Here is a 57,671-nt window from a genome sequence, read left to right on the forward strand (position 1 = left end):
CGTTATATTTTAAATATCATTTGATTACTGTTTGTCAAGGGCGGCTACGGTGGACTTAGTATAATTCCACTGGTTTATCCCAGTATTATCCATAACATTAGTTTTTCATAGAACTTTTTACATTACCCAAAAGCTTAATAGCTTTTAAATTATAAATTTAAAATTACAAATAAAAAAATAATAAGTTAGGGGATTGCCAATCCCCCAACAACTAATGAAAATAACAAACAAAAAGAATGAGTTCCACCTCTACATCACCATGTTTTATTAATTACACCTAACAACAATAAATTTTACTAAAACTTTTTATAAAACTCTTCCATATTTATAGCTTTGTTGGATAGTCTTGACTCTTCTGCTGCGAAGGCCATAATATGACTCTCAACTGAAACATCGGCAGAGGTTAAAGCCTTTCCTTTTTTAGATAAAAGTAAAGAAACAAAGTCATTCATTATACCATTATCTCCTCCACCGTGGCCACCGGCTACTCTCTCAGGAGTTATTATCTTCTTTTCATTAGAACCGAAAATGTTTACTTCTATTTCATTTTTACTATCATCTCCAATAATTTCTCCCTTAGCTCCCATTATTTTAATAAATCTATGAATTCCATTTGTAAATGCACTCAGGTTAAAAGTAATATTAATTCCATCTTCAAATTCCATAATCGTCACCTGGTGATCAGGCACATTATTATCACAGTTAAATACACATCTTCCATAGGGACCTTCTTCCAAAGCTTTTGTAACTGATTCTTCTGTTTGAGCTTCAGTAATAACTGTAGTAGGCCATCCACCTATATAGTTATAGTAAAGCTTCTTTGCTGAAAAAGGACATTTTTCTTCCCCATCACAATCTAAACATCTATCTCCAGCATTTTCAAAGGCATTTTCAGGTTTAAAGTAAGATAATGTACCATATGAGGATATCTTTTTACAGCGTTTTCCTGTTAACCATAATAGTATGTCCATATCATGACAACTCTTTTGCAATATAAGAGGACTTGACTCATCAGAGTTTCTCCAGTTTCCCCTAACAAAGCTATGGGCAAAGTGATAATATCCGATATTTTCACTGTGTTCAATCGACATAACCCGTCCTATAGTTTTATCTTCTATAAGTTTTTTTATAGTACTATAAAATGGAGTATATCTAAGAACATGACATATCATAAATACTCTATTTAATTTTTTTGCAAGTCTTCCCAACTCAACACATTCTTTTGCATCATTGGACATGGGTTTTTCTAAAAGCATATGATAACCTTTTTCAAGAGCTTTTTTAGCTGGCTTATAATGGGTATTATCTGGAGTAGCAATAACTACTGCATCACAGAATCTTTCTTTGTCCAGTAACGGTTCCCATGATTTAAATGCATATTCTTCTTTTATACCATGCTTTTTCATAAACTCTTTTCTTTTAATTTCATTGGGCTCAGCTACAGCCACATATTCTATATCATTTGAATGTTTTAAAGCATAGTTCCCATATACATCCTTTCCTCTTTGACCGGCCCCTATTAAAGCAACTTTTATTTTAGCCATTTTGAATAAACCTCCCCTTTTTAATTGCAATTAATTTATATTAAATATTTCCTTATTTATAAGGATAAATAGTTACCCCTTTTACTACCCTATTTACTATACCATCGGGACTGGGATCATCAGGACTAATCCCTAATTCAATGGATTTATAAAATGAAAAAATCTGGGCTGTTAAAATATAATTAAATATTAAATATGTATCGTCTATAATCTTGATTTTATCTTCATTGATACATATAGTATAGTCCACTAAATCTTCTACTTTTTTATCTAGATAGTGGGATATAGCTACCACCTTTGTATCATTTTTTTCCTTTGACATCTCTTTAAGTAAATCTATCTCATATCCTCTTGTATATTTATCATTTGATAAATATACAACAACTAAAGTATTATCATTTAATATAGATTTAGGACCATGTCTAAAACCTAACGGAGAGTCATAACTTGTTGTGATCTTCCCTCTGGTTAATTCCACCATTTTTAAAGCTGATTCTCTAGCTAGTCCCTTAAGGGAAGATGAGCCTAAGTATACTGCTCTATTAAAATTATTTAGGGAGATTTCCTTTAATCTTTCTATTTCTTCTTTCAAAATCTTTTCTCCATTTGATACTAGATTATTTATGTGTGATTCTATACTATCTAAATTATCAGTATCAAATAATAATAAAGAAGCTAAAACCATTGTTGTAAAACTCCCTGTCATTGCAAATCCTCTATCATTAGAATCTTTAGGCATTGATATTAATAACTTTTTATCATCACTAGAAGATTTTTGAGCTAATTTCCCATTAGGATTACAGGTTACCACCACTTGATATAAATCCTTTATAAGATTTTCCGCTAAATCAACTGTCCCCACACTCTCAGGACTATTCCCAGACCTGGCATATGAGATAAGTAAAGTAGGTATATCTTTATATAAATAATTCTTAGGATTAGATACTATATCAGTTGTTGGTATAGCCTCAACTGTTTTTTCCAGCTTCTTACTTAAAAATGGTGCTACACATTCCCCAACAAAAGCAGAACTCCCAGCTCCAGTTAATATTATTCGTAGTTGTTTATTAGCCAAAACTTTATTTAAGAAACTTTTAATATTTTCTTTATTTTTATTTATTATGTCATAGGTTTCTTTCCATAACCTAGGTTGTTGAATTATCTCTTTAGCTGTTATATATCCTTTTAACTTTTCTAATTCTTCAGGTTTATATTGAAGCATTTGATTCATAATCATTTTCCCTCTTTTTCATTTAATATTTTTGTTATGTCATCATGTGGTTCGTACCAGTTTTATTAAAAATTATTTTTTTAAGACCGCCCTATACTCAAATCGATCCCCTCTTGCAACACTTATGGTATATTCTATTATTCTATTCTTTTCATAGGCTAATCTTTCAATCATTAAACTAGGGATATCTGTAGAAATATTAAGTAACTTAGCATCTTCTTCCTTTGTTTTAACTGCTTTAAAATTCTCTTCTGCCATTGTTAATACAGTATTAAATCTCTTATTAAAAATATCATACATAGGTTCATTCTCTAAGTGTTCTTTAGTTATCCCAGGGAATCTATCGTAGGGTACATAACTTGTTTCTATCATCATCGGTTCCTCATCTGCAAGCCTGATCCTTGTAAATTTATATACTAAGTCTTTAATTTTTCCATTTATTTTTTTTGCAATTTGTTCATTACACTGAATAATATCAAAATCTACTACCTTTGAAGTAGGCTTTTTCCCCAGTTTTTTCATTTCTTCTGTAAAGCTATATATTTTTAATAAGTCTTGGTTAAATCTCTTTGGAGAAACAAATGTACCTTTACCATGTTCCTTATATATGTATCCTTCCTTTTCTAACTCCTGTATTCCTTGGCGTACTGTTGCCCTTGATATACCATATCTTTCACACAATTCCCTCTCTGATGGCAGTTTATCATCTTCCTTAAATTTACCGATTTCTATTCCTTCAATTATTATATCCATTAATTGATAATATAAAGGTATTCTGCTTTTTTTGTTTATAGTCGTCATACTGTTTCTCCCCATATTAAATATTATTTTACGTAACCGTGGTACGTACCAGTTATATGTTTATCTTATTATACATAGATAGTTATGTCAATAGAATTAATCTTTTACCTTTCATATTTAAACCAAGAATATAATCTATAAAATATGCCTATACCTCCTATTATCAATAGAATAATGCCCAAAAGTAATGGTGGATCACTAAAGAATATTAAAGCAATAATAAAAATATTACCTACTACCACATGCAATGTTGCTATATTTGTGTTCAATGGTTCACTTAAGAAAAATTTATTTTGTGTTTTTAGCTCCTTAGCATAACAATCATCATGATAAGTTACAACCTTTAACAAATCCGTAGTTACAACAAAACTCTCTTTAGGATTTATTTCCCCGTAACACCTGTTACAATGGATTTCTTTTTCCATTTTATTCACCTTCTTTAGTCTAATTATATACCATAATAATACAATAGTCAGCCCCTAGGGCTGACTATAATTCTATGAAAGTATCTGCTGTGTACTTTGTATTAACGATGATGTTAAAAAATATATTCCCAATGCAGCTGGGGTTTTAGCTACCAATAAAATAGACATTACCACAGGTATTATAATAGTCTGTTTTGTTAATTTAGGCACCCCACTACTCTTTATAATATTTAGACTACTTAGTATTCCCGGCATTAATTGTATCACCACATATATAATAGGTAATATAAAATATGGATCTGGCAAAGATAATGAAGTCAACCATGGAAATATAACAGTTGAAACATCGGTTATATTATTTTTAAATAGTTTATACATTACCATAAACATTGGCATTTGAAGTATAATCATAAAACATCCCATCATTGACTTTGGATTATCTTTATATAACTTTTGTAGCTCTTGGTTCATTCTATTTTCATCATTTTTATATTTGTCTTTTATTTTGTTAGTCTTAATACTTAAATCCTGCATTAATTCCATTGATTTTTTCTGCTTAATTCTCATAGGTAATAAAATCAAATTAAATAAAATAGTTATTAATATAATTGTTAATCCATAATCATTTGTTATATTATTTACATTATTAAATAAAGCTTGTAACATGTCCATCACAATAAAACATCTCCTTCTAATATTGGTTTAATATTTAAATATTAAACCAATATTAGAATTCCACCGTAAATATCCATATTCGAGTTTTATTATATGTATCATAATGTATAACATATAGATTATTTAAATCCATATATTTTGCATAGTTTATTTTTTTCTTGAAAATATCTATTTTATCGAAAAAAAAGTCTTTATTATCAAAATTGTTTAAAAGGGTAAAAATAGTAAAGAATAATATTAAGATGGAAGATATAAATAGTAATATATCTAGATCAAAAAACATTTAGTCACACCCTTTTTAGTTTAATTATTAACAGTAATTTTATATTAATATATGATAAAAGTCAACAAAGCATTAATAAGTTATAATATATCAATATTATCTTAAACTGTTTATAAAGATATCTAAATACTTTTCACTTTTCTCGTTAATATCGTAGGCTCCATCTTTCATATACCAATCTTGTATAAGTCCCCGTGAAAATACTATTATATAATTACATAAGTCCTTAGATGATATATCTTGTCTTAATATTTTCTCCCGTTGGCCTTCTTTTATAACATCTATTAGAATCTGGTAAAAGGGTCTATCTTCTAAAGTAATGAATTGATTTAATATATTTGTTTGACCTTTAAATATTTCCTTTACTATATCTACTCCAATACCTTCAGCACAATATACGTGATGTTTTATAAACAGTTTTATTTTATCTAATATACTTTTATTTTCCAGTTCATCTAAAACCCTAACTTGATAGTAATCATCAACATCTTTGTAAAGCTGTATAAGTATTTCCTCCTTTGTATTATAATGATGATAGAAGGCTCCCTTTGTAACTCCTGCCCCTTTACATATTTCATTTATTGAAACTCTATTATATCCTTTTTCTTTTATAAGTCCTATAGCTATGTCAAATAGCTTTTCCTTAGTTTTTTTTGCTTTAAGTTCTCTACTTGTATACTTTGCATTTTTCATAAAAACCTCCTGTAAAACTTTGTATATTATATATAATAACATAATTAAGGGTCTGGATACATCCAGACCCTTAATTATTATAAAAAATCTCTTTTTTAATATTATATCATCATAGCTGCATTAAATCCTTCAAATACTGCTTCTGATACTTTCCTTGCTTTTTTAGCATCTCCAACACTATAGACTTGCTTACCATTATTTTTAAGTTTTTTAATAATATCATTATCTAATATGGCATTTCTACCAACGGCATTTACTATAGTATCTGCCTTAGTTTTTACTTTTTGTCCCATTTCATTGACAGTAATAACATGATCTTTATGAATCTCTATTACAGGAACACCAAGATTTACAGAAACTCCATATTGATCAAACAATCCATAGGGTCTTAATAATGATAAACCTGCTAATCCTAAGTCAGGCTGTTTTGATATATCAAATATTGTAACCTTTTTACCCTGCTTTGCCAAATGGAGAGCAGTTTCAGCTCCTACAAATCCTCCACCTACCATGACAACTTCATCTCCTACATTGCATTTTCCTAAAAGTACATCATCAGACATTTCTGCATTTTCAATACCTTCTATAGGAGGAGTTGACTCTTCTGAACCGGTGGCCATTATTACAGCATCAGGATCCATTTTATCTATCAATTCCATATCAGCAGTTGTATTAAACTTTATATCTATATCCAAATCTTTAACTTGCTTTTCATACCATTTTATCAAATCTCCATACCTACTTTTGAAACTAGGTACCGCTGCTATCTCTAAAATACCACCAAGTCTATCGTTTTTTTCAACTAATGTTACATTGTGTCCCCTAAGGGCAGCTGTTTTTGCACTTTCTAAACCAGCTATTCCCCCACCTACAACTAAAACCTCTTTTTTATTTCTAGCCTCTGGTATATCGTCCTCATTTAAGTACTTCCATTCAATACCACTTACAGGATTTACAGCACACCTTAAGCACCTCATATATAATATTCTTCTACCACATTCAACACATTTAACACATGGTTTTATATCCTCTAATTTATTTTCTGTTATTTTTTTTACAAAATTAGGTTCTGCTATAAGCTGTCTACCTATAAATACCATATCAACTATACCATCTTCTAATGCTTTTTCTGCTGCCTCTGGAGTGTTTATACCCCCTCCACTTATAACAGGTACATTTACTGTATTTTTTATTTCCTTTGCTAGATCGAAGAAAACCCCTTCATTCCCATCTAATATGTATGCTGAAGGCACATAAAGATGGATTACATCATCGGTTCCCCCTGTTACATCAAAGGCATCTACTCCAGCCTTTTCTAATCTTAGAGCAGTTTCTTTAGCTTCTTCTAAAGTTATACCACCCTCTATTAACTTATCACCTAAAGACTCATCGGCACATAGTCTATATATAACTGGATAATCTTTACCACATTTTTTCTTTATCGATTTTATTATTTCCTCTGGAAATAAGTTTCTATCTATACCATAGTTATCTATTCTTTTATTAGAATTTGATGATAAGAATTGCATAATTAAATATCCATGGGTTCCATGAACTTGAACCATATCAAAACCTGCCATCTTTGCCCTTCTAGCAGCTTCTGCAAAATCTTCAACATATTCAGTAACTTCTTCCGTTGTTAAGGCCCTAGGAGTTTTTGCAGTTGATATAGGCTTTCCATCTATTCTACCTATTTCACTGGGTCCAACCGATTGTTCTACCCAAGCCTGTACCCCTGAGTGAATAAGTTGAAGTACTGCAATGGAACCGTTATCCTTTATACCATCTGCAAGTCTAGATAAACCGGGTATAAATTTATCATCACTTATATTTATTGAATCGGGAATCTGTAATCCAGTTTCGTTTACATAAGCTCCTTCAACAACTATCATACCAGTGCCACCCTTAGCTCTAGCTTCATAATACTCTATACACTGATCAGTTATTTCTCCATTATGTCCAGCATAAAGAGTAGTCATTGGAGCCATAGCTACCCTATTACCTACTTCCCTATTACCTATTTTAATTGGTTCTAAAATTTTATTAAACTTACTAGTCATATTACTTCCCCCTTAACAAGTTTTAACATACCGTAGTATGTTAATAATAATTTAACATACTACGGTATGTTTGTCAATATATTAACGATATTACTTTAACAACTTTGCAGTTTTAAATAAAAAAACTGAAGGATCATTTAGATCCTTCAGTCATTATACCTTGCAATTATCTTTAGATAAAGTAAGCCAAAACGGTCAATCCTGTAATATATATCTATACTAGTTTTAAATTTTCGTTTCCCTTTAACTTTGCTATCATATTACTAATTAATTTAACCTCTTCTTCTATATCATTTACACTTACCACTTCCGATGGTGAATGCATATATCTTAATGGCAATGAAACTAAAGCTACAGGAACTCCTTTTCCAGTTAATCTTATTTTATCTGCATCGGTACCTGTTCTCCCTGGAGTTAATTCATACTGAATATTTATATCATTAGCTTCAGCAGTACTTTCTAAAAGCCCATTAATCTTTTTATTTATAGGAGCACCCTTTGATAAAACTGGACCATTACCTAATTTTACATCTCCATGTTTCTTTTTATCTAAATTTGGATAATCAGTTCCAAAGGTAACATCACAGGCTATTGCCATATTTGGAGTTATGCCACTTCCTGCAAAGTATGCTCCCCCCATATTGGTTTCTTCATTAACTGTACTTACTGCATACACTCCAACTTTACAGTCCATATTTTTCAATTCTTTTATAACCTCTGCTACTATAAAAGCTCCCGTTCTATTATCTAAACCTCTAGCTGTCATAAGATTATTTTCTAGATAATTATAATCAAAATCGTATATTATATAATCACCTATATTTATTTTTGCTTCAGCCTTTTCCTTATTTTCAAAGCCACAGTCAATATATATATCTTCTATTTTAACTTCTCCCTTTGAACCACCATGATGTTCTGCATTTACTCCTACAACACCATTTACTATTCCATCTTTTGTTAATACCCTAACCCTACTTCCAAGGGCCAATTTAGGATTTATCCCGCCTGCTTTTACTACACTTAAAAAACCATTATCGTCTATGTAATTAACCATAAAAGCTATCTCATCACAATGACCTGCTATCATAACTTTAAACTCTGCATCTGGATTAATAACTGCTATTGCATTTCCTGAAAAGTCTGTCATAGTCTCATCAGCATATTCCTTTACATAATCTAACCATTTTCTCTGTATACTTTCTTCTCCACCGGATGGTGATGGTGTAGATAATAACTCTTCTAAAAACTTCTTTGATTCTATTTTCATAGTTTACACCCCTTTTAAAGTTTAAATTCCTTATATACTATCTTATCATTATATAGACAGAATTTCATTATAATAAAATACTTTAATATTTTTCAGGAATTGAAACAATAAAGTTATTACCATTTTCATCAACAACTAACTTTAAATCACCTCCATATTTATCCACCAATCTTTTAATAATAAATAGACCCAAACCATTACCATTGTCTCCTTTAGTACTAAATCCTTTATTAAATATTTTTTCCCTTATATCCTCAGGTATAATAGGTACATTATTAGTTATTTTAAAAATATAGTACCCTAACTCATAGCTAATCTCTATCTTTAATATTTTCATATCACTATCAGAATTAGTCAATGCATACATAGCATTTTTTATAAGATTAGTTATTATCTTTATAAGATCATATAAATCAATTGGTAATTCTTCTGTTATTTCTATAGTATCTAATTCAACTTCAATATTTTGTTTTTTAGCCTCATTAATTGCAGTACTAATAGTAGCTTCCAATTCCGGTATACCTATTTCATAATTATTATGGATAGCTCTTCCCTCATTGGCTATATTTTTTAAATACTCCATTGCCCTTTCTGAATGTCCCATTTCTAGTAATGCTTGTATAATCTGAAGATGATTCATAAAATCATGTTTATAAATACGAAGCTTTTGATTTAAATTTTCACTGACATTTAATCTATAATTAACCATTTCTTTTTCAGTAACTAATCGGGATAATACTAACACTTCTAAAGTAATAATAATAGCTACAATTACACTAATAATTCCCACTATTTTGAAACTTCCTTTTATTCCTTCTTTAGTGGGTTCTATAAGGCTATCTATTGGAACTAAACTGACTATATTCCATTCCGGGGACTTCATATCGCTTACTCCCAATAAATAATCAGTGCCTTTAATATTTACTTCTTTTACAAAAAGCTCTAGATTATCTCTATTATGTATTGTTATAAAGTTTGACTTTAGTTTTATATATGGTTTAGATATAATAGGCTTAAAAAATTCATTATATATAGATATATCATTATCATCAGTTAAGGCGATGGTACTATATAAACTGATTAGTTCCTCCTTATCTATATCAACAAATATAAATCCAACCACCCCATTGTCAACATCATTTCCCGTCCCCATTAATTTCCCTTCATCGGAGTCCTTTGGAGTAATATGATGTATTTTTTGTACAAGTAAAACTTTATCATCTTGTTTTCCACCTTTAGATAATCTATCTATATTAATGTCTATCCACAACTGTTCCTTGTTATTAATAAGTATTTCATTATACAACTTATCTATAAAAAATTTATCACCATCTATATTTAGTTTGTTTTTAGCAGAAAGCACTTTTCCATCTATGGTTATACATGTTGCATCGTTTATATACTCATTACTATCCACAATCTTTCTAATCTTACTTTTTATATAGGCATCTATTCTCTTCTTATATATAGAAGTATCGTATTTAGCTATAGAAGCCCCGATGGCTAAGTTAGTTGCAAAGCCGTTAACTTCACCGGCAACTTTATTAAGTTCCGATTCTAAAACTTCTCTAGTTTTTATTAGTACTTTTTTAGAAACTTCTATTTTGTCCTTTTTAACCGCATTTATAGTGCCTTCATATATAAAATAAATATTTATTATTATAGGAAAATATATTAATATAAGAAAAAATAAAATAAGCCTAGTTCTTAATCCTCTATTTTTTAAAATATTATTCAAAAATTTCTTCAATCTATCACCCCTAGATAAAAGTATAGACATTTTATACTACTAACTTTCTTACTTGTTACATATTATAATCTTTCTTAATTTATATATGCAATTTCTGTAAATACAAATTTCCTATACATTATATCATATTTCGACAATTCATAATACAGTATATATTTTATAATAATTCCATGTTAGTTAGAATATATACTGTATATTTTGCAACAAATCATCTCATATTTTCATCTATAAACATATTATACCACGACATCTATTATAGTTATCTGTTTTCACGATTATATATTTTTTGATTGTCATTTAATATTATGAAGCTTAGTATTTAAATTTCAGTTGTTAATATTTTGTCTCATTTATTATCACAATAGTTATTACTATTTAAATAATACTCAAATAAAATTTTAGCTTTATTATTGTATTTTAGTCTATTTCATTGGTAATAAGTATAATAACTTATATTAAACCTCTGTAATTTTTCTGATTTTACAAAAAACCCTGAAAATTACTACTTATCATTAAATCATTGATTTTTTTTCTGTATTATGTGAAAATCTATATCGTACTAATTTTAAAGTGAAATAATTTAAAGGAGGAAAACGATGTCAGGAAAACAAAATAACTCAAATAAGTTAACATTAATATCTTTAGTGTTAATGATCTTTACATCAGTATTTGGCTTTGCAAATATGCCTAGATCTTTTTACTTAATGGGATATGGAGCAATTCCTTGGTTTATTCTATCTGCATTAACATTCTTTGTTCCCTTTGCCTTTATGATGTCAGAGTATGGTGCAGCTTTTAAAAGTGAAAAGGGTGGAATTTATTCATGGATGGCAAAATCCGTTAATCCTAAATATGCCTTTGTTGGAACTTTCATGTGGTATGCTTCATATATAATATGGATGGTTAATGTGGGCTCTGGAATATGGGTTGTTGTTTCAAATGCAATATTTGGAAAAGACACAACGGCCTCTTGGTCACTATTTGGGCTAAATTCAACCCAAACATTAGGTATACTAGCTATCGCTTGGATAATCTTAGTAACTTTTGTGTCAACTAAAGGTTTAGATAAGATTAAAAAGATAACATCTGTGGGAGGAACTGCAGTTGCATTATTAAACGTAGTATTACTAGTGGGAGCTATCGCTGTACTAATAGGTAATGGTGGAGATATTGCCCAACCTATTGATTCAGCTAAAGTATTTGTAAAGTCTCCTAACCCATCCTATTTAACTCCAATATCAGTACTATCATTTATAGTTTTTGCTATATTTGCCTATGGTGGTATTGAGGTTACAGGTGGTTTAGTTGACCAAACTGAAAATGCCGATGTTACATTCCCTAAAGGGGTAACAATATCAGCAATTGTTATAGCTGTTGGATATGCAATAGGAATATTCCTTTGTGGTATATTCGTTAATTGGGGAGACTCTCTATCGGGAGAAGGAGTTCATATGGCCAACGTTGCCTATGTAATGATGAATAACCTAGGATTCGAATTGGGACAAGCTTTTGGATTAAGTGAAGCCATCTCAATTACTATGGGAGATTGGATAGCTAGATATGTTGGTATATCAATGTTTTTAGCACTATCTGGAGCCTTCTTTACACTAACTTATTCTCCTCTAAAACAGGTTATAACAGGTACTCCCAAGGAATTATGGCCTAGGAGTATTGCTAAACTTAAAGATGGAATGCCTATAAATGCTATGTGGATTCAATGTACTATCGTTGTAATTATGATCGGTCTTGTATCCTTTGGTGGAGATGCGGCTTCTAAGTTCTTTAATAAATTAGTCTTAATGACTAATGTTGCCATGACACTTCCATATATGTTTATATCAGGAGCTTTTTATTCTTTTAAGAAAAAACAAGAAATTAAGAAACCATTTGAAATATATAAGTCTAAGAAAGGCGCATTAATTGCTACTATAGTAGTTACTTTTGTTGTAGGCTTTGCTGATTTCTTTACAATAATAGAGCCTATGATGAATGGAAGAATTGGTGACACTATATGGAGTATCGCAGGTCCTGCAATTTTTACAGGAATAGCACTAATTATGTATAATAATTATGAAAAGAAAGAGACAAGAAAAAATATAAAACAGGATAAAGTGGCATAGAAAATGTTATAACTCCATTTTGGTTAAAGATATTTGAAAAATAAACTGGGATGACCTAAAGGTCATCCCAGTTTATTTTTTTTTATTATATATCACTCACATTAATAGACATTATGAATAGTATGTACTAGGAAATAGACATCAGGCAAATAACATCTAAAAAAAACAAAACGAGGTGTTTTTATGGCAAAAGTAGAAAATGCAAAGGTTAGTGATGTAGAAGTTTCCGTAACACAAAATGATAATATTGAAACCAGTTGCTGTGGCACAAATGATGTATCAATAAGACAGGGATGTGTTGATGTTAGGGGTAGAAATGTTGAAACTTGTATAAACACACCCGTTAGCCTAGATCCAATTACAACCGGTGCTGTAATAAAGACTCCTGTAGTATTAGCTGAACTCACTGTGCAGTTTAATGTAACATCTAATATTGAATTACCACAAAATGCATTGGAAATTAAAAATATTAAGAAAAAAGTTAAGGTAACCCAATGTATGCTTATCCAAGATACAAATATTCTCTTTATTAGAGGATTTGTTCGTAAAAATATAGATTATTCAACAAGAACATGTGCAAATGAAGAAGGTATATGCGGAAACCTACGCCACTGTACAGTGGATGTACCATTTGAATGTACAACACCAGTTACCTTTAACGGAACAACACCAGCTCCATTTATCCCTACTACTAACCAAGAGTATGAATATTTCAGAACACAAGAATTACCAAATGGTTTTGCTGAAAAAGATAAATTATTATCTGGCGACTTATCTGAATATAATCAAATATCAACTGAATTCTTCAATGAGCTTCCTTACTGTGAACTAATAAGTAGTAGAATAGTTGAATTTGATGAATATATAGACCGTCAAGAGCCAATAGGAACCGCTCCATTTGAAGAAAGAGTATTTAATAACATTGAGCAAAAAATGGTTGTATTCTTAACACTAAAACTATTGCAAAAAAGACAAGTAGCTGTTGATCCCAATGGTGATTTAGCTTAGATTATACCTTTGAGTATCTAGATTTATCTAGATACTCTTTTTTTATTTATATTCTTAAAAAAATTATTTTTCAATACTATATTATGTAACTATATAATATTTGTTAATAATTTTTATAAAAATATTCCTCCAATGTTATATTGTTATCTTTTATTTCTGTTGAAACTTCTTTTCCAATATATCTTATATGCCAAGGTTCATATTTATAGCCGGTAATATCTTCTTTGCCCTCGGGATAACGTATTATAAATCCATGTTTATGGGCATTTTCCCTAAGCCATTTACCTTCCCTAGTTTCACCAAAATATTGGCTTAATCCATAACCTACGGAATTGCTGGTTACATCCATAGCAAGACCTGTTTGATGTTCACTTTCCCCTGGTTTTGCACTAAATTCATTTGCCTTTTTCATACCTTCTCTCATAACCTTTGATGTAAATATATATTTTTGTCGATTATATGATCTATATCCAGATAATCCGTATAGGTTTATATTCTCTTTTTTTCCAGCCCTAAATAGATTCTCAAGAGCTATAGCTGCATCTTTTCTCATTAATTTTTTTTCATGAAATTCTTTAAATGTAAAGTCTATATTGGGAACTACTAAGTTTTCAGGCTTATAATTAGAAGGTAAGCTATTATCCTTATTAATAAGCACTTTTATATCAGATGGATTATCAACTATTATATGGTCTGTTAATATGGCCCTTTTTAAATACTCCATTGTTCTTGGTCCATATATGCCATCATTAATCAATCCATCATATTGGGTTTGAAAATCTAAAATTACAGTTTTAGTTTTTTCATTGTAATCACCATCTTCATTTAAGGAATACCCTAAAACATTTAATGCATTTTGTATTCTTTTTACATGCTCTCCATTACTATTTATATTATAAATACCATGAGGCAGCTGTTCTATCGTATTTATAGTATTATTCTGGGGAATATATATTTTCTGTCCAATATAAATAATGTCATTATTTAACTTATTATATAATTTAAGTTGTTTTATTGTAATATTATACTTATATGCTATTTTGTATAACGCATCTCCCTTTCTCACAATATAAGAATTATCTCTAGGAATTTGTAATCTTTGTCCCACATATATTAAATCATTACTTAATTTATTTACATCTTTTAATTTATATACTGTAGTATTAAAATGGTTAGCTATCTTATATAATGTATCCCCACTTTCTACAGTATATATCCCCTCTCTACTATTATAGGAACCACTAACCGTCGATTGCGCTTTTACTACACTTGAGCTAAAGGGTAATGAAGCTATAAGAATGGAACCAACCATTATATTGATCCCCTTTATTTTTAAATTAGGAAAATTTTTTGTTATATACTTTTTAATTTGTTCCTTTATATTCTGCTTGTAGTTTCCATCAGTAAATTCATTGGAAAATTCAGTTAACCCCTTATCTAAATACAAAATAAGTCTATATCCATCATCCTCTTTTAATAGCTTATGGTCAATAACCCAGTCCATTTTTATCACCTTTTCTCTATATTCTACTGGAGAACGAATTCCCCTCTATATAATCAATGGTTAGATAGATATCTATCTAACCATAATATACATTAAAATTTTCTTTATTGTTGCTTATATTGTGGCTCTTGACTTTGAATATATTGATTTCTTTTCTCTAAAGTTTTAAGGGCAGTATCAAGATCTTGAGCTATTTGTTGGTATTGTTGTTTAGCCTGCTTATCTTGAGTCTCTAGTGCGAATGTCTTCATAGTTGAAGCAGCACTTTGAATTCCTGCAATAGCCTGTTGCATTTGAGTACCTACTGTCATTATATCTCACCTCCCTTCAAATCTACCCCTTTGATTTAAATAATAGAGCCCCAAAAAAACCAAAGATAATAGCAGAAGAAATACCTGCACTGGTAACTTCAAAAATTCCTGTAAGTACCCCCACTAATCCATTGGTTTCTGCCTCTGCAAGGGCACCTTTTACTAAAGAATTACCAAAGCTTACTATTGGTACACTGGCTCCTGCCCCTGCAAATTTTATAAGGGGATCATATAACCCAAGACCTCCTAATATAGTACCCACTACAACTAAAGTACTTGTGGTATGGGCAGGAGTAAGTTTAAAAACATCCATCATTATTTGTGCCACTACACATATACTTCCCCCTACAATAAATGCCCATATAAACTTTTCCATAACTTATCTACACCTCTTCTTCCATCTCTATTGACACTGCATGGGCTATACATGGAATACTTTCTTTTTGTTGGTAGGATAATGGAGATAACAATGCCCCTGTCGCTACTACTAGTATCCTTTTTAATTCTCCCTTTTTCATACGATTAATAAAATGTCCATAGGTAACGGTTGCGGAACATCCACAACCACTTCCCCCTGCTATTACAGGTTGATCATCTTTGTATATTAATATCCCACAGTCAGTAAAAATTTTTTCTGGAATTTTTAAGCCATGATCAATTAATAAATCACCGGCTATTTTGTGCCCTATTTTACCAAGGTCTCCAGTTGCTATAACATCATAATAAGAAGGTTTAATATTTAAATCTCTAAAGTGGGCTTCTATAGTATCCACAGCAGCTGGAGCCATTGCTGATCCCATATTAAAGGGGTCTGATATTCCCATATCAACAACCCTTCCAATAGTAGCAGAAGTTATTTTAGGTCCTTCACCCCTATTTGACAATAATGCAGCTCCAGCCCCAGTTACTGTCCATTGAGCCGTGGGTGGCTTTTGAGAACCATATTCTGTTGGATATCTAAATTGTTTTTCCACCGACGCATTATGACTTGATGCCCCTGCCAAAACATACTGGGCTGATTTACTATCTATTAATAGGCTTCCTAAAGCTAATCCTTCCATAGAACTAGAACATGCACCGAAAATACCAAGATAAGGTGTACCAAGAGTTCTAGCTGTAAAGCTACTGGATATAATCTGGTTCATTAAATCTCCACTTAAAAAAAATTGTATATCTTCCTTCTTCATATTTGCCTTTTCTATAGCTGTTTCACATGCCTCTTCTAGAAGTTTCTTTTCTGCTTTTTCAAAACTATCCTGACCTAGCCATATATCCCCATGTAATAAATCAAAGTCATTTGATAAAGCTCCCTTGGCTTCAAAGGGACCTCCAACAGCAGCGGAAGATAACACTACAGGTTTAGATTCAAATACCCATGTCTGGTTTCCTTTAAGCATTTATATACCACCTAACCCATCTATAACTATTTTTATTATGGCAACCACAAATGCCGAAAAAACTCCAAAAGCCAATACAGAACCTGCAAGTTTAAACATATTTCCTCCCACACCTAACACAAATCCTTCACTTCTATGTTCAATGGATGCAGAAGCTATTGTATTTGCAAACCCTGTAACTGGTATAATAGTACCAGCTCCAGCCCATTGGGCCATATGGTCATATACTCCAAACCCAGTTAATAATACAGTAACTATAATTAACACAGCAACTGTAGGGTTTCCTGCAGTAACCTCTGTAAAATCAAAATATTTAATAAATAACATCTGAATTCCCTGTCCTAATGTACAAATAAATCCACCTACTAAAAATGCCTTTAAACAGTTCTTAAAATAAGACGGCTTAGGCTCCCTCTCTTTAGCAAAGTTTTGATATTTTAATTGAGTAGGTGTTAACTTTTTATTTTTTTTACTAGACATTTTATCACCTTCTACTTTAATAAATATGGCTTTAATTTATTCATTAGTCTCTGTAATTTATCTGCATCCCTTTCATACATATCTTTAGCTTTATCATTTTTAGTCTCTAGAGCATATGTAACTAAATCAGCTTGACACTTTTCAAGGTTTGCATAAACTTGTTCTTTTAATTTAGCTTGGGGTAATTGTATTGAATCGTCAAAAAGATCTATATATAAATCCCCAGAGGAGTCCACCTGACCTATAAAAACATTATCCAAAGAAACTCCCATTCCATTAAGCTGAGTTATTAACCAATTTCTATTCAAGCCAACATTTGTTAATGACTTATCCATTATGTTACCATCTAAAATCACAGTTTGAGATTCAGATTGAGGAGCTACTTTTTCACCTAAGTCATGGGGAGTTACTGGCTTTTTATCTGGTTTTAGTAATACATTCATTTCCCCTGTAGATTCTAATACTGCAAATTCTACATCCGATACATTAAATGCATTTTTAGATCTCAATTCCCTTAAAAGATCTTCTCCTGTAAATCTTACATCCTTCAAGTTTTCCTCCATCACTTTTCCTTGTTTTATTAAAATAGTTTCCTTTCCATATATAAGATCATGGAACATTTTACTCTTTAAAGATAAGTACTCTAGCAGTAACGAAAATAGGAACCACACACCTAGGGCAATAAATCCTATATATATATTGGTAACAACATTAACAGATATTAAAGCTGATATTATTGCAATAATAGAATAACTGGTAAAATGGAAAGGAGTCCCTTTAGTTATCTGTTTCTTTCCCATTATCCGTACCATTACAAACACCAAAACAAATAATGCTAATGATCTTAATAATATTTCAATCCAAAGTTTCATCTTTTATCACCTTAATAGCCTTTATATTGGGGTTCTTCAAATTCTAATTTTTTAATTCTATTTTCTAAGTCTTCTATAATGAATTTTGTGACCTCTATTGATTCTTTGTATATTTTCCTTTCTTCTTTACTCTGGCTTTGAGTTGAATACATTCTTAAAGTTTCTTGGACTCCCTTTAAGCTAGCTAGTGTGTTTTTCACTTGAGAGGATACAGTCATATTTTCATCTCCTTTAATATGTCTCTACTGTATATTGTTATTATTATTCACAGAAAATATTGATTGATAAAAATTGATTACAACCCATATTTTTACACATAGTTTCACTCTAGACTTTAAGAATATAGGCTCCACTAAATGTAAATACTAAAATAGTATGTCATTAAACAGTATATTCCTGGAGGTTTTTATGTCTAAAAAAGCAAAAATTTTATTATTGATAAGTGGATTATTTACCCTTTCCATCGCTTTGTCCAATGTTTTTGTGAATGTATTTCTTTGGAAGAGAACTCAAGATTTTATTATGATTGGAAAATATAATTTAATGCATTATATTTTTATACCCCTAACTTTTATCTTTGCTGGATGGTTATCCAAGAAAAAAAATGGTATATGGCCTTTAAGAATAGGAATAATCTTTTTCTTATTCTTTTTTATTTTTATTTTATTATTAAAGGATAAAGTTACAAACTATATATATTTTCTCGGAATTCTTTTTGGTATTGCATCGGGATTCTACTGGCTTTCATTTAATGTACTTAGTTTTGACTTTACCTCTATTCATAATAGAGATACATTTAATGGTCTATACGGATTTACAGCAGGGATTTCTAATGCAATAGGCCCCCTTGCAGCGGCATATATAATTGAGCATAATAAAAACACTACCGGTTATACAACAGTGTTCGTTATCTCTTTAATTCTATTTATTGTTTTAATATTAATAAGCCTATTACTTAAATCAAAGCACTATGGTGAAACACTATATTTTAAAAAAATATTTATTCAACATAATAACCAGTGGAAAAAATTAAGAAAGGCAAAGGTAGCATGGGGGCTTAGGGATGTTGTGATATTATTCTTAATTAGTATATTAATATATCAATCTACTAAAAGTGAATTGTCCCTAGGAAAACTAACGTTTTTTTCATATATTATATCCTCTGTGGCATATATTACACAACAGAAAATTATTAAACCCCCAAAAAGAAAATTATCACTATATCTGGGGGCATCTTTTATGTTTATAGCTGTTATCAGCTTAATTATAAAGATAGACTATTGGCCCCTAGTTATATATGTAATATTAGATGCTTTATTTGCTCCTTTTTTTATAGTACCTATGTCTTCAGCCACTTTTAATCTATTAAGTGAGAGTCATGAAGAAAACATGAGAATAGAATATATAATTAGTAATGAATTTAGTTTAAATACAGGAAGAATTATTAGTATCACTATATTATTATTGGCATTATCATTTGTGGAAAATAGCAATATATTAAATTACTTTATACTTTTTATAGGAAGCTCCCAGTTTATTTCTCTGTACTTTTTAAAGAAATTAAATATATGGAAACATTAGAAAAAAGGCGCCTCTGGCGCTTCTTTGTTCTGTACAAGGTGCAAGGTACAGAGAACAAGGATTCAAAATAATTCTATAATTAAATCATTGTTATAAAACTATATCCTAATTTTAATCCATAATAAATTATTATAACTCCACAAACCACATTAATTACCTTTAGTATTTTAGTATTAAAAAAGTTTTTAAACATAGTCACTATTGTGGTAATACCGATAAACCATGAGAATGATGCCAATGCTACACCTATAATAAAAAGTTTAGCATTTGATGAAGAAAGGGATGCTCTAAAACCCCCTAATAATAGGGAACCATCTATTAATGCCTGGGGATTTAACCATGTTATAGCAAAACAAGTAAAGGCTACCCCTTTTAAAGATTTGTTAACATCCACATCTTTTTTTAAATCTACCTTACTGGTTATCAATTGTATTCCAATATAAATTACAACTATACTTCCTACTAATAATATAACCGATTCTAACATTCTAAATTTTTCTAATATTATTCCAACACCAAAAAAGCAAGCTAAAGCTAATGATATATCAAAAAAAATAGTTATTAAAGCCACTTGATAGGCTCTAGCTTTACCTCTACTTACTCCAGTATTTATTACATACATATTTTGCATACCAATTGGAGCCACATAGGCAAGTCCCAACATAAAACCTTGAAATAAATAATTAAACATTTAATATCCCCCTTATAACTTACTAAATAACCTAATTCTATATATTATATTATCATAAAGTTAAAAGAAACATAACTTTATAGAGTTAAACTCTTTATACTTATACCATAATTCTTTTCTTCTTTATCAATGATACTAATAGTACCAAAATAGGTATAACTATCTGAAAGGGTATTGAATAATATGGGTATATCTCCTTAGCGGTTTTAAACATTTCTGGGACACTATCATAAATCCACATAGTTAGAGAAGTAATAAAAGCACATAACACAAAAATAAATGGTTTATAGTCTTCTAAGCTAAAAACTTGCTCTATTCCCTTTAAAGCTCCATAAATACATGGAATCACCATGGCTCCCCCTGATATTAATAGGTTTGTAGATAATATAGGTTCCAGTGCCACGTTTGGAATTAGACTTCCAACTATATGGGTGGGAAAAGTTGTTCTAAATAATAGATCTGGACCTAAAACCAATATTTCCCTTAAAATAGTACTAAGCAAAAAGGCACCTCCAAAAAACACTGAAAAAAAAGTAGCTTTTGCAAGCTTATCTCTTCTATGTACTGCTGGAAATATCATTGAAAATACTATTAACTCTCCAAAGGGAAAAGTCATAATAGAATATCCTACACTGATTACTGGGCTCCATCCATTTTCTAACACTGGCAATAGATTCTTAAAGTTATATTCCTTTATTAAAAAAAATCCTGTTATTACAGTGAAAATCAATAAAAAAGATATAACAAATGCAAGTAAACGGGCTGTTACCTCTAGTCCACTCCTAATTATATATATTACCGTTATTACGGAAAGAATCAATGGAAATAAAAGTGGAGTCTCTGGATAATTAACCACAACCATATATTCCATAAATGAACGAAACACCAATGCTGAAATATGAATAAAATACCATATATATAATATTCCTAAAAAACTTCCTCCATATTTCCCAAAGGAATCTTTTAATATTTCTATTAATGTTTTAGAAGGATTAAGATAATATATTAATAAATAAATTCCTATTAATATAAAGCCACCTATCCATCCAAAAATAAAAGCAATCCATCCATCTTGGAGTGCAGCCCTTGCTGGATTCATAATACTAAAGTCTCCAAATATAAAACCAATTATCATTAAGCCCAGTTGCATAGGTGTTATCTTTATATTTCGGTTCAACTAAATCACCCCTAATATTCCTTCCACAATGCCTCTTATTACTTTAGTAGGTAACATAGGAAACCTACCTAAAATCTGTAATAAACTTGACACAAGTCCTATGGTTAAAATAAATAAGTAGACTAGTTTTACCCTTTTCTTTCTTTTAGATTTATATATTAAGGGCAAGTCTAAAAACAATATTAATAAATACGCACTTAATAGAGCTATAATTTTTAAAAACATTATTTATCTTCCCCTTATTTAGGTGTAGTGGGACTTGTAACAAGACCTGTTCTTTTAATTTTCACTTTTACATTTACTTCTGTATTTATTTTACTAAATTCCTCATTCCAATTCTTTTCTATAGTATTCCAATAATGTGAATACCTTTTATGTACTAATTTATTAAATCCTAGGAAATCACTGTTATACTTTTTTTGAGCTATGTTTATTAATTCCCCTATTTCTTTTTTAATTTTATTTTCTACTTCTATTTCAAGTTTTTTTAACATTTTTTCATTGCTTAAATCATAGGGGCTTTGCTGTCCTCCTATGTTACCATTTGCATCTATGTCTATAATGATCTTAATATCTTTTTTTCTATTAATTACCTTTCTACTTCCCTTTAGTTTAAAAATTTCAATTGATACTTTTTTTCCTTTTTCAATTGGATCATTAACATTTATAATAGTGTCTTTTACTTTATTGTTCATCATTAGATATGCCCTTGTTTCTTTTCCACTAAGCCACCCCACAAGTTTATGATTTTTTAATATGGCCGAACCCTCTGCCTCTAAATTACTAACTTTTTTAATATTTTCTTTATTATTAGGTTTTATTACCCCTAATAATGGATCCTGCCCTGGTCTGTTCATAGCCCTTAACATATCTATAAATAGAGTCTTATTAATTTTAGAGTTAGCTTCACTGTTCTTTATTATAGTTTCTATATGGATAGCCGATAAATCTTCAAGGTCACTTTTAGCTTTTAGCACTTTTTTTGCTGATATTCCCTTTGAAATTAAAACATAAGGAGTAAGTTTTAATTCATGATCCCTTTCAAAAAAATTAACAGTTTCAATAATTCCCTCCTTTGCTAATTCTTCTCCTATCACCATCAATTTAACATGACCAAAGAAGGGCTTACGATTTACAACCTTTAATTGATTTCTTATTGCTTCAAATACCGTATCCCCTTTATAGCTATTAGTCCAAGCTAAATTTTCTGAATTTCCAGAGCCACTATTACCTTCATTTTCCTTTATTTTAGCAATTTGCAAAGTAACTTCAATCTTATTATTCTCTGTCTTATCAAGTCCCACAGCTACGACTATGGACCTTTCGTTTATATCACTTTTATTCCAACATCCTGTTACTAAGATTGTAATCATGGAGTAAACAATAATAAATTTTGTTTTCTTTATCATACTAATCCTCTTTCCTTTTATTCCTTAATTTCATTCTATATTTTCCATCATTAGAATTCTCCCATGCCAGTGGTCTAGGCCTGGTAAACATCATCCAAATAGGTAACCTTATAAAACTATCCTTATAACTTCTAGGATCTAATGTTACCATAGGATACATATATAATACCCCAAAGGATTTCAACTGGAATAAATGGGTTGTTATTATTATTGCTACTAAAAAAATTCCCATATAGCCTAAAAGATTAGCACCTATTAAAAGAAAAATCCTTAATAAAGGTATAACTCCCCCTAAAGACGGAACAATAAATGTACATATGGCTGTAAGGGCTGTAATTATTATCATAAGATTACTGGCTATCCCGGCCTTTACTGCTGCTTCTCCAAGAATTAATGCACCAACTATACTAACAGCCTGGCCCACAGGCTTTGGCATTCTAACACCTGCTTCCCTTAATAATTCAAATGCCGTTAGCATTACTAAAGCCTCCACAAATGGACTAAAGGGTATACCTTCCCTAGACTTTGCCATAGACATCAGTAGTTTAAAAGGAATAGACTGGGGATGATATGAAATAAATGCTACATAAAATGCCGGTAATGTTATGGTTATCAATAAAGCTATTACCCTAAAAATTCTAATCATAGTTACAAAGTGGGGTTTTGAATAATAGTCTTCACTGGTTTGAAGGGCTTCTATAAATAGTCTGGGAACCGTTAATACAAAAGGAGTACCATCACATATTATAGCTACCCTACCTTCTAATATTTTTCCTGCCACCTTATCGGGTCTTTCGCTATTTCCTATCTGGGGAAAGGGTGAAAGGGGGTTATCTTCTATAAATTCTTCAATATAGCCGGACTCTAAAATACCATCTATCTTTATTTTGTTTAATCTTTTTTTCACTTCCCCTATTATATCTTTCCGGGCAAGACCTTTTATATAGCATATGCTAACTTCAGTTCTAGTTTTTTCTCCCAATACCATTGATTCTATTTTAAAGTTAGGATCCTTTATTATTCTTCTTAATAGGGCAGTATTGCTTCTCAATGTTTCAGTAAATCCTTCCCTAGGTCCTCTAACCACTGATTCCGTTTGGGGTTCTTCTATTCCCCTAGACTCCCATCCCTTTGCGCCTATTTTTAATACAGTACTATATCCATCAATATATAAGATTGTTTTACCTTCTACAATACTATTCAAAACATTATTAAAATCATAAATATATTCCACTTCTGCTGTATGTAATATTTCTTCATTTATAAAAGTTAGCTTATCCTTTTGATTAATATTATACTTTTCTTTAAATTGAGTCATTAAAGGATTTAGAATATTTTTATTAATGATCTCGTGATTAGACAAACCATCTATATAGACTAATAGAACTTTAGTATCATCATCTATCTTCACCGTTCTTACAACAATATCACTACAATCTTCAAATTTCTGGGATAACTTAAGCTTCATTTCTTTTAAAGTTTTAGGTATCTCTTTATCATATTTATTCTCTTTTTTTAGTCCATCTCTATGGTTCTCAGATTTATATTTAAGATAATTAATTATCCTTACAATCTTTTTAAACAATACCTTCACCTCTATATTATCTAAATCCCTAATCATCAATTCATTGTAAATTTTTCTTTTCTAACTTATGTTCTTTCCATTCCTAGATACAGAAAAATTAATTGACGTCCACATCATAAAATACTATCAATCTTTCTAATATATTCTTTCACTTTATCAGTTAATTCTACTCCTTTATACCATTTTTCCATTGATAAAGATTTATTATTAAAATATCTTGCCTTTATTATTAATTCTGGCCTATATTCAAAATGTAATATATCAAAATGATTCCATTTCCCCCCCCAAACGAAACCATTGTCTTCAAAGATTCTAACTATCCCCTTCGGATACTCTGCTAATCTTTTTTGTCCTTGGTCCCTACTGGCCCATTTCCAATAGTCCTTATTATTTCTTCTTAAATCAATGGCTATCCCAAAGGAATGGGGACTTAGGCGGTTAGTTCCTGCTATTACTCGATAATTGTATGTCCCACTGGATGGAAATAAACAGGAATATATTTTATAATTATTTCTAGCAAGTACTGCTGCTTCTGTTATTGCATTTTTTAATGCTTTTGACGCACTATTTTTTTTATTAAATGGGTAATATTTGTAACCTACTTTTAAATTGGTAAGATTACTTTCTATTTCTTTTCTAGACTTTCCATAAACTTCTTTTAAAAAGCTATCCACCCTAATACGTCCTGGATCAAAGTTTTTATCGGGAATTGTGTTTATATTCTTAATGGTATAGGGCTGTTCTAACATATCTTGTAAATCTGGATTATTTAATTTTTCACTAAAACTTTTTTCCCTCTTATCATCATAAAGAATTTTAGTTCCAGATTCCATTATTAGATAAATATTATCATCTTTCTTTACTAAATCTTTTATATACTCGGGATAAGCCATCATTAAGCATAAAATATCCCTCTTCATATTCACATTATAACCATCTATTTCTTTATTAGGATGTACTATATCCCCCATAAATTCATTTTCTCCACAGGATGTTAATAGTAATAAAAAAATAATTATTACAAAAAAAATTCTCTTTGTCATATAATCATCCTTTCATATTTTTAAATATTTATAACACTATCATTCCCAAATAAGCAAAAAAAATAAGGTTCTATTTAAGAACCTTAAATGTGTTAATAAATCATACTTAGACAAAGGAATTGGAAATGGTAGCCATCCCTAGGATTGTGAAAATATAAAATGGGGGAGAAAAGGGACTACTACTCTTCTAAACCAGCTCTAATCTCCCGAAGACAACTTTGACAAACACAAGCTTTATCTTTTTTATCCTTAGGTATTTTATCAAAAACTTCTTTGGGAAACTCCACATTCATACACCAACAATCCTTTGGGTTTCTTCCTTCTGCTAATGCACAGTTATTTGATTTTCCACATATTGGACATGTGGCATTATCCATTATATCAACTCCAGATTACTTTTCTCGTATCATTAACTCACCGTTTTCTAATTCTACTAGTACCTCTGAACCATCTTTTACTTCTTTTTTAAGATATTTTTCAGCTATTTCATCTTCTATATATTTTTGTATTGTTCGCCTTAGAGGTCTTGCTCCATATTTTTCATCATATCCCTTTTCTAATATAAATTCTTTTACTTCATCACTAACTTCAATACTTATGTCTTTCTCTCTAGCCTCTAATGCAACTTCTTTAAGCATTATGTCTATTATTTTCCTTAACTCTTCTTTTTCTAATTTAGTAAATACAATAGTTTCATCTACTCTATTTAAGAATTCCGGTCTAAATATATTTTTAAGTGCATCCTTAGCTTTGTTTTCCAATGCATCATAATTATCTCTAGCAAAACCAAAGTTATTTGTTTTTAACTGACTTCCTGCATTTGATGTCATAATTATAACAGTATTTTCAAAAAATACTTTTCTACCCTGGCTATCAGTTAATACTCCGTCTTCTAATATCTGTAGCAACATATTAAATACATCGTGATGGGCCTTTTCAATTTCATCTAATAATATTACTGAATAGGGCTTTCTTCTAACCTGTTCCGTTAGTTGTCCCCCTTCATCATATCCAACATATCCTGGAGGAGCTCCTATAAGCTTAGAAGCTGTATGTTTTTCCATATATTCTGACATATCAACCCTAATCATAGCATCTTCATTTCCAAATAACTCATAGGCTAATGTTCTAACTAATTCTGTTTTTCCCACCCCCGTTGGTCCTACAAATATAAAAGAGGCAGGCTTTCTTCTCTTTTTAAACCCGGAACGATTTCGTCTTATGGTTCTAGATAAACTCTTTATAGCATCTTCTTGCCCAACTACTCTTCTACGAATTCTTTCCTCTAGACTCAATAATTTTTCCGCTTCTTCTTCTGTAATTTTTTGTACAGGGATTTTGGTCCAAGATTCAATAACATAGGCTATATCCCCAGTGGTTATTTCCACATTACTACATTCTACTTCTATTTTTTCTATCTTTTCTTTTATGTTATACTCTTCCATTTTATATTTAGCTGCGTTTTCATAGTCACTATTTTCAGCAGCTCCTTCTTTTTTTCTTATAACCTTTTCTAACTCCTCTCTTAAAGCTTCCAATTCAACTAACCCTTTATTTTTAAGATTAGCCCTAGAACCAGCTTCATCTATTACATCTATAGCCTTATCGGGAAGGTATCTGTCGGTTATATATCTTTCTGATAATTTCACCGCACTCTCTATTACTTTATCTGATATTTTTACTTTATGGTAAGACTCATAATAATCCTTTATTCCCTGTAATATTTCAATAGATTCCTCTATATTAGGTTCTTCTACTAATACCGATTGGAACCTTCTCTCTAAAGCTGCATCCTTTTCTATATGCTTTCTATACTCTTCAAGGGTTGTAGCTCCTATTATTTGAATCTCACCTCTGGCAAGGGAAGGCTTAAGTATGTTGGCTGCATTCATTACTCCTCCATGGACTTCTCCTGCTCCCATAATATTGTGAACTTCATCTATTACTAAAATAATATTTCCACACTCAGAGGCTTCCTTTATTATTGATTTCATACGACCTTCAAACTGACCCCTAAATTGGGTACCAGCCACAACTGCAGTTAGGTCTAATAAATATACTTCACTATTAAATAGTTTAGCAGGCACCTGCTTTTCTGTTATTCTAACAGCTAATCCTTCGGCAATGGCCGTTTTACCTACTCCAGGTTCTCCTATTAATACAGGGTTGTTTTTACTACGTCTATTCAAAATCTGTATAACCCTATCTATCTCCCTATGTCTACCTATGATTCTATCAACCTTATTATTTTTAGCCTTTTCAGTTAAATTAGTACCGTACATCTCAAGGTATTTTTTCTTCTTCTTTTTCTTCTTATCTTTTATCTTATCTTTAAAACTTCTCTTATTACTTGAACTTTCCCCTTCCTCGCCACTATTTTCTATAGTATTTTCATTTATGTCTCCATCCTCTGAGTCTGTAAAGGGAGAGTCCTTAAATAGATTCATGAACATATTATTTCCATCAAAGTTTTCTTTTAATTCATCCATATCTATATCTTCCATCATTGTATTCATCTGAGCCATTAAACTTTCAACTTCCTCCGGGCCCATACCTGTTTGTTCCATTAGTTGATCCATAACAGGCATTCCCATATCCTTGGCACACTTTATACATAAACCCTCCATCTTAGGTTTACCTTTTTCCATTTTAGTTATAAATACAACTGCTACATTCTTGTTGCATCTAGAACACATCTTCATAAAAATCACTCCATATACTATTGTTTTTATAACATCAATATAGATATTATAACATTTTTTAGGTCTCTTCTATTATTATATATTTTTTATTGTAGTATATAAAGTTTTTCCTGGTTTTTTTATATATTCTTTATTTTATATACTAAAAAATGGACCCTTTATAGAGTCCTTATTTGATTTAAATCAACCTAAATAATTTAATTAAAATTCTTATCTAGAATATTATATACATAATTAATATATTTTAGTACAAAGGATAATAAAAATTTGTATGTGCAAGGTACAGAGATTAGAGAGCTGATGACCCTATAGTATATTTATAGAGCAAACATAAAAGGATCTGAAATAGATCCTTTTATGTTTATGTCATATTTATCCTTCGATTAGACATTTATGGTAGTATTTTTAGCAACCGAAGCCACCGAAATAAGGATAGCAGAATAGAATTACTAATAATAGGAAGAAGAATAGTAATTCAGTTCCTTGACCTTCACATCCACCAAATCCGTAACCCATAACGTCACCTCGTTTCAACTTTTTTGGATTTTTATATCCTACTTTACTATATGAGTAAAATAAAAAAAGTGTGAGGTTTATAAAAGTTATATTACTCCATTTCTTTTCTATTTAATTCATTAATAGTCCTTTCTAAAGCATAATCATTTCTTTGTAGCATTGTCATCTTTTCTACATTGGGGTTTTCTAAATCTCCTCCCATACTTTTAATAATTTCTTTTACTTGATTTTTATTTCTATCATCTGTTTTTACAACCAACTTACAATTAACATCTGCCACTTCATCTAATGTACCTATACCACTGACCATAGGGTCAGCAGCTGTTAGAGGAGCTTTAGTTGTATCAATTTCCTCTTCTCCTGAATTTAAAACTAAATCGGAAAGACTTGTTGATGCTTCTGTTCCAGGTAAGTTTGTTTTTACATTTTTATCTGCAATGTAGTGATCATTAATATCTACATAAACATGGTCAAAGCCTTTATCTTTTAGGGTTTTCATTGCATCATTTGCTATTTTTATGTTGCTAAAATAAAATTCTATTTCCATTTTTATTCCTCCATAATATATAGATTATTTATTATAGTTTTTGTCTTCTATAAAGTTTTATGCAATTTATTATTTACGGAATAATCAATGGCTTATTTAAATATTATATGAATAAAGGTGTCTTTGGCACTTCTTTATTGGTTCAAGGTATATAGATCAGGGAGTTTGTGACTCAATGTTCTAAGGAGGATATTTATAATGAAAAACGATATGCTAGAAAAATATAGGTTGTTAAAAGATGAAATTACAAAAGCTCATAAAGAGGGTGATTTTTCATCTAAGGTATTGGATAACGTCATAGAAAGTACTAATTTATTAATAGAAATTTTAAACCAACAAGAAAGTGTTTAGGTGTTCGGAAGAAAATAATAAGTCAAAGATGCGACGGATATTTTGTATCAGACAAGGAGGCAGAATTCGTTGATAGTGGACTATCAGTGTGTTCTGCCGACGCAGTATGATGCGAAATAGACTAGCATACTGACTTATTATTTTTTTCCGAATGCCTTATTTCAAATAAACTAATATCTCCTTTTTCTATAACAAAATTTATTTACTTGCATATTATATATTGAAATAAAATAAGGAGATGAGTTCATTGTCATATGGATATGGATACGATAATAATATTCCTACTCTTATAAACAAATCCTTGTTAGAGGATGAACAACTAAAAAAAGTAGATAAATTAAAAAAAGAATATAATAATAAACCCGATAGATATCTTTATAGAGAGATAGTAAAACTAAGGGATAATATGGATTTAGAATTAAGAAAACAACATTACAACAACTTAGTTCAGTTAGAGAAAATGGAAGGTTTTGTTGATGATAATATAAGAAGAAAAATTAATCGTTTAAAAGGCTTACTAGAAGTAAATGAAAAGTCATCAAACTCAAAAGCAGAATCCGATGGAAACTATTTTTCCGAATCTAGTTTATTATTATGGCATCTTTCAACAACATTTCTTTTTAGAAAATAATTTTAGAACAAAGAGGCTGGATACATCCAGCCCCTTTGTTTAATAATATTATATAAATATTAGTTCAATGTAATTGTATTTACTTTTTTTATTTCACTTAATAAATCTTCCACCTTATCCCATTGTCCTGGGTATAGCTCCTTTATTTCTGACTCTCTAGATTCTAATTCATCCTTTAAATCCTTTTTAAAGTCATATAGTTCTCCCTGTCTTCTAGCATTAAGTACCTTCTCAAATTTTTGCTGTATCATAATATCTAACATTTCATTTACATTACCCATATTTATTCCTCCTTTATTTTTGGTCTATATATAAACTTCTATATAGTCCTTTCTATTCCTTTTGGTACTTAATGCTATTATAGTGGTATAATGGGCTTATATACTTACTTTCTTACTTAATTCATATCCTTCCTTAAATAACTTTCTCCGAAACCCTTCATCAAAATTCATTGTATCTGTAGGTTTAAATTTATTTTTGGGTTCTACTATCACCATTTGTTCCCTACTATATGTATCTAATATATATTTGGGTGGTTCAAAATCCTTTGTAAATGTAATGATAACAAGTTTATCTACTTTATTTTCTATAAAAGGTTCTAAAAAAATATTATTCAGTATTCCACCATCTAAATTGTATCCATCATATAACCCCATTTTAACTGCAAGTCCAAACTTTTCAAATTCATTATTGCTATTGTACTGTGTGTTTCCATCATCCCCCAATGCTTTACTGGCATTCGGTAATAGGGAACTATATTTAATTATATCTAGTTGTTCTTCCTTTTTAAGATTTGCTATATCAATAGATATTTCTTTTAATTTATCTCCATCAATTTTAACATAGTTTACATATACAGATTCTACATTATCATTTTCTCCCTGAAGATTTGATAAAATATTAATAATCTGTTGATTCTCAACAACTTTTTTATCAGTAATCATAAAATCTCCACTTTTATATTCAACATTATTCCAAAAATATTTAAGTTCATTCATGGAGTTCTTATATATAAAATAAGAATTAATAGCACCGATAGAGGTTCCGGAAATAATATTAAATTCCAATCCCCTTTCATATAAACCATATATCACTCCAGCTTGAAATGCCCCCTTAGCTCCTCCACCTTGTAAAAAAAGACCTGTCATGTTTATCCTCCTTTGTCAACTCAATATATATACATAATATCATATAGCCATAACCTTTTTAAATAACCCTTAATTATTACTAGCTTATCTCATCAATATTTTTAATTTTAATTATATCTTTATTTATATAACTTTTAACTTTGTTTAAATCAAACTTTGAATTATCAGGACCATTATCAACAAAAAAAAGTTTATCAAAATCAGTTGAATTATATATGTTTAATATCTTTGATAACTTTAATAAACCACCTATGGAATTTATTTTTATATTTTTAATGTCTAATACTAAGTTATATTTATTAGTATCAATATTATTTATTTTATCCTTTAAGTTTCTTATAAAGTGATCAGCTTCTTTATTACTAATTTTTCCTTCACCTGTGACTAAAAATATAGCCTTATCCTCTAATGATTTAATATTAAACATAAAATTCATCTCCCTTATTCCTTTTAAATCATTATATGAAAAAAATGAATTTTATGTGAAAATACGAACATTTTATTTTTTCTATGAATATATTATATTATATTACTATAAATAAGAGGTGAGTTATATGTATTATCAAGACATTCAAAGATGTCCGCCTAAGTCTTACCCCTATATCATCAATGAAGGTGATAGTCTAGATACCATATCTCAAAAATTTAATGTCCCTATAGAAAAATTAATAAGATTTAATGCTAACATTGATCCCTATAATTTAATTATAGGACAAAAAATATGTATTCCAAAGCTTTGGGAACCTTATACAAATGATAGGTATAACATATCTTTTATGTATCCTACTACTTGGAAAGAAGTATCCAACCGAAGATGTGAAGGTCCTAATGGATATTTTGAAATCGCTGCTATAAGTAGTAAAAAAAATATTATGGATGTTTGTAAAAATGAAGCATATAGAAAAAATAGGAACTATGGTGAACACTGTAAGTTTATAAATTTAGACATCCAAAAATGTCCTACTGTACTAATTATACCTTCAAATGACCAACCCTATGAAATGAAAAAATTGTCGGCATTAATAGTACAATATCCAAAGCCAATTAATATTTCTGGTAAAAGCTATAACTATTTCATATTATGGTCAAGTAGAAGTTACATAAGACAAATAGGAGCATCTCTAAACTTCTTGGTCTATTAAAGGGTATTATTTTAGGGACTAACAAAGTTAGTCCCTAAAATGATATTATTATTCCTCCTCTATTTGCATAAACACTACTTAATCCTGCGGTTTCTACAACTATTATATCTTTAAAATTATATTTCTTTTCTATCTGAGTCCTTAGTTTCTCAGCTCTTTGTGGACAATCACAATGGGCTATACCAAGTATTTTTTCCTCTAGTTTCTCACCTTGCTCCCCGATTATATCAACTAATCTTCTTAAGGCTTTTTTAGTTCCCCTCACAGTTTCTACTTTACTTATCTCACCGTCTTTATTTCCTTCCATAATGGGCTTTATTGATAAAACCGATGCTATTTTACCCTTTATAGTTCCAATTCTACCTGCTTTTATAAGATTTTCCAATGATTCTAAAACGAAGAAAGTTTTCATCTCATTTATATAATTAGTTACCTTTTCAACAATTTCAGAGTTGTCATAACTTTCTTTAGCCATCTGGGATATCTTTAGACTAACAAGGGTTTCACCTATAGAAGCACTTAATGAGTCAAAAACATGTACAAATTTATTTCCAATCTTTTCTTTAAATATGTCCTTAGCTAAAACTGCACTGTTATATGTACCACTTAAAGCTGACGATAATGTAACGGCAAAAACACTATCTTCATCTCCCCCATAGGAGTTCATAAAATCCTTAGGTGATGGACAAGATGTTTTAGGTGTATTTGGACTTTTTTCCATATCATCAAGCATTTTCTTTACATCAAGATTTTTGTCATCTTTATAACGGACACCATCTATTTCTATGGTTAATGGTACCGTCTCTATATTTAATTCATTTTCTAACTTATCATTTAAATCGCAACTGCTATCGGCAACAATTTTAATATTCATATGGTTCTCCTTTCATTTAGTACTAATTATAAATTATATAACATTTTACTCTGATATATCAATAAAAATTCTCATTTAATTTATTTTTATTATTTTACCCCTAGTATTTCCTTATAATCTTATTATATAAAGGTTAATTAGATATAATGATTTTTTGTATTTTAAAAGAAAGCTAAATTTAGCTTTCTTTAAGTTATAGTATAAAAACTATTTTAAGTTATATTCAAGCATCTTCTCAATCTCATCTGCCCCTTTAGGTCTACTGAAAAGATAGCCTTGTCCATACCCACATTTGTTATCATATAAAAACTCACACTGAGCCTGTGTTTCTATCCCCTCTCCTATTACCTTAAAATTCAAGCTAGAAGCCATTGCTAATATAGCTAATACTATTTCCTTCTTACTCTTATCCTTTTTTACATTTTCTATAAAACTTTTATCTATTTTTAATATATCTATTTCTAAATCCTTTAGTTTACTAAGGGATGAATATCCTGTTCCAAAGTCATCTATTGCTATTTTTATGCCATTGTCTTTTAATTTTTTAAGATTATTTATTACACTTATTTTTTGACTTATGTACATGGTTTCCGTTATCTCTAATATAAAATATTTAGGGTCTAGTTTTACCTCATTTAATATTTTTAAAACAAATCTATAAAAGTTTCTTTTTTCCAATTGTTTTATAGATACATTAACAGCTATAGTTAAATAATTAAAACCTTTTTCATGCCAACTTTTAAGCTTATAGCAAGCCTCTGTTAATATCCACTTGCCTATAGAAATTATTTGATTATTCTCTTCAGCTATAGGTATAAATTTCATTGGCGATACCTTACCTATATTAGGGTTGTTCCATCTAGCTAAGGATTCTACCCCTACAATTTTATTACTTTGAAGATCTATAATCGGTTGATATTTTAAACATATTTCTTCTTTCTCTATGGCTTTTTTTAGATTTTTATCAATTAGGAAGTTCTCCTTTACATATATCTGTAAGCATTCCTTATAAAACTTTATTTTATTAGTATTGGATCTTTTTGCTTCATACATGGCTATATCAGCATTTTTTATAAGGGTCTCAGTATCTTGTCCATCTTTTGGATATATACATATACCTATACTACATGAAATAGCTAATTCATTTTTCCCAATAGAAAATAGATTTTTTAACATTTTTTTAATCTTTATGGCTGTTCTGATCACTTCTTCTCTATTTAATATATCAGGGATTAATACTATAAATTCATCTCCACCTATCCTTGCAATAATATTTTCTTTATCTAAATGTTGTTTTAATCGTCTACCAAATTCTTTAATTACTTCATCACCTACACTATGACCTAAATTATCATTTATTCTTTTAAAGTTATCTATATCCATATATAAAATAGCTAGCTTTTTTCCCCTTTCCTTAGAAATCATTATTTGTGAATCCAGCCTATTTTTCATAAAAAATCTATTATATAGCCCTGTAAGAGTATCTCTATATATTAAATTTCTCATCTCTTTTTCCCTCTGTTTTTTACTGGATATATCGCTTATTATTGCAGTAAAATGCGTTATATTGTCTTCGTCATCTTTTATTGAGTATATCCTTAAGTTCTCAGGATATAATTCATCTTTCTTGTTTTTATTCCATACTTCACCACTCCATTTACCTTTATCTAACAAAGTAGACCACATATTTCTATAAAAACTTTTATCATGTTTTCCAGATTGAAATATTTTAGGTTTTTTGTCTTCTATCTCTTCTAAATTATATCCTGTAATATCTGTAAATGCTTGATTTATCCATTTAATTCTGCTATCATTATCTGTTATTATTACTCCCTCTGTATTATTTTCAAGGGCTTTTGCTAGAAGTCTTATTCTATTTTTATCCTTTTTCTGTTCAGTTATATCACTTATGACTGAATACAAGTAGTTTTTATTATTAAAGTCTATTGTTACACTTTGAACTTTAACATCCTTTACTTTTCCATTTGATATTCGGTGTTTAAACTCAAATTCACTCTCATTTTTATATTCTACCAATTTCATTTTACTTTTAATTTCTTTTTTATTTGAAATATTTAAATCATAAATGGATTTTTTACATAATTTATCTTTTGTATATCCATAAAATCTAATTGCCTTCTTATTTGCATCTATTATACTTCCATTTTGAGGATCAACTATTAACATTATAGAACTATGTTCTTCAAACAATTTTTTATACCTATATTGCCTTGGTTTGTGATTTTTTTCACTTTCCTTCAAAATATCTTGTGAATATCCGCCTTCCATTATAACCCCTCGCTTTTATATTCAACTATTTTTCGACAAAATATAACTTTTTTTATATAGATAAATTTATACCCCATATCTGTAGATATATTCTAAAAAAAGTCATATATCCAAATTTGGATATATGACTTTTTTAAAAACTACATTACATATTATCTTTTCATAGTATTTCTACTCGTTGTAGGATAGTGTCCTCAATAACCTCTATCTTCTGTCCTTGCTCTTTATCTTCTATTTCCAAGTTTTCTAACCTTTTCTGTAAAATATTATCTAAATATTTTTTAGCTTTTTTATTATCTTTCTTTTTAACAAAATCAGGTGCATTTAATGATAAGTATCTCATTATTCTCTTAGTTTCACTATTTATATAACCTTGAAGGGATTTATAACTTTTACTCTTTTCGTCTATTTTATTATTATAGAAATATTTTAAAATATTTCTATGATAATATTTAAGTATGTCCATATATTTATCTTCAAATACATATATACTAATTCTTTCATCATATCTTTTATTTTCGTATTTCTTTAATAATTTATTGGGAACCTTTTCCCTTCTATCGGTTCTCTCTATTACAAACTTTTCCTTTCTATATGTGTATTTCTCTATTATTGTCATAGGATTCATTTTTCTTTTTAACTCTTTATCTATTTTAAAATCCTTATCATTTACTATTAATCCTTCATAGTATATACATTTATAATATATAATACCACTTAACCATTCTATTTTTTCTATAATGTCTCCCCACATATCAATAGCTAAATTATCAATAGTTTTCTCTAAATTCAGTCTTTTTTTCATAATAACCCTCCAAAACTGTTCAATATCATCTTTAACTATATCCTTATGATAATATTGAAATTATAAATGCTTTTATAATCATATAATAGAACTTATGTTCTCTTTTGTCAAGATATAGTTTATATTTACTTCATGTTAACATTATATATTAAATTTTACTAGTGTAAAATTTTTATTTTTGGTAAAAATACTAGTATTATTGCTAATTATTTTATTATTAAATTATAAATTATTAATAATTTTTAATTTTATTGTTAATAATTTGTTATTTGTGTGGTAATATATGAATAATAACAAAAAATATATAGGAGGTTTAATATGGCAAAGAAAATAGGATTGCTACCAAAATTAATAATTGGTATTATTCTTGGTATAGTAATAGGATTAATATCAAAATCTATTGAGTTTTATGTTATAGTAAAACTCTTCGCAACATTTACAGGAATTTTTGGTAACTTTTTAAATTTTATTATTCCATTTATTATTTTAGGTTTTGTGGCTCCCGGTATCGCTGATTTAGGTAGGGGAGCTGGAAAATTATTAGGTCTTACAGCTGCCATAGCTTATATATCAGCTGTTGTAGCCGGAGTATGTGCATTTATCGTAGGTAAAACCATTCTTCCTGGTATTATTAAGGTGGGAGATTTGGCAGAAAAAGCTGGACCTAATCTAGATCCATACTTTTCAATAGAAATGCCACCTATGATGGGTGTAATGACTGCACTTGTTACAGCATTCGTATTGGGTCTAGGTATGGCAAATATTAAAGGTAAAACTTTATTTGAAGCCCTTAGCGATTTTCAAAATGTGGTTGAGTTAGTTGTTAGGTATGTATTGATACCTTTAATACCTATACATATAGCAGGTACCTTTGCTAAATTATCAGCTTCTGGAGAAATTTTTGAAACTATAAAAACTTTCTCAACTGTTTATCTTCTAATAATACTGTTACAAATCGGTTATATAGTAGTTCAATATACTATTGCCTCTATAATAAGTGGTAAAAATCCTTTTAAATGTATAAAGAACATGCTACCGGCATATTTTACTGCATTAGGAACCCAATCTTCTGCAGCTACTATTCCTGTAACATTGCAAAGTGCCACTAAAAATGGTGTTTCTGAAGACATAGTGGACTTTGTAATTCCATTGGGAGCAACAATACATCTAGCCGGTGATACTATTACTTTAGTATTATCTTCAATGGGTGTAATGTTAATGGCAGGTCAAACTCCAACAATAGCTATGCTACTTCCCTTTATTTTCATGCTAGGTGTTACAATGGTAGCAGCTCCAGGTATTCCTGGAGGCGGAGTATATGCAGCTTTAGGTCTATTAAAGGATATGTTAGGATTTACGCAACCCCAAAGAAACTTAATGATTGCTTTACACTTTGCCCAAGATAGTTTTGGTACAGCTACAAATGTTACCGGTGATGGAGCCATAGCTATTATGGTAGATAAATTGTCTAAAAAGAAATCTTAGCCCCAAAATACCATTTTATCTCCTAATTTCTTTGCCCCCTGTACTTTGTACATATGATGTGCAGAGTACAGGGGGCAGAGTACAAAAAATATATTAAAAAAGGACTCCCTAAGGAGTCCTAATATATTATCTTAAAGAACCGTTGTTGTTTCCTTGAGTCATAGTGCCTTTCATAGATCTATTTGTGTTATTAGATAAGTTACCGCTTGTGTTTCCACCCATTCCCATATTAGGAGTAGTAGTATTACCTTGGCTTAGTTGAGACTTTAATTGCTGTACTTCTTGGCTACTTGCCTTTTGAGCCGGTTGATAGTAACCTAATTGTTCTGCCCTTTGATATAAGTCATAATGGAATTGTTCTGCATCATCTCTAAGTTGTTGTAATGCACTTCTCAATTGTTGATTTGATGTTTCAGATATTGCAGTTTCATAAGCATTTAAACTAGCTTTAGTCATCGATAAAACGTCATTTACCATATCTTTTTCATTCATAGTTTAGATACCTCCATATTATTTTAATGAGTTAGTTAAATTTTGAGCTGTTGTTCCTGCTGATTGAGCCCCTTGACTAAACATTTGTTTAATTTGTTGATCTTGACATTTACTCGCATATTCGTTAAGTTTACATTTCATTAATTGATGGCTACCTGTAATATGTCTTATACTTTGTAATTCCATTTGGCTAACATTATTAAGATTTAAAGAGTTTTTTAAAGTCATTTAATTTTCTCCTTTCTTTTTGTTATTCCTTATTCCTCTATTATTGTGTGTTAACTGTTGATATCCTATAACATGAAAATAACAGCCATTATGGTAGAAAACTTTTCATCTTACACTTTTTAACTTAAATATTTTTTAAAACCCAAACTATTGTTGTCATACCCTATTTTTTTATAAAATTTATGGGACTTAGTTCTCTTTTTATTTGATAGTAACATTATAAAATAGCAATTATACCTTTTAGCAATGTTTTCGATTTTATTAAATAATATAGTTCCATAACCTTTATGACGATTTTCCTTATCGATTACAACATTTTCCACTATCATAAATGGTCTACAGTCATTAAATAGATCTAAGCAAATTATAGTTAATGCACTCCCTATAAGTCTATTATTCTCCTTTATTCCCAATAAAAAATAATTATTATTAGAAGCAATTTTATCAAATTCTCTATTTAATTTTTCTATATATAAATTACTACTACCTAATTGGTTATATAGTAAACTTAATTCTTTTAATTCTTTTTTCTGTATTCTATCCACTGTAACCATATATTATCATCTCCTAAAAAAACTTATACTTCAAAATATTCATATTTCCCACTATTGGTTAAATCACTATTTTTTTGCACTAAATCTATTTTTTTAATACAGAATTATTATATATCTGGAGATAATAATAAATAATTGGAGGTGAGCTTATGGAAAAGAAAGTTGTTGTGGAAAATACATTAAAGTCCCACATAGATTTTCTAGAAAATTCAGGTTATGATGTTCATAAACTATATAAAAATAAAAATTTAAATAATATAACCTCTTTTGATTACGATGGAATAGTTGTTTCTGATACAAATAAGACCAATATGTCCTCTTCTACCGATTATAGAACTGGAGCTCCTATTATAGAAGCAAAAAATAAAACCCCTGAAGAAGTATATAATATATTAAGATCTAGGTATTAAAAAAATGTGGCCGAGAAACATGGCCACATTTTTTAATTTTAAATTATAAATTTTAAATTAAAAGATTAATCTAAGTCCCTTGAGGCTATTAAATTTACATTAATATCTAATATATTTTCTATTATTATATCTCCCATCTTTATAGGGGCATTGATTTCAACTTCGTTAATCAGTTTCATACAGTCAAATATTTTATCTTTAGGTATAGCTTTGTCAGTTCTCACCGGTAGTCTATTTAACGATGCATTTTTTATCTTCACTGTTGATGTTACTGTTCTAGTAGGGTTTGTAACCTCTTTTATAGCATAGTCATATCCCCTTTTACATGTGTTTCCTGTTACCTTATATTCTTTCCCCTCTTTTTTAACTTCCATGGGACATCCAATTGGGCATACTATACATATTACTTCTTTAGCCATCTTATTCCCCCCTTTTTTCTATTTCCACTGTAATATTATTAATATTAGAAAAATCCAATTTATTAGTATCTATCTTAATTCTCTCCATTTCTCCAGGAGTTAGGTATTTTTTATTAATCTCTTTCAATCTTTCCTTTCCATATTTTACGACTAATTTCACATCCTCATATATATTATCGACCCTCATAAAAAGATTTAAATTATCATTTAAGTTTAAAGGTCTAATATCATTGGGTATAATATATCTAATGCCCTTTCCGGCCAAGGTTTTAATAATATCACTATTATCTTTTATCCTATTTTTTATATACCTAGATGCATTGGCTCCTGCCCTTCTACTTTCTTCCGTTACGTAGTCAACTAAATCATGGACATGTAATACATTGCCACATGCAAATATCCCATCTATATTGGTTTCCATCGACTCATTAACTATTGGTCCCCCTGTTATATCATTCATCTTTATATCTATGCTCTCTGATAGTTCATTTTCCGGTATTAAACCCACAGATAGTAATAATGTATCACAATCATAAATCTTTTCTGTACCTCTAATAGGCATCCTTTTTTCATCAACTCTAGCTACAGTTATACTACTAACTCTATCTTTCCCCTTTATGTCAGTAACCGTATGGCTTAATAAGAGGGGGATATTAAAATCATCTAGACACTGAACAATATTTCTAGTTAAACCTCCAGGGTATGGCATAATATCTGCCACACCTATTACTTCAGCACCTTCAAGGGTAAGTCTCCTTGCCATAATAAGACCAATGTCCCCTGACCCTAATATAAATACCTTTTTCCCCACCATATATCCTTCCATATTCATAAACCTTTGGGCAGTTCCTGCTGTAAATATACCACTGGGTCTAGTTCCTGGTATTCTTATGGCTCCCCTTGTTCGCTCTCTACATCCCATAGCTAATACTACCGCTTCAGACTTTATTACCATAAATCCTTCATCTTTATTTATTGCTTTCACAGTCTTATCCTTAGAAATATCCAACACCATTGTATCTAATTTATAGTCTATATTAAGTTCTTTTACTTTATTTATAAATTTCTGTGCATATTCAGGTCCAGTTAATTCTTCATTAAACTCATGTAATCCAAAACCATTATGAATACATTGGTTAAGTATCCCCCCAAGTTCTCTGTCCCTTTCTATAATCAACACCTTATCAGTTCCATTATTCTTAGCTTCAATAGCAGCAGCTAGACCAGCTGGACCACCACCTATTATAACTATATCGTATTTAATCACTTTAAATCCCCCTTATCACTACCTTTATTGCTTTTTCCTGTTAGTATATAGGATTTTTTACTATCTTTCACTATATCCTCTATATTTTCATTTAGTTCCCTTGATAATATCTCCATAACCCTAGGCTTACAAAATCCCCCTTGACATCTACCACTTCCCGGTCTAACCCTTCTTTTTACACCATCTACTGTTGTGGCTCCAGCCTTTCTATGGATACAATCTACTATTTCCCCCTCGGTTATATTTTCACATCTACAGATAATCCTACCAAACTTAGGGTCTTTCTCTATTATTTCTTTCTTTTCTTTATCTGTCAGTTGATTAAATCTAATAACTTTTTTCCTCTTGGGATTAAAGTTACTATTTTCTTTTAAATCGCCAGACATATCCCTTATCATTTTAGCCACATATTCTGCAATTGCAGGAGAAGCCGTTAATCCTGGGGATTTTATACCTGCTACATTAATGAATCCCTTTGAGTCTTTAGCTTCTTCTATTATAAAGTCACCATTTTTAGTTTCTGCCCTAAGACCTGCAAATGTTGTTATAGTTTTACTAAAAGGGATATTTTCACAGGTCTTTTTAGATGTTTGTTCAATGTATGAAAGACTGTCTACCGTAGTATCCAGTGCTTCTTTATCATCTATGTCCTCTGCATCTGGCCCTACTATTAGGTTTCCATGAACTGTTGGAGCTACTATAACCCCTTTGCCAAGCTTTGTTGGACACTGAAACACAACACTGTTTACTAAATCTCCAGCCTTTTTATCTAAAAGGTAATATTGTCCCCTTCTTGGCTTTATCTCAAAACTTTCATTTGAAACCATATTATTTATCTTATCTGCATATAAACCTCCACAGTTTATAACATATTTAGATTTAAATTCCCTATCTTTAGTATTTATTTTATAATTATTAGCTTCCTTTTCAATATTTACTACCTCTGAGTTCAAGAATAACTGGACTCCATTTTCCATTGCATTTTCACATAAAGCTATGGCTAACTCCCAAGGACCGATAATTCCACATGTGGGTGCATATAAAGCTCCTACTATACCCTCCGATAAATTAGGTTCCATTTTTTTTACTTCTTTTTTATCTAATATCTTAAGCTTTGGTATATTATTTCCTACTCCCCTTTCATATAACTCCTCAAGGGTAGTCATTTCTTCCTCACTAAAGGCAACTACTAAAGAACCTACTCTTTCAAATTCAACATCTAAGTTTTTACATATATCATCAAACATCGGATTACCAAGGCTATTAAATTTAGATTTATTAGTGTTTGGTTCAGCATCATAACCTGCATGTATTATGGCTGTATTTGCCTTTGTGGTTCCATTTGATATATCATTATCCTTCTCTATAAGGGCAATATCCAAATCATATTTAGATAGTTCCCTAGCTATAAATGTCCCTATAATGCCAGCTCCTATAATTGCAACATCAAACATATTAACTCCTCCTTTTAGTATGGGAACTAAGGTGCCTTTGGCGCTGCTTAGTTCTGTACAGGGTGCAGGGTGCAAAGTGCAGATGTTGGTAGTCAGAACTACATTTGGACCCTACACATAATTTTTACAATAATTTTAAAGTATAATAAAAAAAGCTACAGAAACTAGACCTATCATTCCATAGGCTAATTTCTGTAGCTCTCTTATTCTCGGGCTACCTTATTATTTTACTTATTGATATTATTGTATCATTTTTCCATGATTTTTACAAGATTATGTAAGACTTATTTTATAATAGTTATATTGTCAAAGTCGTAAATTTTTTAAGTTTATTCATCGGTTTCTTCCCATTGTAAAGATCTTTTAACGGCCTTTTTCCATCCTTTATATAATTTACGTCTTTCCTCTTCTTCCATATTGGGATTAAATATATTGTCACAGTTCCAACTACTTTTCACGTCCTCTTTATCCTTCCAAAACCCCACAGCAAGACCTGCTAGATAAGCTGCTCCTAAAGCTGTAGTTTCCGTTACACAGGGTCTGTGAACCGATACATCTAATATATCCGATTGAAACTGCATTAAAAAATTGTTGGCAACTGCTCCACCATCTACCTTTAATACTTTTAATTCTATGCCTGCATCATCCTCCATTGCTTCTATTACATCTCTAGTTTGATATGCTATAGATTCTAGTGCTGCTCTAATAATGTGGTTTCTATTGGCACCCCTAGTTAAACCTACAATTGTTCCTCTTGCATACATATCCCAATGGGGTGCCCCTAATCCCACAAATGCAGGGACAAGATATACTCCATTATTATCTTGTACTTTAGAGGCAAAGTATTCAGTATCTGTAGCATCATTTACAAGTCTTAATTCATCCCTGAGCCACTGAACAACTGCGCCTCCCATAAAAATACTACCTTCAAGGGCATATTCTATCTTCCCGTCTACACCCCAAGCTATAGTAGTTAGGAGCCCATTATTAGATGGTACCATAGTTTCCCCAGTGTTCATTAGCATAAAACATCCTGTTCCATATGTATTTTTTGCTGTTCCCGGTTTATGGCATATCTGACCAAATAATGCAGCCTGCTGATCTCCTGCTATTCCTGCAATGGGTATCTGGGCTCCTCCAAAGGTTTTAGCATCGGTTACACCATAGACTTCACTGGACGGTCTTACATCGGGTAACATAGATTTAGGTATGTCCAACTCCTCTAAGAGTTTATCATCCCATTTTAATTCCTTTATATTATAAAGCATAGTTCTTGAAGCATTTGAATAATCAGTGACATGGATTTTACCCCTGGTTAAGTTCCAAACTAACCATGTATCAATATTTCCAAAAAGTAACTCTCCCTTTTGTGCCTTTTCTCTGGCTCCCTTAACATTATCCAATATCCACTTTATTTTTGTTCCTGAAAAATACGCATCGACTACTAATCCAGTATTAGCCTTTATATATTCTGTTAATCCCCTATTTTTAAGTTCATCGCATATATCAGAGGTTCTTCTACATTGCCAAACTATTGCATTATATATAGGTTTACCTGTATTTTTATCCCATACAACAGTAGTTTCCCGTTGGTTTGTAATACCTATGGCCGCAACTTCATCGGGTCTTATTCCTGCTGTCTCTAAAACTTCCCTTGTTACTCCACTTTGACTACCCCAAATCTCCATAGGGTCGTGTTCAACCCATCCCGGCTTGGGATAAATCTGTCTAAATTCTTTCTGAGCTACTTTTACTATCTCACCTTTGTGATTAAAGAGTATTGCCCTAGAACTAGTGGTCCCTTGATCCAAGGCCATTACATATTTTTTCATAATATCCCCCTATTCCTTGTTAATTTTTTTAACTTCTAATTTCTACATATGCCATATCTCTTCTCTACTGGTTGAAATCCCTGTGGCATCTGCGCTTAAACACTGTATAACATCATCCTTATCTTCTATTAGTCCCCCTGCTATAATAGGTACATTGGTTTTATTATTTATTTTTTTTAAAATTTTAGGCATAATCCCTGGTAAGACCTCTATTGCATCAGGCTTTGATGAGTGTATTGATTTTAATCCTGTTTCTATGGATAAGGAATCCACTATAAAAAGTCTTTGTATTGCAAATATATTCATTGATTTTGCTATCCTTATTAAATTACTTTTAGTTGTTATTATTCCATCAGGTTTTATGTTATTACTTATATACTTAAGAGCTATCATATCCTTTGAAAACCCGTCTATTAAATCTATATGTATATATATTTCCATATCATTTTTCCTTACTTTATCCACAACATTTTTTAAATTAAAAATATTTCCTGTTAATAAAAATATTATTTCACATGGTGACTTTATGGCATTGTCTAGTCTATCTAAATCATTGATCGCTGCTATTATAGGATTTTTATGTACTCTGCTATAAAAATTTGTCATCTTATCACCTCTAAAATTTTATATGAAAGTTTACATGCTAATTATTTAAAGCATTCATTCCATATGGATAAATTACTTTATAAATTTATATGTAAAACATCTGGTGAAATTACTAATTAACTAAAAATAGCCACAGAAATCAGACCTATCTCTCCATAGGTAACTTCCGTAGCTCTCTTATTCTCAAACCATCTTATTATTTTTTTGTTAACATTATTGTATCATTTTTAAATAAATTTAACAACCATCTTAGAAATAATAATTGTTATATTATCCACAACATTCTTTAGATTAAAATATTAGTTGTTAATAAGTTTCTTATGCTTTTTAAGTTTAATCTAACTTTATATATAAGATATCCAGCTTAAGCTTATATATGAAAAAAAAGGACTATAAAATATAGTTTTTTTAATATTACTTTAAGAAAAACTATAAATATACTTAATAGAAAATATAGGAGAGATTAAAGTGCCTAAATTAAGAAGAATAACTTTTGACTTAGGCTTACTAATTATAATACCATTACTTGGTAAGCTATATACTCGATTAAATGTTCCTGTTAATAATATTAGTATTCTTATGACTGGGATAGATAAAAATATACCATTTTTAAAAATATTTATTATACCATATGTTATATGGTACTTCTATAGGGTTATATTTTTTATATATTTAGCTTTTAAAGACAGAGAAACTTATTATAAAACATTGTTAACCTATACCCTAGGTATTTTAATATGCTATTTAATATATAGTATATATCAAACCACGGTCCCAAGACCCAGTTTAGCTGGTAGGGATTTACTTACCAACATGGTAAGATTAATTTATCAAAAAGATAATCCTTATAATTGTTTTCCCAGCATACATTCCTTTACAAGCTTTTTAATGATAAAGGCAATACTTAATAGTAATATAAAAAATAAATTTAATAGTAGTTTTGTGATTGTCCTATCCACATCTATCATATTATCAACCCTTTTTGTAAAACAACACTTTATAGTAGATGCTATATCGGCAATCCTACTTGCAAACCTATTGTTTGATTTTGTTAATAAATATTTGTTTAATATACTTTCTCCAACTCTATCAAAATTTTTCGTTTTTATGAAATTAGATAAAAATATTGAAAATTAATATAATTAAGTATCATTTTCACCATCCCATGCATATTATAGTAGTAATAATTTTTGTGGGGTGGTTTTTTATGAGAACATTAAAATTAGGCTCAAAAGGACCTGATGTAATGGAGTTACAGGCAACTCTAAAAAAAATAGGGTATGAGCCTGGTCCAATAGATGGAATATTTGGTGCAAAAACTGAATCCGCAGTTAAAGCCTTTCAAAGTAATTATGGTCTTACTGTAGATGGAATAGTAGGACCAAAAACATATAATGCATTGGAACCCTTTTTATTAGGCTATGACACATATACAATAAGACCTGGAGATACTTTTTATAATATTGCAAAGAGATATTATACTACAGTTAATGCTATAGTCACCGCCAATCCAAACTTAGATCCCTATAACCTCATGGTAGGTCAACAAATTATAGTTCCCTATGGTATCGATGTGGTAGACACTAATATAGATTATACTTATGAAACCATGGAAAGGGACATAAAAGGATTGCAAGCCAGATACCCATTTTTAGAGGTCGATGTGGCAGGGGAAAGTGTATTAGGTAAAAAACTATACTATATTAAACTAGGTAATGGTCCTAACCAAGTATTTTATAATGGTGCCCATCATGCTTTAGAGTGGATTACTTCTCCATTACTTATGAAGTTTATAGAGAATTTTTCTGATGCCTATTCAAAGGGGGAAAGTATAAGGGGTTATAGTACTCCATCTATATGGAATCAAAGCACCATATATATATTGCCAATGGTTAATCCTGATGGAGTAAATTTAGTTTTAAATGGATTAAGTGAAGATAACCCATACTATAATGAACTTCTTAAGTGGAATAATACAGGTGAACCTTTTTCTAAGGTATGGGAAGCTAATATCAAAGGTGTAGATCTTAACCACAATTATGATGCTCTATGGGAGGAATATAGAGAACTTGCAAATGAACTAGGTTATGATGAACCAGGTCCCACTAGATATCCTGGATTATCTCCTGAGTCAGAACCTGAATCAAAAGCGGTAGCTGATTTTACCAGAAATCATAACTTTAGACTGGTTCTAGCATATCATAGTCAAGGTCAAGTTATATATTGGAATTTTCAAGATATGGCTCCCCCTGAGGCTAGACGTATAGGGGAAATCTTTGCTAGAATAAGTGGATATGAACTAGCAGAAACCTATGGAACCGCATCATATTCTGGATATAAAGATTGGTTTATACAGGAATATATTAGACCTGGATATACTATTGAAGTTGGGAAAGGAAAAAATCCTTTACCTATTTCTCAATTTGATATGATATATGAAAATAATGAGGAAATATTATTATTGGCAGCAGTTATTTGAAATAACAGATGAGAATTGAGAGAGGAGAAGGGAAAGATAGAGGATAGGCAAGCAAAGCTTGCCTATCCTTTTAATCTCTCCTCTCCCAATTCTCCACTCCCACTAGACTAAATGTTTCTAACTTTATTTAATAGTATCTTTTGCTCAACGTGGGCTACAAGTCTTCTGGTATAAGCAACTGTATCAGGGTTTATACTCATACTATCGATCCCTTCATTAACAAGGAATTCCGCGAATTCTGGGTATAGTGATGGGCCTTGACCACATATTGAAACTGTTTTTCCATATTTGTGGGCAGCTTTTATTAATGTTTTTATTGCTCTTTTTACTGCTATATTTCTTTCATCAAAATATCCCATATTATTAAGAATACCTGAGTCTCTATCGGAACCTAATATTAACTGAGTCAAATCATTACTTCCTATACTAAACCCATCAACCATTTGAGCAAACTCTTCTGCTGCAAATATTACCGATGGAACCTCAGCCATAATCCAGATTTTAAAACTATTATTTTGAACTAGGCCTTCTGATGCCATTATTTCTTTAACTTTTTTTAGCTCCCAAGTGGTTCTAACAAAGGGTAACATAACCCATACGTTTGTAAGACCATACTCTTCTCTTACCTTCTTTATAGCTCTACATTCTAATCTAAAACCTTCTTCATATTCAGGGGATATATACCTAGATACCCCTCTCCAGCCTATCATTGGGTTGCTTTCTATAGGTTCAACCTCCTCTCCACCTTTTAGCCCTCTAAACTCATTGGTTCTAAAGTCACTAAGTCTAACTACTATTGGCTTAGGATAAATCTCCTGGGCAACCATAGTTATACCCTCTGACATCTTATCGATAAACAAATCTTCATTACCTGTTTTTAATAAATACATTGGATGGGCACCAACTAAGTTAGTAAAGATAAACTCTGTTCTCATAAGTCCTATTCCATCAAAGGGAAGTTTTTTGTACTTTTTAATAATAGATGGTTCTCCTAAGTTCATATATATTTTTGTTCCAGTTATTGGAGCTAATTGATTAATTATGTCTTCAGTTACTACTGCGTTTTCTTTTTCATCTTTCTTTTCTTCTTCCTGTAATACTTTACCGTTAAATACAATCCCCCTAGTTGCATCAACTGTTACTTCTTTTCCCTCTTCTAAAACCTTACTTCCTTTTTTAGCCCCTACTATACAAGGAATTCCTAGCTCTCTAGATACTATAGCAGCATGACAAGTACGTCCTCCATCATCGGTTACAACTGCTGCTGCTTTTCTCATTGCAGGTACCATGTCTGGATTTGTCATAACAGTAACAAGAATATCTCCTTCTTTAACTCTAGATATCTCATCTATATTTTCAATATTTACAACTTTTCCTGTAGCTATCCCCGGTGAGGCTGCAAGACCCTTAACTAAAACCTCTAACTTTGTACTATTGTTGTTTGTCTCCATTTTAGTCTCCTCCTCTTTCAAAGTAGTTATTGGTCTCGACTGCAATATATATATATTGTTCGTATCTTCATCAAATCCCCATTCTATATCTTGGGGTGCATTATATAGTTTTTCTATTGCCAATGCATTTTCAGATAGTTTAATTATTTCATTATCTGTTAAGCACTGTTCTTCCACCTTGGCATATCCTAAATATTCACTTACCTTTATCTCTAAAGTTCCCACCTTATTACTATCTTTGATAATCATTTTTTCTTTTTGAGCAATAGTTCTTTCTATTATCCTCATATCATTTTTCTTTAAGATATATTCATCCGGTGTAACTATACCTGATACTACCGCTTCTCCCAAGCCCCAACTTGCATTTATCATCATTTCATTTCTATCGTTATTAATGGGATTGGCAGTAAATAGAACTCCTGATTTTAAGCTATTAACCATCTTTTGAATCACTGCACTTAAATAAACATCAAAATGATTAAATCCCTTCTTCTCTCTATAATAAATCGCCCTAGAAGTCCAAAGAGATGCCCAACATTTTTTCACATGGTTTAAAACCTCTTCAGCACCATCTATATGAAGATACGTATCCTGCTGTCCAGCAAAGGATGCATCGGGTAAATCTTCAGCCGTTGCGGAACTTCTAACAGCGACACTTGGATTTGTTATGGACATATTAGTGCCAAATTCCATATAGGCTTCTCTTATTTCTTTTTTAAGTTCCTCCTGTATATTAGCATTCATTATTAATTCTCTTATCTGTAAACTCTTTATCTGTAAATCTGAAGAATTTTCAATATCAGTATTTTTAATTACATTTTGTATCTTATCATCTAAATTTGCATAGTCTATAAAATCTCTATAGGCCTCCGATGTAACACAAAATCCCGGCGGTACATCAACCCCATTATTTGTTAGTTCCCCTAAGTTAGCTCCCTTTCCACCTACCAGTGGTATATCATTTTTATTTACCTCTTGGAAATATTTAATGTATTTGTATTTATTCACGTTTATTCCCTCCTGAATCGATATGTTATATACTTTTATTATTTCTTATATATTTATTATAGCATATTAATCTATTTATGCTATACTTTTTTATAATTTTTTTATTAGTATAGCATATAGTGTGTATATTTCATATTATTGATTGGGTTATAAAAAAGGTAATAACTAGATTATAAACTTACTATATTGTATTTTATATAACTTTAACTTTTATTAAGTGATATATAGAAATATATGAATTTAATTTTAATAAAAGATTATACTATAAGTTATAGATAAGTTTAAAGATTAAAGGAGGCTTAATATGGAAAACAGAAAAAAACAAAATTGGGGCAATAGTTTTTTAAGTGTAGTTGAAAGGGCAGGAAATAAGCTTCCCCATCCAGTTACATTATTCTTTATATTTGCCTTATTTGTAGTAATTTTATCTTTCATCTTAAATAAAGCCGGAGTGTCGGCAATACACCCCGGTACAAAAGAAGAAATATCCATAGTAAATCTACTTTCTAAAGATGGTATCAGAAGAATATTCTCAGAAGCAGTTGATAACTTTACAGGGTTTGCTCCATTGGGAACCGTTTTAGTGGCCATGCTTGGAGTAGGTATAGCAGAAAAATCAGGATTTATTGGAGCACTTTTAAAGAAGATAGTTTTAGGTGCCCCAGATAAATTAATTACTGCAGCCGTAGTTTTTACAGGGGTAATGTCAAGTATGGCTGCCGATGCTGGCTATGTAGTTTTAGTACCCTTAGGAGCTATAATATTTTTAGCAAAGGGGAGACACCCTTTAGCAGGTTTGGCAGCAGCATTTGCAGGTGTATCCGGTGGATTTAGCTCTAACTTACTTATAACATTACTTGATCCCCTATTGGGAGGTTTTACAGAACAGTCAGCCCAATTGATAGATCCTAATTATGGAGTACCACCAACGGCTAACTACTTTTTTATGATAGTTTCTACCTTTGTGATTACAATTGCAGGGGTTATAGTAACTGAAAAAATTATTGAACCTAGATTAGGGGAATATAAAGGTGAATATAAACAGAAACTTGAACCTATAAACAATAATGAAAAAAAGGCTCTAACAAAAGCCTTTATTGCATTACTAGTTTTTGTAACAATAATTGTTTTAATGACCGCTCCTTCAAATGGAATACTTAGATCCGACGAAGGTAACATATTACAAGGGATACCTTTTACCCCCTTTGTAGCTTCAATGGTACTTTTAATAGCTATCTTCTTCTTTATTCCTGGAGTTGCATATGGTATAAGTGCAGGAACAATTAAAAATGATAAGGATATAGCAAAATATTTAAATGAATCAATGGCATCAATGGGAGGTTATATAGTATTAGCCTTTGTAGCTGCTCAATTTGTATCCTATTTTAACTGGTCAAATATAGGAGTTATATTGGCAATCAAAGGAGCTGATTTCCTTGAGGCAATTAACTTTACAGGACTACCTTTAATTATTATATTTATAGTTATCTCTTCTATAATAAACATACTTATAGGTAGTGCATCAGCTAAATGGGCAATAATGGCTCCAGTATTTGTTCCTATGCTTATGAACCTTGGTTATAGACCTGAATTTGCACAACTTTCATATCGTATCGGTGATTCAATAACAAATATTATTTCGCCACTAATGCCATACTTTGCAATTATAGTTGCCTTTGGTAGTAAATATGATAAAAACTTAGGAATAGGAACCCTAATATCTACAATGCTCCCATATTCCATAGCTTACTTTATCGCCTTAGTAGGTCTTTTAATAATTTGGTATTTAATTGGAGCTCCCATAGGACCTAATATACCTATATTATTATAGAAATGAATCCAAAGTACAATGGCTATATAGCCATTGTACTTTGGATTCATTTGTAAATTTTCATTTTAAAACTTTCTCAATTGTACCTCCTCCTATGACTTCATCTTTATCATAAAAAACCACCGCTTGTCCCGGGGCTATTGCCCTTTCCTTTTTATCAAATACCACTTTAACTTTTTTATCTTTATATGGATATATTATAGCCGGTAAGAACCAACCCCATTGGCATACTTTTACTTTAACTTTAAGTTTAGTTGTCACTTTATCATAAAGTGTAAAGTTACAATTTATAGCAATAAGTCCCTTTGAATAAGTATCTCTATCATCTCCTAAAACCACTTGATTCCTTTTAGGATTTATACTTATAACAAACTTAGGTTTATCAAACTTGACACCAAGGCCCCTTCGTTGCCCTATTGTATAATTAACTATTCCTTTATGTCGTCCTATAATATTTCCATTTAAATCTACAAAGTCTCCCCCTTTAACTCCATCTGGAGATTGTTTTGATAAATAGGATGTATAATCTTCATTAGGTATAAAACATATACCTAGACTATCCTTTTTCTTAGAAATATTGATATTTATTCCCTTCGCAACTTTTCGTACATCTTCCTTTGATTTAAATTCTCCTAAAGGTAATAATATGTGCTTTAATTGTTCTTGGGTAAGGGAGTGTAAAAGATAAGCTTGATCTTTCTTTTCCGATTCCCCTTTAAAAAGTCTATATTTATTAATATCTCCATCATACAATATTTTAGCATAATGACCAGTGGCTAGATAATAGGCACCAATACTATGGGCATACTCTAAAAACTTTCCATATTTAATTAGCTTATTACATGTCACACATGGATTTGGAGTTTTCCCATCTAAATATTTTTCTACAAATTCCCTTTTCACTGTATCATTAAAACTCGATCTATAATCAACTATATGATGGGAAATACCCAATGCTTTAGCAACTCTTTTGGCATCATCTATAAATGATGGTCTTATAATATTTCCTTTATTATCATATTCATCAAATAGATGTAACGTAGCTCCGATAACATCATACCCTTTGTTTTTAAGAATATAAGCTACTGTAGAACTATCTACACCTCCGCTTAATCCAACTATTACTTTATTTTTATCTAACATAATTTAACCACCACCATTTGTATAAAGATTTAGTGTGTATACTACAAACTATAGAATATTGTAATTACTCCATAGCTTATATTTAAAAGAATTTATAATCATTTAGCCCTTGCTTTTCTCTTTTTTTCTATCATATATAATCCATACATTAGTGTAGCTGCTCCTATAGCCAAAGTAAATGTAATAGGCCATACCATTCTAATGCTAAACTTTTCTATATATCCTCCCATAATCAGAGGTCCTACGGCATATCCTGCTCCTGTGATTATCGGTAATATTGAATTAAACCTACCTCTATGGGACATAGGTGTGTGATTTGCTATATATACCCCTGTATTTGTTACATTTAATATTTCACCTACAGTCCATATTACTGTGGATAGAAAAAATATCCAGTAACTATTTGCATAATATAACATACCAAAACCTATGGCACACATAATACCAGCCAAGGATATGTTTTGAACAGGTTTTAATTTTTTTGTAATAGATGTAATAACTGACGTTAATGCCACAACTACAACAGCATTGGTAGTCATAAGGGTTCCGTACATTTTCGATCCTAAATTGGCACCAAATATCTCTTTTACTTGTAGCGGAATGCTATATCCATGCTGAACAAATACAAAGGAATATATTGTTGCCACCAAAGAAAATGCAATTAATGACGGTCTTTTTATAAGTACTCTAATTATATTTCCCTTCTCTGCCTTTTCATCACTTTCAATTTTAGTACTTTCTATAATATCTTCATGGGAAGGTTTCGTCTCTTTAACAAATTTATAAACTAATATTAAAGATATAAATGTCGTTGTAGCATCACCATAGAAAATTAATGATGTGTAATTTTCATATAAAAAACCCGCTATCAGTGGTCCTATGGCAAAACCTACGTTTATACCTAAATATAATAAAGAAAATGCTTCCTTTCTATTACTTTCATCAGTCAAATCTGCCATCATGGCACTATTAGCCGGTTGAACAGCTCCTCCAAAAAAACTGGCCATTATTAGTAGCCAAGGTATTAACATAGAGTTTCCTAAAAAACCACATGGAACAAAGCATAAAGCTGCAAGACTTTGAAATATTAATATAATTTTCTTTCTACCTATTCTATCAGATAAAAATCCACCTAATAGTGATCCTGGTACTGATACCATTGCTGCCAAAAAGAAATACATACCTGCCTGTTGTTCCTTTATCCCCATTTTATCAGTAAGAAATAAAGTTAAAAAAGGATATACAAAGGCTCCCATACTGTTTATAATTCTTGCTATAAAAAGTATATATACACTTTGTGGCAGTCCCTTGTAATTATTGAATATTCTTTTTATTACCATCTATATCTCCCCCAAATTTATCGTCATTTTCTAAGTGTTGCCTTTAGCCTATTGGTATTTATTAACATATTCAAGCAGTCATTAATTGAATTTACCACGATGTCACTATTTAATAATAATTTCGATGAACAACCTTCTTTTCCTACAATACATATACCTACCCTAGCTTCCTTTATCATTAATACATCATTATTCCCATTACCAATGGCAATAACATTATTGCTGCCTAATCCCTTAATAAAATTCACCTTATCTTGGGTACCATTTTCCTTAGATATAATATGTAAATCCACATCAATCTCTTTTAGATTTTCCCTTGCATTGCCATATGTATCGGCAGTTAGTATATGTATATCAATCTCTTTTTTTAATAACTTAAGTTTTCCTTTTACATTATCACTTATTTTCCCATCAACAGCTATCGTTCCATTATAATCAAATACCAAATGGGAAATATTTAATTCTCCATAGGATGGAATATTTATCTTTATCATTATACCATCTCCCTTCCAAGTATAATTATAGCACTTTTTAGAGTTCTATATAAGTATTAGAATTTATGGAGAAAGTAAGGGACAGTTCATTTATTAATGCACGTATGAAAATTTATCTTTGGGCTAGAACCTTAGGGACAGTTCAGTTATTTATCTAAGTATATAAACTAAATTTTTGGCTATAATTATACTAATAAATTAATAAGGAGGATTTTTATGCCAAGAACAGCACGTAAAAAAAGTTTTGATTCCATCTTTCACATAATGGTTAAAAGTGTAGGTGATACAACTCTATTTAAGAAAGATGAAGATAGAGATATGTATTTAGGTATCATCAAGAAATATCAAAATATATTCGATTTTAAAGTATATGCCTACTGTCTTATGGATAGCCATGGTCATCTAATGATTGATGCCAATGGAGCAGATGTATCAAAATTTATGCAAAGGATAAACCAATCCTATGCTCAACGATATAATAAAAAGTATGAAAGATTTGGACATGTATTTGCCGATAGATTTAGAAGCGAAATAATAGATGATGATAAATATCTTCTCGTTTGCTTCGGCTATATACATAACAATTGTAAAGATATTCCTGGATGGAAAGGTAAAGAAGAAGAATATCCATATTCTAGTTTTAGTATCTATATGGGAATACATGATGACAAGTATAATATCCTAAGTAAACAATTTATGTTAGGTATATTTGATGAAAATAATGCTAAGGGGCTTAAGAAGTGTAGAATTTTTATGGCTGATTATATGAAAAGAGAAGATGATATTAATGTTAAAGAGCATATGTTTTTTAAAGATCAAAAAACAGATTATAGAAGTGAAAGACATATAATTCCTAGAGATTACTCTCCAGAGGATATTTTATCATTTATATCAAAACATACAAAGACTAATAAAAGAATTATTACTGAACCATACAATCGGAGTTCTACTGAAAGTAAGGCTTTATTTATACTGCTTATGACTAGATACTGTGATTTCTCTATAAAAGATGTATGCAACTTTATGGGTCATATAAGTCAATCTAGAGTTTCCAGTCTATGTAGTATGGGATCTCAATTAATAGATACTAATGTTAAATATCAAAACATACTAAAAACTTTTATAAAAAAAGAACGTATTTAGATAATATCGTCTGATTTTAGAACTTCTAATTTGAGCCATTTGTTTTATATGTAACATATTGGACAAGCATCTGACAAATTACCTAATTCAATTTTATTTTAAATAGTTTAACATAAAAATAGTCTATTTTATATCTATAGTATATAAACCAGTGTTAATATTTTAAGTTTGCAACTGAACCGTCCCTTAGTTTCCCTTATCTCTTTTTAAATTTAAATATCAACATTTTATTTTAATGTGAACTGTGCCTGTACTTTTTTCTTAAACCTAGATCTAAATAACAATCTAAGTTTAAATAATATATTCAATCTCCCCTTTTGGAAAAATTGTAGAAATGTTATCTTTGAAAAATTCTTTTATTTCTTCAATAGTGGTTTTCTTATATACATATTTACCATATCCAAACTGTCCATATTTATATTTTCGTTCATCTTCTTCCATCGGTAATGTTGTTTTGGGGAATACTTCTATTATTCTATTTTTAGCTGATGAAGTAAATCTATGGGATATAACTTCAAAGGTTATTTTTTCTTCCTTTTTATTATCCAATCCATTTGCTAATCTTTGAAGCATATCTTTATATTGTTCTTTCCAATCTGCATGGGTTATTACCGGTCCTATTATAAATCCCAGTTTATAGTTAGCATCTAAAATTTTTCTAGCAGCTTTTATTCTATATTCTAGACTAGCTGTATCGTGTTCATATTCATTTATGACGGTATCTGAATTTATACTAAATCTTATTGTTGTATGACCATTATGTTTTAATTTTAACAATCCATCTATATCATCAAATTTAGTCACAAGCCTTAATCTTCCTTTATCATTATCTCCTATAAACTCTATTGTTTTAGCTAAACTTCCTGTATATGGTTCAAATGGTATTGGATCAGAGGTGGCCGCTGATTCAAAGTAAGTTATTTCCGGTTTTCTTTTTTCTATATATTGTTCAGCCTTATCTAGTATTTCACTTACATTTGCATATATAGTAGTATAAGGTTTCTTTCCAAACCTCGTGTTTAAATAACAATACTCACATTTAGCAGAACAGCCAGACATTAAGGGAAGTTGGTAATGGGCTGATGGCTTACAACTTTGAAACTCTTGATTTTTCCTCACTCTA

At 30.4% G+C, this 57,671-nt stretch carries 57 protein-coding genes (1 of these 57 running past the window's edge); 12 read left to right on the forward strand and 45 right to left on the reverse strand.

The genetic code is table 11. The annotated features are described in order from the left end of the window. Positions 1–296: 296 nt before the first annotated feature. The 10 genes from V6137_RS09285 to V6137_RS09330 all read right to left on the reverse strand — a co-directional run bounded on the left by V6137_RS09285 (position 297) and on the right by V6137_RS09330 (position 10,729). Positions 297–1,544, reverse strand: coding sequence for a Gfo/Idh/MocA family protein (locus V6137_RS09285; protein WP_425447642.1), 1,248 nt, complete (start codon positions 1,542–1,544; stop codon positions 297–299). A 52-nt stretch (positions 1,545–1,596) separates the two neighbouring features. Next, positions 1,597–2,781 (reverse strand): SIS domain-containing protein, encoded by a 1,185-nt coding sequence (locus V6137_RS09290; RefSeq protein WP_425447643.1) that lies wholly within the window; start codon positions 2,779–2,781, stop codon positions 1,597–1,599. Between the two features lie 66 nt (positions 2,782–2,847). Next, complete coding sequence (locus V6137_RS09295; protein ID WP_425447644.1) at positions 2,848–3,576, reverse strand: GntR family transcriptional regulator; 729 nt, start codon at positions 3,574–3,576, stop codon at positions 2,848–2,850. A 104-nt stretch (positions 3,577–3,680) separates the two neighbouring features. Further along, a complete protein-coding gene (locus V6137_RS09300; protein ID WP_425447645.1) occupies positions 3,681–4,001 on the reverse strand; it encodes a hypothetical protein in 321 nt (106 codons plus the stop codon). A gap of 72 nt (positions 4,002–4,073) precedes the next feature. After that, positions 4,074–4,673 (reverse strand): YidC/Oxa1 family membrane protein insertase, encoded by a 600-nt coding sequence (locus V6137_RS09305; RefSeq protein ID WP_425447703.1) that lies wholly within the window; start codon positions 4,671–4,673, stop codon positions 4,074–4,076. Positions 4,674–4,728: 55 nt separating this feature from the next. Next, the gene (locus tag V6137_RS09310; protein ID WP_425447646.1) at positions 4,729–4,959 is read right to left on the reverse strand and encodes a hypothetical protein; all 231 of its coding nucleotides are present in this window, start codon (positions 4,957–4,959) and stop codon (positions 4,729–4,731) included. Positions 4,960–5,055: 96 nt separating this feature from the next. Continuing rightward, a complete protein-coding gene (locus V6137_RS09315) occupies positions 5,056–5,652 on the reverse strand; it encodes a TetR/AcrR family transcriptional regulator (RefSeq protein ID WP_425447647.1) in 597 nt (198 codons plus the stop codon). 101 nt (positions 5,653–5,753) lie between these two features. Next, entirely contained in the window at positions 5,754–7,712 is a 1,959-nt protein-coding gene (locus V6137_RS09320) for an oxidoreductase (protein WP_425447648.1), read from the reverse strand. A gap of 214 nt (positions 7,713–7,926) precedes the next feature. Further along, complete coding sequence (locus tag V6137_RS09325) at positions 7,927–8,979, reverse strand: M20/M25/M40 family metallo-hydrolase (protein WP_425447649.1); 1,053 nt, start codon at positions 8,977–8,979, stop codon at positions 7,927–7,929. Between the two features lie 82 nt (positions 8,980–9,061). Beyond that, positions 9,062–10,729: an ATP-binding protein gene (locus V6137_RS09330; protein WP_425447650.1), complete on the reverse strand. Its 1,668-nt coding sequence runs from the start codon at positions 10,727–10,729 to the stop codon at positions 9,062–9,064. Positions 10,730–11,325: 596 nt separating this feature from the next. On the opposite strand from V6137_RS09330, the gene yjeM reads away from it, so the two are divergent. After that, the gene (gene yjeM / locus V6137_RS09335; RefSeq protein WP_425447651.1) at positions 11,326–12,849 is read left to right on the forward strand and encodes a glutamate/gamma-aminobutyrate family transporter YjeM; all 1,524 of its coding nucleotides are present in this window, start codon (positions 11,326–11,328) and stop codon (positions 12,847–12,849) included. A 183-nt stretch (positions 12,850–13,032) separates the two neighbouring features. After that, a complete protein-coding gene (locus V6137_RS09340; RefSeq protein WP_425447652.1) occupies positions 13,033–13,857 on the forward strand; it encodes a CsxC family protein in 825 nt (274 codons plus the stop codon). Between the two features lie 103 nt (positions 13,858–13,960). Here V6137_RS09340 and V6137_RS09345 read toward each other — a convergent pair whose 3' ends face one another. The 7 genes from V6137_RS09345 to V6137_RS09375 all read right to left on the reverse strand — a co-directional run bounded on the left by V6137_RS09345 (position 13,961) and on the right by V6137_RS09375 (position 18,639). Next, positions 13,961–15,361, reverse strand: a complete 1,401-nt coding sequence (locus tag V6137_RS09345) for a D-alanyl-D-alanine carboxypeptidase family protein (protein ID WP_425447653.1) — start codon at positions 15,359–15,361, stop codon at positions 13,961–13,963. 104 nt (positions 15,362–15,465) lie between these two features. Next, positions 15,466–15,672 (reverse strand): DUF1657 domain-containing protein, encoded by a 207-nt coding sequence (locus V6137_RS09350; RefSeq protein WP_425447654.1) that lies wholly within the window; start codon positions 15,670–15,672, stop codon positions 15,466–15,468. 22 nt (positions 15,673–15,694) lie between these two features. After that, complete coding sequence (spoVAE, locus tag V6137_RS09355; RefSeq protein WP_425447655.1) at positions 15,695–16,048, reverse strand: stage V sporulation protein AE; 354 nt, start codon at positions 16,046–16,048, stop codon at positions 15,695–15,697. Between the two features lie 7 nt (positions 16,049–16,055). Further along, a complete protein-coding gene (gene spoVAD / locus V6137_RS09360; RefSeq protein WP_425447656.1) occupies positions 16,056–17,069 on the reverse strand; it encodes a stage V sporulation protein AD in 1,014 nt (337 codons plus the stop codon). Further along, entirely contained in the window at positions 17,070–17,549 is a 480-nt protein-coding gene (gene spoVAC, locus V6137_RS09365) for a stage V sporulation protein AC (RefSeq protein WP_425447657.1), read from the reverse strand. A gap of 11 nt (positions 17,550–17,560) precedes the next feature. Continuing rightward, on the reverse strand, positions 17,561–18,421 hold the full coding sequence (locus V6137_RS09370) for a DUF421 domain-containing protein (protein WP_425447658.1): 861 nt from the start codon (positions 18,419–18,421) through the stop codon (positions 17,561–17,563). Between the two features lie 11 nt (positions 18,422–18,432). Further along, positions 18,433–18,639: a DUF1657 domain-containing protein gene (locus tag V6137_RS09375; protein WP_425447659.1), complete on the reverse strand. Its 207-nt coding sequence runs from the start codon at positions 18,637–18,639 to the stop codon at positions 18,433–18,435. Between the two features lie 190 nt (positions 18,640–18,829). Here V6137_RS09375 and V6137_RS09380 point away from each other — a divergent pair, with 190 nt between their 5' ends. Further along, positions 18,830–20,002 (forward strand): MFS transporter, encoded by a 1,173-nt coding sequence (locus V6137_RS09380; RefSeq protein WP_425447660.1) that lies wholly within the window; start codon positions 18,830–18,832, stop codon positions 20,000–20,002. Between the two features lie 79 nt (positions 20,003–20,081). On the opposite strand, the gene V6137_RS09385 is transcribed toward V6137_RS09380, so the two are convergent. From V6137_RS09385 to V6137_RS09425, 9 genes are all read right to left on the reverse strand, one after another. Further along, complete coding sequence (locus V6137_RS09385) at positions 20,082–20,693, reverse strand: LysE/ArgO family amino acid transporter (protein ID WP_425447661.1); 612 nt, start codon at positions 20,691–20,693, stop codon at positions 20,082–20,084. Positions 20,694–20,793: 100 nt separating this feature from the next. Then, positions 20,794–21,870 carry a GerAB/ArcD/ProY family transporter gene (locus tag V6137_RS09390; protein ID WP_425447662.1) on the reverse strand — a complete coding sequence of 359 codons (1,077 nt, stop codon included), beginning with the start codon at positions 21,868–21,870 and terminating at the stop codon, positions 20,794–20,796. Next, the gene (locus V6137_RS09395; protein WP_425447663.1) at positions 21,871–22,095 is read right to left on the reverse strand and encodes a hypothetical protein; all 225 of its coding nucleotides are present in this window, start codon (positions 22,093–22,095) and stop codon (positions 21,871–21,873) included. Positions 22,096–22,109: 14 nt separating this feature from the next. Beyond that, positions 22,110–23,279, reverse strand: coding sequence for a Ger(x)C family spore germination protein (locus tag V6137_RS09400; protein WP_425447664.1), 1,170 nt, complete (start codon positions 23,277–23,279; stop codon positions 22,110–22,112). Position 23,280: 1 nt separating this feature from the next. Beyond that, positions 23,281–24,900, reverse strand: coding sequence for a spore germination protein (locus V6137_RS09405; RefSeq protein WP_425447665.1), 1,620 nt, complete (start codon positions 24,898–24,900; stop codon positions 23,281–23,283). A 77-nt stretch (positions 24,901–24,977) separates the two neighbouring features. Further along, positions 24,978–25,907 (reverse strand): M15 family metallopeptidase, encoded by a 930-nt coding sequence (locus V6137_RS09410; protein WP_425447666.1) that lies wholly within the window; start codon positions 25,905–25,907, stop codon positions 24,978–24,980. A 179-nt stretch (positions 25,908–26,086) separates the two neighbouring features. Beyond that, the gene (locus V6137_RS09415; RefSeq protein WP_425447667.1) at positions 26,087–26,284 is read right to left on the reverse strand and encodes a cysteine-rich CWC family protein; all 198 of its coding nucleotides are present in this window, start codon (positions 26,282–26,284) and stop codon (positions 26,087–26,089) included. Between the two features lie 15 nt (positions 26,285–26,299). Beyond that, entirely contained in the window at positions 26,300–28,609 is a 2,310-nt protein-coding gene (locus tag V6137_RS09420; RefSeq protein ID WP_425447668.1) for an ATP-dependent Clp protease ATP-binding subunit, read from the reverse strand. 607 nt (positions 28,610–29,216) lie between these two features. Next, a complete protein-coding gene (locus V6137_RS09425) occupies positions 29,217–29,672 on the reverse strand; it encodes a hypothetical protein (RefSeq protein WP_425447669.1) in 456 nt (151 codons plus the stop codon). Positions 29,673–29,870: 198 nt separating this feature from the next. Here V6137_RS09425 and V6137_RS09430 point away from each other — a divergent pair, with 198 nt between their 5' ends. Together V6137_RS09430 and V6137_RS09435 are read left to right on the forward strand one after the other, a co-directional pair. Further along, positions 29,871–30,023, forward strand: a complete 153-nt coding sequence (locus tag V6137_RS09430) for a hypothetical protein (RefSeq protein ID WP_425447670.1) — start codon at positions 29,871–29,873, stop codon at positions 30,021–30,023. A 247-nt stretch (positions 30,024–30,270) separates the two neighbouring features. Further along, on the forward strand, positions 30,271–30,654 hold the full coding sequence (locus V6137_RS09435) for a hypothetical protein (protein WP_425447671.1): 384 nt from the start codon (positions 30,271–30,273) through the stop codon (positions 30,652–30,654). Positions 30,655–30,713: 59 nt separating this feature from the next. Here V6137_RS09435 and V6137_RS09440 read toward each other — a convergent pair whose 3' ends face one another. The 3 genes from V6137_RS09440 to V6137_RS09450 all read right to left on the reverse strand — a co-directional run bounded on the left by V6137_RS09440 (position 30,714) and on the right by V6137_RS09450 (position 32,229). Then, complete coding sequence (locus V6137_RS09440) at positions 30,714–30,935, reverse strand: hypothetical protein (protein WP_425447672.1); 222 nt, start codon at positions 30,933–30,935, stop codon at positions 30,714–30,716. Between the two features lie 96 nt (positions 30,936–31,031). After that, positions 31,032–31,802 carry a patatin-like phospholipase family protein gene (locus V6137_RS09445; protein ID WP_425447673.1) on the reverse strand — a complete coding sequence of 257 codons (771 nt, stop codon included), beginning with the start codon at positions 31,800–31,802 and terminating at the stop codon, positions 31,032–31,034. 79 nt (positions 31,803–31,881) lie between these two features. After that, positions 31,882–32,229, reverse strand: a complete 348-nt coding sequence (locus V6137_RS09450) for a hypothetical protein (RefSeq protein WP_425447674.1) — start codon at positions 32,227–32,229, stop codon at positions 31,882–31,884. Positions 32,230–32,356: 127 nt separating this feature from the next. Here V6137_RS09450 and V6137_RS09455 point away from each other — a divergent pair, with 127 nt between their 5' ends. Continuing rightward, on the forward strand, positions 32,357–32,944 hold the full coding sequence (locus V6137_RS09455; protein WP_425447675.1) for a LysM peptidoglycan-binding domain-containing protein: 588 nt from the start codon (positions 32,357–32,359) through the stop codon (positions 32,942–32,944). A 34-nt stretch (positions 32,945–32,978) separates the two neighbouring features. On the opposite strand, the gene V6137_RS09460 is transcribed toward V6137_RS09455, so the two are convergent. The 3 genes from V6137_RS09460 to V6137_RS09470 form a co-directional block, all read right to left on the reverse strand. Continuing rightward, the gene (locus tag V6137_RS09460) at positions 32,979–33,818 is read right to left on the reverse strand and encodes a DegV family protein (RefSeq protein ID WP_425447676.1); all 840 of its coding nucleotides are present in this window, start codon (positions 33,816–33,818) and stop codon (positions 32,979–32,981) included. 207 nt (positions 33,819–34,025) lie between these two features. After that, positions 34,026–36,107, reverse strand: a complete 2,082-nt coding sequence (locus V6137_RS09465; protein WP_425447677.1) for a sensor domain-containing protein — start codon at positions 36,105–36,107, stop codon at positions 34,026–34,028. 160 nt (positions 36,108–36,267) lie between these two features. Beyond that, a complete protein-coding gene (locus V6137_RS09470; protein WP_425447678.1) occupies positions 36,268–36,912 on the reverse strand; it encodes a hypothetical protein in 645 nt (214 codons plus the stop codon). Between the two features lie 318 nt (positions 36,913–37,230). Here V6137_RS09470 and V6137_RS09475 point away from each other — a divergent pair, with 318 nt between their 5' ends. Beyond that, positions 37,231–38,397, forward strand: coding sequence for a dicarboxylate/amino acid:cation symporter (locus tag V6137_RS09475; protein WP_425447679.1), 1,167 nt, complete (start codon positions 37,231–37,233; stop codon positions 38,395–38,397). A gap of 126 nt (positions 38,398–38,523) precedes the next feature. Here the strand turns inward: V6137_RS09475 and V6137_RS09480 are convergent, their stop codons facing one another. From V6137_RS09480 to V6137_RS09490, 3 genes are all read right to left on the reverse strand, one after another. Next, positions 38,524–38,874, reverse strand: coding sequence for a spore coat protein (locus tag V6137_RS09480; protein WP_425447680.1), 351 nt, complete (start codon positions 38,872–38,874; stop codon positions 38,524–38,526). A gap of 33 nt (positions 38,875–38,907) precedes the next feature. Further along, a complete protein-coding gene (locus tag V6137_RS09485) occupies positions 38,908–39,117 on the reverse strand; it encodes a hypothetical protein (RefSeq protein WP_425447681.1) in 210 nt (69 codons plus the stop codon). A 119-nt stretch (positions 39,118–39,236) separates the two neighbouring features. Further along, entirely contained in the window at positions 39,237–39,671 is a 435-nt protein-coding gene (locus V6137_RS09490; protein ID WP_425447682.1) for a GNAT family N-acetyltransferase, read from the reverse strand. 149 nt (positions 39,672–39,820) lie between these two features. Between V6137_RS09490 and V6137_RS09495 the strand changes: the two genes are divergently transcribed. Beyond that, positions 39,821–40,081: a YkuS family protein gene (locus tag V6137_RS09495; RefSeq protein ID WP_425447683.1), complete on the forward strand. Its 261-nt coding sequence runs from the start codon at positions 39,821–39,823 to the stop codon at positions 40,079–40,081. Between the two features lie 65 nt (positions 40,082–40,146). On the opposite strand, the gene V6137_RS09500 is transcribed toward V6137_RS09495, so the two are convergent. The 5 genes from V6137_RS09500 to V6137_RS09520 all read right to left on the reverse strand — a co-directional run bounded on the left by V6137_RS09500 (position 40,147) and on the right by V6137_RS09520 (position 45,659). Then, positions 40,147–40,500 carry a DUF1667 domain-containing protein gene (locus V6137_RS09500; protein ID WP_425447684.1) on the reverse strand — a complete coding sequence of 118 codons (354 nt, stop codon included), beginning with the start codon at positions 40,498–40,500 and terminating at the stop codon, positions 40,147–40,149. Position 40,501: 1 nt separating this feature from the next. Then, positions 40,502–41,767 (reverse strand): NAD(P)/FAD-dependent oxidoreductase, encoded by a 1,266-nt coding sequence (locus V6137_RS09505; RefSeq protein WP_425447685.1) that lies wholly within the window; start codon positions 41,765–41,767, stop codon positions 40,502–40,504. After that, entirely contained in the window at positions 41,764–43,221 is a 1,458-nt protein-coding gene (locus V6137_RS09510) for an NAD(P)/FAD-dependent oxidoreductase (RefSeq protein ID WP_425447686.1), read from the reverse strand. Before V6137_RS09510 ends, V6137_RS09505 begins: the two co-directional genes overlap by 4 nt. A 329-nt stretch (positions 43,222–43,550) precedes the next feature. Beyond that, entirely contained in the window at positions 43,551–45,053 is a 1,503-nt protein-coding gene (glpK, locus tag V6137_RS09515) for a glycerol kinase GlpK (protein ID WP_425447687.1), read from the reverse strand. 42 nt (positions 45,054–45,095) lie between these two features. Further along, entirely contained in the window at positions 45,096–45,659 is a 564-nt protein-coding gene (locus V6137_RS09520; RefSeq protein WP_425447688.1) for a glycerol-3-phosphate responsive antiterminator, read from the reverse strand. A 468-nt stretch (positions 45,660–46,127) separates the two neighbouring features. On the opposite strand from V6137_RS09520, the gene V6137_RS09525 reads away from it, so the two are divergent. Both V6137_RS09525 and V6137_RS09530 read left to right on the forward strand, forming a co-directional pair. Further along, the gene (locus tag V6137_RS09525; protein ID WP_425447689.1) at positions 46,128–46,796 is read left to right on the forward strand and encodes a phosphatase PAP2 family protein; all 669 of its coding nucleotides are present in this window, start codon (positions 46,128–46,130) and stop codon (positions 46,794–46,796) included. A 70-nt stretch (positions 46,797–46,866) separates the two neighbouring features. Beyond that, positions 46,867–48,138: a M14 family metallopeptidase gene (locus V6137_RS09530; RefSeq protein WP_425447690.1), complete on the forward strand. Its 1,272-nt coding sequence runs from the start codon at positions 46,867–46,869 to the stop codon at positions 48,136–48,138. Between the two features lie 107 nt (positions 48,139–48,245). On the opposite strand, the gene ppsA is transcribed toward V6137_RS09530, so the two are convergent. Continuing rightward, the gene (ppsA, locus tag V6137_RS09535) at positions 48,246–50,597 is read right to left on the reverse strand and encodes a phosphoenolpyruvate synthase (RefSeq protein WP_425447691.1); all 2,352 of its coding nucleotides are present in this window, start codon (positions 50,595–50,597) and stop codon (positions 48,246–48,248) included. Positions 50,598–50,901: 304 nt separating this feature from the next. Between ppsA and V6137_RS09540 the strand changes: the two genes are divergently transcribed. Further along, the gene (locus tag V6137_RS09540; protein ID WP_425447692.1) at positions 50,902–52,428 is read left to right on the forward strand and encodes an AbgT family transporter; all 1,527 of its coding nucleotides are present in this window, start codon (positions 50,902–50,904) and stop codon (positions 52,426–52,428) included. A gap of 60 nt (positions 52,429–52,488) precedes the next feature. Here V6137_RS09540 and mnmA read toward each other — a convergent pair whose 3' ends face one another. The 3 genes from mnmA to V6137_RS09555 form a co-directional block, all read right to left on the reverse strand. Further along, entirely contained in the window at positions 52,489–53,571 is a 1,083-nt protein-coding gene (mnmA, locus tag V6137_RS09545) for a tRNA 2-thiouridine(34) synthase MnmA (RefSeq protein ID WP_425447693.1), read from the reverse strand. Between the two features lie 98 nt (positions 53,572–53,669). Further along, complete coding sequence (locus V6137_RS09550; protein ID WP_425447694.1) at positions 53,670–54,911, reverse strand: MDR family MFS transporter; 1,242 nt, start codon at positions 54,909–54,911, stop codon at positions 53,670–53,672. 23 nt (positions 54,912–54,934) lie between these two features. After that, on the reverse strand, positions 54,935–55,405 hold the full coding sequence (locus V6137_RS09555) for an HAD family hydrolase (RefSeq protein WP_425447695.1): 471 nt from the start codon (positions 55,403–55,405) through the stop codon (positions 54,935–54,937). Positions 55,406–55,621: 216 nt separating this feature from the next. On the opposite strand from V6137_RS09555, the gene V6137_RS09560 reads away from it, so the two are divergent. Further along, complete coding sequence (locus V6137_RS09560; RefSeq protein WP_425447696.1) at positions 55,622–56,548, forward strand: transposase; 927 nt, start codon at positions 55,622–55,624, stop codon at positions 56,546–56,548. Between the two features lie 291 nt (positions 56,549–56,839). Here V6137_RS09560 and splB read toward each other — a convergent pair whose 3' ends face one another. Continuing rightward, a protein-coding gene (gene splB, locus V6137_RS09565) for a spore photoproduct lyase (protein ID WP_425447697.1) crosses the window boundary here: on the reverse strand, positions 56,840–57,671 show its 3' portion. The gene runs 185 nt beyond the window's last position; the window shows 832 of its 1,017 coding nt (coding positions 186–1,017); the start codon falls outside the window, past its right edge; its stop codon occupies positions 56,840–56,842.

Origin of the sequence: Dethiothermospora halolimnae (genome assembly GCF_037577855.1) — a bacterium.
GTDB lineage: Bacteria > Bacillota > Clostridia > Tissierellales > VENL01 > Dethiothermospora > Dethiothermospora halolimnae.

What these genes read in the sequence shown, in the direction of transcription:
- V6137_RS09375 (WP_425447659.1), bottom strand. Translation starts at nt 18,639, where the DNA reads ATGACTGTATCCTCTCAAGTGAAAAACACACTAGCTAGCTTAAAGGGA.
- V6137_RS09340 (WP_425447652.1), top strand. Translation starts at nt 13,033, where the DNA reads ATGGCAAAAGTAGAAAATGCAAAGGTTAGTGATGTAGAAGTTTCCGTA.
- V6137_RS09475 (WP_425447679.1), top strand. Translation starts at nt 37,231, where the DNA reads ATGGCAAAGAAAATAGGATTGCTACCAAAATTAATAATTGGTATTATT.
- V6137_RS09300 (WP_425447645.1), bottom strand. Translation starts at nt 4,001, where the DNA reads ATGGAAAAAGAAATCCATTGTAACAGGTGTTACGGGGAAATAAATCCT.
- V6137_RS09540 (WP_425447692.1), top strand. Translation starts at nt 50,902, where the DNA reads ATGGAAAACAGAAAAAAACAAAATTGGGGCAATAGTTTTTTAAGTGTA.
- V6137_RS09420 (WP_425447668.1), bottom strand. Translation starts at nt 28,609, where the DNA reads ATGAAGATGTGTTCTAGATGCAACAAGAATGTAGCAGTTGTATTTATA.
- V6137_RS09415 (WP_425447667.1), bottom strand. Translation starts at nt 26,284, where the DNA reads ATGGATAATGCCACATGTCCAATATGTGGAAAATCAAATAACTGTGCA.
- V6137_RS09380 (WP_425447660.1), top strand. Translation starts at nt 18,830, where the DNA reads ATGTCTAAAAAAGCAAAAATTTTATTATTGATAAGTGGATTATTTACC.
- V6137_RS09295 (WP_425447644.1), bottom strand. Translation starts at nt 3,576, where the DNA reads ATGACGACTATAAACAAAAAAAGCAGAATACCTTTATATTATCAATTA.
- V6137_RS09470 (WP_425447678.1), bottom strand. Translation starts at nt 36,912, where the DNA reads ATGAAAAAAAGACTGAATTTAGAGAAAACTATTGATAATTTAGCTATT.
- V6137_RS09345 (WP_425447653.1), bottom strand. Translation starts at nt 15,361, where the DNA reads ATGGACTGGGTTATTGACCATAAGCTATTAAAAGAGGATGATGGATAT.
- V6137_RS09370 (WP_425447658.1), bottom strand. Translation starts at nt 18,421, where the DNA reads ATGAAACTTTGGATTGAAATATTATTAAGATCATTAGCATTATTTGTT.
- V6137_RS09495 (WP_425447683.1), top strand. Translation starts at nt 39,821, where the DNA reads ATGGAAAAGAAAGTTGTTGTGGAAAATACATTAAAGTCCCACATAGAT.
- V6137_RS09490 (WP_425447682.1), bottom strand. Translation starts at nt 39,671, where the DNA reads ATGGTTACAGTGGATAGAATACAGAAAAAAGAATTAAAAGAATTAAGT.
- V6137_RS09520 (WP_425447688.1), bottom strand. Translation starts at nt 45,659, where the DNA reads ATGACAAATTTTTATAGCAGAGTACATAAAAATCCTATAATAGCAGCG.
- V6137_RS09510 (WP_425447686.1), bottom strand. Translation starts at nt 43,221, where the DNA reads ATGTTTGATGTTGCAATTATAGGAGCTGGCATTATAGGGACATTTATA.
- V6137_RS09560 (WP_425447696.1), top strand. Translation starts at nt 55,622, where the DNA reads ATGCCAAGAACAGCACGTAAAAAAAGTTTTGATTCCATCTTTCACATA.
- V6137_RS09500 (WP_425447684.1), bottom strand. Translation starts at nt 40,500, where the DNA reads ATGGCTAAAGAAGTAATATGTATAGTATGCCCAATTGGATGTCCCATG.
- V6137_RS09550 (WP_425447694.1), bottom strand. Translation starts at nt 54,911, where the DNA reads ATGGTAATAAAAAGAATATTCAATAATTACAAGGGACTGCCACAAAGT.
- V6137_RS09405 (WP_425447665.1), bottom strand. Translation starts at nt 24,900, where the DNA reads ATGATTAGGGATTTAGATAATATAGAGGTGAAGGTATTGTTTAAAAAG.
- V6137_RS09325 (WP_425447649.1), bottom strand. Translation starts at nt 8,979, where the DNA reads ATGAAAATAGAATCAAAGAAGTTTTTAGAAGAGTTATTATCTACACCA.
- V6137_RS09555 (WP_425447695.1), bottom strand. Translation starts at nt 55,405, where the DNA reads ATGATAAAGATAAATATTCCATCCTATGGAGAATTAAATATTTCCCAT.
- V6137_RS09305 (WP_425447703.1), bottom strand. Translation starts at nt 4,673, where the DNA reads ATGGACATGTTACAAGCTTTATTTAATAATGTAAATAATATAACAAAT.
- V6137_RS09285 (WP_425447642.1), bottom strand. Translation starts at nt 1,544, where the DNA reads ATGGCTAAAATAAAAGTTGCTTTAATAGGGGCCGGTCAAAGAGGAAAG.
- spoVAC (WP_425447657.1), bottom strand. Translation starts at nt 17,549, where the DNA reads ATGTCTAGTAAAAAAAATAAAAAGTTAACACCTACTCAATTAAAATAT.
- V6137_RS09350 (WP_425447654.1), bottom strand. Translation starts at nt 15,672, where the DNA reads ATGACAGTAGGTACTCAAATGCAACAGGCTATTGCAGGAATTCAAAGT.
- V6137_RS09410 (WP_425447666.1), bottom strand. Translation starts at nt 25,907, where the DNA reads ATGACAAAGAGAATTTTTTTTGTAATAATTATTTTTTTATTACTATTA.
- V6137_RS09320 (WP_425447648.1), bottom strand. Translation starts at nt 7,712, where the DNA reads ATGACTAGTAAGTTTAATAAAATTTTAGAACCAATTAAAATAGGTAAT.
- V6137_RS09480 (WP_425447680.1), bottom strand. Translation starts at nt 38,874, where the DNA reads ATGGTAAATGACGTTTTATCGATGACTAAAGCTAGTTTAAATGCTTAT.
- V6137_RS09440 (WP_425447672.1), bottom strand. Translation starts at nt 30,935, where the DNA reads ATGGGTAATGTAAATGAAATGTTAGATATTATGATACAGCAAAAATTT.
- V6137_RS09445 (WP_425447673.1), bottom strand. Translation starts at nt 31,802, where the DNA reads ATGACAGGTCTTTTTTTACAAGGTGGAGGAGCTAAGGGGGCATTTCAA.
- V6137_RS09315 (WP_425447647.1), bottom strand. Translation starts at nt 5,652, where the DNA reads ATGAAAAATGCAAAGTATACAAGTAGAGAACTTAAAGCAAAAAAAACT.
- V6137_RS09455 (WP_425447675.1), top strand. Translation starts at nt 32,357, where the DNA reads ATGTATTATCAAGACATTCAAAGATGTCCGCCTAAGTCTTACCCCTAT.
- V6137_RS09425 (WP_425447669.1), bottom strand. Translation starts at nt 29,672, where the DNA reads ATGGAAATAGAATTTTATTTTAGCAACATAAAAATAGCAAATGATGCA.
- V6137_RS09530 (WP_425447690.1), top strand. Translation starts at nt 46,867, where the DNA reads ATGAGAACATTAAAATTAGGCTCAAAAGGACCTGATGTAATGGAGTTA.
- V6137_RS09430 (WP_425447670.1), top strand. Translation starts at nt 29,871, where the DNA reads ATGAAAAACGATATGCTAGAAAAATATAGGTTGTTAAAAGATGAAATT.
- V6137_RS09290 (WP_425447643.1), bottom strand. Translation starts at nt 2,781, where the DNA reads ATGATTATGAATCAAATGCTTCAATATAAACCTGAAGAATTAGAAAAG.
- V6137_RS09485 (WP_425447681.1), bottom strand. Translation starts at nt 39,117, where the DNA reads ATGACTTTAAAAAACTCTTTAAATCTTAATAATGTTAGCCAAATGGAA.
- V6137_RS09385 (WP_425447661.1), bottom strand. Translation starts at nt 20,693, where the DNA reads ATGTTTAATTATTTATTTCAAGGTTTTATGTTGGGACTTGCCTATGTG.
- glpK (WP_425447687.1), bottom strand. Translation starts at nt 45,053, where the DNA reads ATGAAAAAATATGTAATGGCCTTGGATCAAGGGACCACTAGTTCTAGG.
- V6137_RS09460 (WP_425447676.1), bottom strand. Translation starts at nt 33,818, where the DNA reads ATGAATATTAAAATTGTTGCCGATAGCAGTTGCGATTTAAATGATAAG.
- spoVAE (WP_425447655.1), bottom strand. Translation starts at nt 16,048, where the DNA reads ATGGAAAAGTTTATATGGGCATTTATTGTAGGGGGAAGTATATGTGTA.
- V6137_RS09450 (WP_425447674.1), bottom strand. Translation starts at nt 32,229, where the DNA reads ATGTTTAATATTAAATCATTAGAGGATAAGGCTATATTTTTAGTCACA.
- yjeM (WP_425447651.1), top strand. Translation starts at nt 11,326, where the DNA reads ATGTCAGGAAAACAAAATAACTCAAATAAGTTAACATTAATATCTTTA.
- V6137_RS09310 (WP_425447646.1), bottom strand. Translation starts at nt 4,959, where the DNA reads ATGTTTTTTGATCTAGATATATTACTATTTATATCTTCCATCTTAATA.
- mnmA (WP_425447693.1), bottom strand. Translation starts at nt 53,571, where the DNA reads ATGTTAGATAAAAATAAAGTAATAGTTGGATTAAGCGGAGGTGTAGAT.
- V6137_RS09395 (WP_425447663.1), bottom strand. Translation starts at nt 22,095, where the DNA reads ATGTTTTTAAAAATTATAGCTCTATTAAGTGCGTATTTATTAATATTG.
- V6137_RS09400 (WP_425447664.1), bottom strand. Translation starts at nt 23,279, where the DNA reads ATGATAAAGAAAACAAAATTTATTATTGTTTACTCCATGATTACAATC.
- spoVAD (WP_425447656.1), bottom strand. Translation starts at nt 17,069, where the DNA reads ATGCTTAAAGGAAACCAGACATGGGTATTTGAATCTAAACCTGTAGTG.
- V6137_RS09465 (WP_425447677.1), bottom strand. Translation starts at nt 36,107, where the DNA reads ATGGAAGGCGGATATTCACAAGATATTTTGAAGGAAAGTGAAAAAAAT.